A 55,060-nucleotide genomic window follows, 5' to 3' on the forward strand; every position below is an offset into this window, starting at 1 on the left:
GAAGAACCGCTCGTCGGGGCCCGGCATCTGCACGTAGGGCAGCCGGTGGGCCAGCAGGTGCGTCTCGCCGTCGAGCGGTCCGCCGACGAAGCGCGCGTTGATCGGTTCGGCCTGGATCATCACCGCTGATCGTGGCAGGTGGCCGGCCGCGGCCGACCGCAGAACGACGAACGCCCCGTCAGGGGGACTGAACGGGGCGCTCGTTGGGGTGCTTGGGTTCTGCCGATCGACGGTCGTTCGATGGGGTGTCGACCGGCAGGGGGTTTGGGGTGTGCTCCTGTGATCGGCCGCGGAGGCCGCGAGCGTGAGAGCGGGTGGACGAACGATCGATGCCGGGGCCGCGAACGCCCGTCCTAGCGGACCGTCGCCGAGACGCTGCGGGCCGGCGAGCGGTTGCCGGCCGCGTCGGTGGCGGTGACCGAGACCCGGTAGCGGCCGCGCGCCGGGCGCCGGACCAGCGTCAGCGCGCGGCTGCCGCGGCCGAGCCGCTTGGTGACGACGGTGGCGCGGCGGCCGCTGCGGCGGACGGTCGCGCGGACGCTGGCCGGCTCGTCGAGGGTCAGGCGCAGCACCAGGGCCCTGCCGGTCCGGCTCAGCCGCAGCCGGGTCGGCCGCGGGGCCCGCCGGTCGCCGCTGGCCACCTGCGCCAGGTGCTCCTTGAGCGCGGTCCCGTTGGGCGAGGCGGGCGTGCCGTGGATGTCGTCGATCAGGGCCAGGCCCGAGCAGGCCGGGGTCGGGCGCTCGTTCGGGGCCAGCACCACCCACTGCCAGGCCAGGTAGCCGATCCCGCGGGCGTCGGCCCACGCCATGTAGCGGCGGTCGTGGGTCTCGCGGCAGTCGGTCTCGCCGAACTCGCCGGTGACGACGGGGACCTGGGCCGCGACCGGGGCGATCTCGGCGTCCCAGCAGGCGGCGGTCGAGCAGCGCTGGGCGGCGTAGTTGTGGAAGCTGGCCACCAGCTGGTCGTCGTCGGGGCGGGCGTCCAACCAGCCGCGCAGGTCGTTGGCGTAGTCGAGCCCGCCGAGCATGATCGGCTGCTTCGCGCCGGCGTCGCGGATCGCCTGGACCAGCGCCCGCATCCCGACCACGGTGAAGGTCTGGCCGTCGAAGGGTCCGCTCTCGTCGTTCTGGCGCGGGGCCGGGCAGCCACCGTCGCGCCAGCAGGTCCAGTCGAGGGCGAAGGTCGGTCCGCCGTCGTCGTAGGTCCGGGAGTAGGGCTCGTTGAAGGCGTCGAAGATCACGGCCCGGTCGTCGCGGAAGCGGGCGGCGACCGAGCTCCAGAAGGCCGGTGAGCGGTCGTCGGCGAGCATCCGCTGGCCCTCGGCCGGGACGCCGTCGGGACCGCTCCAGTGGAGGTCGAGGATCACCGCCAGCCCGGCCACGTGCAGCTTGTCGACCCAGGCGGCGACCGCGTCGCGGTAGCCGGCGGCGTCGAGCCCGCCCGCCGGTCGGCCGTCGTCGCCCAGCCAGCAGTCCTGGTTCAGCGGCACCCGCACGACGTTGGCGTGCCAGCTGGCGATCAGCCGTGCCTGCTGGTCGGTCGGGCCGACGCTCTCGGCACCGGCCTCGTTGCTGTAGCCGTAGCCGTAGTAGCAGGCGTACTCGAAGCTGGGCCAGTTGACGCCGCGCGGCACGAACGCGCTGCCGCTGGTGGAGTCGACCAGCCGGTTGCCGGAGACGGCCAGCGACGGGGCCGCCGCGGAGGCGGGTCCGGAGGCCAGCAGGACCGCCGCGAGGGCGGCCAGCAGCAGGGAGAGCAGTCGGCGTGGGCTCATGGTGGGATCAGCCTCCCAGGCGTTGGATGAAGCGTCGATGAAGCGGGCGCGGCGGCGTCCGCGCGATAGCTTCGGGCGATGCGTTCCGGGTGGCGAACGATGGTCCTGGGGCTGCTGCTGCTGGCGGTGACGCCCGCCTCTGGCGCCGCCGCGCCGGTCCGGCCGCTGCCGACCGGGACCGCCGTCGACTACCAGCTCGGTGGGGTGCGCGACGTCCCCGAGCAGGTCGGGATCGTGGTCCGCGACCGTCGTGCGCCGCCGGCGGCCGGGCGCTATTCGGTCTGCTACGTCAACGGCTTCCAGACCCAGCCCGACGAGCGGGCGTTCTGGCGGCGGCACCGGTCGCTGGTGCTGCGGCGCGACGGGCGGCCGGTGGTCGATCGGGCGTGGGGCGAGTGGCTGCTGGATCTGCGGACGCCGGCGCGACGGCGGGCGCTGGCGACGATCGTGGGACGGTGGGTCCGTGGTTGCGCGCGGGCCGGCTACGCGGCGGTCGAGTTCGACAACCTCGACTCGTTCACCCGCAGCGGTGAGTTGCTGCGCCGCGGTCAGGCGCTCGCCTACGCCCGGCTGCTGGTCCGCGCCGCCCACCGGGCCGGGCTGGCGGCGGGCCAGAAGAACGCGCCCGAGATCGACGGGCCGGCGCTCGGCTTCGACTTCGCGGTCGCCGAGGAGTGCGCGCGCTACGACGAGTGCGGTCGCTACGTGCGGCGCTACGGGGGACGGGTGCTGGCGATCGAGTACCGCCGGAGCGACTTCGAGCGGGCCTGCCGCGGCTACGGCGGGACGATCACGGTGGTCCTGCGCGACCGCGCGCTGTCGCCGACGGGCGTGCGGCACTGGTGCCCGTGAGCGGGGAGGATGGCCGCTGCGCTGGGTGGTGGTCAGCCCGAGGCCGGACGCCACATCAGCGTCACCGGCGGGCCGTGGGGGAGCGTGCGCCGCTCCGTGGCGACGAAGCCGTGGCGCTCGTAGAGCGAGACGTTGAGCGGGTTGGAGCTCTCGAGGTAGGCGGGCAGGCCGCGCTCGTCGCAGCGGGCGAGGGCGGGGGCGAGCAGCGCCGAGCCGAGCCCACGACCGCGGCGGTCGGCCCGGACGCCGATCGCGGCCAGGTACATGTGCGGCTCGCGCGGGTGGCGGGCTTCGAGGCCCCCGAGCCCGCGGGCGATGCGGATCCAGTGCGGCCAGGCGCCGCCAGCGGTGGCCCGGCCCAGCCCGAGCAGCTGGCGCGGGGTCTCGCGCCAGTGGCCGGGGGAGGCCCAGAGGGCGGCGCCGCCCTCGGTGGTCCAGCTCTCCCCGTCGGGCAGCAGCCGGTCGGCGAGGAAGGAGAAGAAGTGCGGCGCGCACCGCTCCCGCGCCGCGACCCGCGGAAAGACCCAGTTGAGCACCGGATCGTCGGCGAACGCCAGCGACAACGTGCCCACGATCGCCGCCCGATCGAGCTCCGTGGCCGGCACGACGCGGGCGACGCTCGACGATCCGGCCATGGCTGGACGGTAGCGGGCCGCGCGAGCCGCCCTCCACCGCGCCCGACCGCTACACTCGGCGCCCCCGCCGGAGTAGCTCAGTCGGTTAGAGCAGCGGAATCATAATCCGCGTGTCGGGGGTTCGAGTCCCTCCTCCGGCATCACGAAAGGCCCCGTAGATGCGGGGCCTTTTGCGTTCTTCCGCGGGCGGGTGGTCTGGCGCGTTGTCGCTTAGGTGCAACGCAGAGCAACTCCGCCGACGGAACTGCCGTGGGCAGGCGGACGTCCTGCGCGTGACGCGGCCTCCCGGCGCCGGCTCCCGGAATGGACGGGGGCGTCCGGTACCGCGGCTTCAGCCGTGATCTCCGCGCCCGCGTCCGCACGGTTCGAGAGTAGGCGGCGCTGCTGAGGACCGACCGGATCCGCGACGTCCACGACGGCGGACGAGCTCACGAATCGACGCTGGCCGGCCGGATCCGCGAGCTGGCCGACGTCGCCCGCCGCCTCAAGACCGGCCAGGCGAGCCGTGGCGACCTGCGGGCCGCCTACATGTCGATGGCCGCCAGCCCACCGTCTGGGAATATTCTCGGTTATGGTCGCCTGATGGGCACTCCGACTATCCCTGAAGTCCTCGCTGCCATTCCCCCAGGTCCGCACCAGTTGGACGGCTACAAGACCATTCACCCGCAGCGCGTCCCGGAGGAGCGCCGCGACGAAGCGGAGGCGTGGGTTCGGGAGCACGGCAAAGTGCTCGACCAGCCGGCGGTCAAGCTCAAGGAAACGACGGGCGGCGGCGATCCGCGCGGCGGTTGGCGGTCTCAGGCGCAAGACCCGCTCTGGCTCGCGCCGGATCATCTACTACCCCAGGTCTAGGAGGCGCAGACGATGTTCAGCGTCGGAGATCGGGCGCGCGATGCGTACGGCCGAGTTGGAACGGTCGTCAAGGTTGAAGTTCATCGAGAGCCCGACCTCTATGTCGACCAGCGGAGTGCGCCCGTGCTCGCCGGCTATGACGAGGTATGGGTCAAGGTGGAGTTCGACGATGCGCGAGGAATGATCGTCTCGTTCCAGCCGCAGGACCTGACGGCCGCCTAGAACGGCGAAGCCCGCCAGAGGGCGGGGCTTCCGGGGCGGCGGGTCACTCAGTCTGTGGCCCGGGATGAAGAGATGGGCACGACCGCCAGATCTTTTGGCTGCTCGATCTCCCACAGTCTGCCGCGCTTCTCAAGGGTCCCCCTGACCCGCAACTCGTGGGTCTCGTTCCGCAGGTGGGCCTCCTTGGCGATCGGGATGTCCTCGCCCGCGAGGCGGACCTTCACCCTCAACGCCCTGCCCTCCATTTCGGCCGTCATCTCCGCGGACCCGGTAGGCGCCTCTGGCGCGTGAGCGACTTCGCGGACCTGCCCCGTGACGATCCGATTGCGGAGTGGCTGGATCTTGCGTAGCACCTCGGCCACCCCCTTGAGCGCACGCACCTCGTTTGAGGCTATGCGCACCTTGGAGGAAGGCTCGTTGGCCGGAATCGACAGGGCCCACCGGACTGACAGTTCGATGTCCGCCCCGACTTCCAGGCTCGGTCCCGACAGTCGCATGAGCGCGTCACAAAGGTTGGCCGAAAGTCCCTTGTCGATCTCATCGTCGTAGGCGGTCTCTTGTAGGGCCGCCTCTGGAAGTCCGCGCTGGACAGCGGACTTGGCAGCGCCGACCGCCTCCACGAGGCGTCTCAATGCGCGGCGCTCGAAGGGGATCGACTTGGGGCTGCGGTCGGCTTCGGGCAGAAAGCTCAGTTGTCCTTCCGGGCCTGCCTCGTCGATGTCTGCGCGGACAGTCAGAACGACGCTGCCGGGCTCGGTGGCGCCCACCTTGGCGTGATCTAGAAACGAGTCAACGAGCGAGGGGAGCGTGCCGGAGGGATAGACCGGGCTAGTCCGGACTTCCGCCCGCGCGGCGAATGCAAGTGCGTCCCGCGACCCGAGCGCGAGATCCGGGGCCACCCGGACCGGGATCTCACCATTCTGCAATTCGGGTGCGACCAGGCGAATCCGCACCACGTCTCGCGCGGCATCGAGCAGGGAAGCAGCGATCGAGGCGGCGGGCCGCTTCTCGATCTGCTCGAGGACGCCGAGCGTCGCCCAAATCGTCGCAGCCTGACTGTCGCGATCCAGCACGCGTGACGGGACCGCGACGTTGCGGCTGGAGCCGCCTTCGTCAAACCGCCAGTGCGTACCAACGTCCGCTGTTGCCACGCGACGCCACCCTGTCGCGTGGAGATAGGCCGCGAGGTCTTGGGGGTCGACGGTGGTCATGGCGCGGGAGTCCACTTTGTCGAACGTATGTTCGCAACAACGGCGGACGTGTCGAACCGCTGATTCTGCGGGATCGAGATCGTCTTGTGCTTCTGGCCCTCGGGAAGGGGCGGTAGGCCCTCTAGGCAGACCCACCACGCCTGGGTCTGCATGACCAGGGCGTGCGGGAAGGCGTGGATCACCCAGTCGTCCATGTTGACGGGGCACGCGACGACCACAAGCAGGCGGCGCGGAAACGTCGGGGTCCGGCAGAGGTCGGCGTAGTTCTTCGCCTTGAGCTTGAAGCGCCACATGCCGGGCTCGTCCGGAGACTCCTTCAGCGGCCCCGACGTGCACTTGAGCTGCAACGACAACTGTCCCGGTGGCCCGAACCCGTCGTCCTGCTCGGTGAGCAGAACGTCGATCGAGTTGAGGTCCGGCGGAATGACGAAGCTCACTCCCGCGGCGGCGGCAAGGCTCGCGACATAGGCGCGCGATAGCGCTTCCTTGCTCCAACTCTCCGGAAGGCGTGGGCCGATCGGTACTGGCACTTGGCGGCCCCGCCGCTGGGCGCGCGGCAGGTCGCGAGATCATACAGACGTCGTTGTATCCCACGAGGGGCAAGCCCCGTCCGGACCACACGGCCCGCAGCGCCCCCACGCACCCCGCCGTGGTCGACCAGCCACGGCACCACCCCAGGCAACGCACCACCGACCGCGGGATCGCCGCCACAGCCTCGACCGGCAGCCCGGCGGCGATCTTCGTCGCCCGCTTCTCCTCCGCTTCCGCGCAGGCACTCGGGTCCATGACGACGCTCCAACGCCGCTGCGCACGCGTCAGCGCGCCGGAGAAGCCCCGCTGTCATCAGCCACGACCGGGCCCAGCCAGGAAGCCACACCCGGTCCGCCATCACGAACGGCCCCGGAACTCCGGGGCCGTTCGCCTTGGCTGCGTCTGCGGCCGCCGATCAGCCGAGCGCGTCGACCTTGGTCGCGGTCAGCTTGGCGTTGCTGATCGTCAGGTCGCCGCCGACCTCGAAGCAGAGGACCGTGATGTCGGAGGCGCCGCCGGTCAGGTCGACCACGCCCTGCATCGCGACCGGGATCTCCTGGCTCGCCTCGGCGGGGTCGAAGGCGGTCGAGTCGATCGTCAGCAGGCCCACGACCTTGCGCAGGGTGCAGCTGGTCGCCGCCGTCCCGGCCGAGCTGGCCGTCAGCTTCGCGTTGAGGACGTAGCGGCCCGCGGGCAGGCTGAGGGTCTGGACGACCCGCGTGCCGGCGCCCTGGACCACGTGGTCGGCGACCGCGTTGGTGAGCGCGCCGCTGCTGCCCGACGGCCCCTGCGGACCGACCGGGCCCTGGGGACCCGCCGGACCGGCCGGACCCGCCGGACCGGGATCGCCCTTGGGACCGCCCGCCGGACCGGCCGGACCCGCGGGACCGGTCTGGCCGCGCAGCGACTTGCGGGCGGCGAGGCTCAGGTCCGACGCGCTGAGCGAGCGGCTCTTGACGTCCGCTCCGGTGATCGAGCTGTTGCGGACGTCCTTGCCCGTGATCGAGCCGTCCTTGATCTGGCCGCCGGTGATCAGCTTGGCCGCGGTCGCGGTGCCGCCGAGGGCCAGGACCAGGCCGAGGGCGGTGACGAGGGCGAGCAGGCGGTTGCGCCGGAACGCCTCAGCAATGCGTTGCATCGTGATGCTCCTGTGGTGGTGTGGGGGGCACCGGGCCGGTCATCGCGCCCAGGACCGCCGCCAGCCCCGCCCAGCCCCGGAAGGGGAGGACGCGACCGGCCGCGGTCCGCACGCGTCCGGTGAGCGGCTCGACCGCGGGGTCGAGCTCGAGCACCAGGACGATCGGCGGCGGTGTCGTCATCGCCATCCACCCTGGCCGTCGACGCCCACCGCGTCGTGAGGGACGACCCCCCTGTTCGCACCCCCTGGGGGTCAGCCGACCGGCCGGCGGCGGGTGGCCGCGTGCTGGAGCGCCGCCGCCACCGCCGCGTCGAGATGCGCGACCGCACCCCGCCGCTTCGTCGCCAGCACCGTCGAGAAGCTGGCCAGCCCCGCCCGCCGCTGGAACGGCGTCCGCCGGACCGCCGTCCGCTGCAACCGCCCCGGCACCGCCAGCAGCGTCGTCCGGGCCACCAAGCGGTGGCGCAGGGCCAGGGTCTCCGCCGTCAGCTGCCAGCCCGCCGCCCGCCAGCGCGCCTGGCCCCACAGCAGCGCAACGACCGGCGGCACCGCCGCCGCCAGCGCCCAGCCGCCCGGCAGCCAGACGACCGCGGCCGCCGCCGGCACCAGCGCGAGGGCCAGCGGCGGCAGCAGGTATCGCCGTCGGGCCCGCGCCGGCGGCCGCTCCAGCGCCTCCGGCCACCGCAGCCCGGGCACCAGCCGGTCGAGCAGCTCGGGCACCGCGTCGCGCCGGACCAGCGGCACCAGCGTTCGGGTCAGCTCGTCCTCGCCGCTGTAGCCGGCGACCTCGACCTGGATCGTCGCGTAGCCGAGCGGGCGCCGCAGCAGCCCCTCGACCACCCGCACCCCCTGGACGCGATCGAGCGGCACCGTTCCCGTCCGCTCGGTCAGCAGCCCGCGCCGGACCCGCAGCCGCGAGCCGTCGCGGGTGACCGTGAACTCGGCGAACGCCAGCACCGTCCCGAGCACCGAGACGACCGCCGCTACCAGCAGCGCCGCGGCGACCAGCAGCGCGATCGTGCCGGCCCCGGAGCGGCTGAGCGCGTCGCCGGCCTCGTCGGTCAGGTGCTCGGGCAGCAGGTCGCGGGCCTGCGAGGCGAGCGAGCCGACCGCGACGACCACGATCCCCAGCTGCGGGCCGGTCAGCGCCGCGATCAGCAGCTCGCGGGCACTGATCGCGTAGACGACCGGGGCCGGGACGGGGGCCGGAGCGACGGCCTCCCGCGAGCCCGGCGTCCCGGCCGGGCTCGCCGGTCCCGCCGCCCCCGGCACCAGCGGCGCCAACGGGCCGGCGACGGTCGCGTGCCCGAGCGCCGCCCGCAGCCGCTCGGCCTCCTCGAAGCTGACCGCGTCGAGCCGGATCTCGGCCCGCTTGCCGCCGCCCGCCGTCTGGACCTCGACCGAGACCAAGCCGAACAGCCGCTGGATCAGCCCGCGGCTGGTGTCGAGCGCCGAGACCCGCGAGGCCGGCACCACCCGCTCGGAGCGCTGCAGCAGCCCACTCCGCAGCCGCAGCGTGCCGTCGACGACCGCGTAGCGGGTGACCCGCCACTCGACGACGGCCATCGCGATCGCCAGCAGCGCCAGGGCGACCAGGGCCAGCAGCCCCGTCTCGCGCAGGCCGACGACCAGGCCGATCGCCGCCGGGACCAGGTTCTTGGCGATCCGGACGCCGCCGATCAGCAGGTAGGCCGGGTGCAAGCGGCGCTCGTCGACCGGCTCCGGGACGGCCGCCGGGGCCTCGTCCTCAGAGGTCATCGGGGATCCGCGCGAGCGTCGCCACCTGGCGGCGGATCCGCTCGGCCTCGTCGCGGTCGAGGGCCGGGATCGTCACCGACCCGGCGGCCGTGTGCAGCTCGATCTCGGCCAGCCGCATGCGGCCGCTGAGCGGCCCCCGGTGGAGGTCGACGTGCTGGACCCGGACCATCGGGACGACCGTCCGCGTGACCACCACCAGGCCGTGGTGCAGGTCGACCTCCTCGGCGCCGATCGCGTACCACCAGCGGCGCCGCCGCAGCGGGGGCAGGACGACGATCGCCGCCACCGCCGCCGCCCAGGCGACGACCGCGACCAGCGCGGTCGGGGCACCGCCCGGATCGAGCGCCACGACGGCGACGGTCGCGGCCAGCGCCAGCGGGATCGCGGTCAGCGCCGCCCCGATCCGCCAGTAGGCGACCGCGCGGTCCGAGAGCCGGTGACGGTCGAGGTCGCCGGGCAGCGGCGGAGCGGAGCCGGGGGAGCGCTCGTCCATGGCGCCAGCCTACGGGCCGGCGTCGGACGGCCGGCCCCGGCCGGGGGCGGTTGGCGATCGTTGCCCCGACGGAAACGGTCGTCAACGGACGTCGGGAGGGGAGGCCGCTCCGGACGCGGCGGCCGCGTGCCACCGCCGCCAGCCAACCGCCTCGGCTAGCGTGGCCCCCCGATGCCGTCGCCGACCGCGCGCCCGATCCCGACGACCGCCGACGACCCGCGGCTGCTGCTGGCCGTCCCGAACGTCAGCGAGGGCCGCGACCGGGCCCTGGTCGCGGCGATCGGCCGGGCCTACGCGGCCGGCGGGGCGCGGCTGCTCGACGTCCACCTCGACCCCGACCACCATCGGGCCGTCCACAGCCTGGCCGGCACCCCGGGCTCGCTGGCGGCCGCGGTCGCGGCGGGGGCGGAGGCGGCGATCGAGCGGATCGACCTGCGCACGCCGCGCGGGCTGCATCCGCACGTCGGCGCGATCGACGTGGCGCCGATCGTCTTCCTCGACGAGGCGCGGCGGGGGGCGGCGATCGTCGAGGCGCTGGCGCTGGCGGCCCGGCTTGGCGAGCTGGGGCTGCCGGTGCTGCTCTACGGCCTGCTCGGCGGCGGCCGGACCCGGGCCGAGCTGCGGCGGGGCGGGCCGGCGGCGCTCGCGCGGCGGCTGGCCGCGGGTGAGCTGCGGGCCGACTTCGGTCCCCAGCGGGCCCACCCGACCGCCGGAGCGGTGCTGGTCGCCGCGCGGCCGCCGCTGATCGCCTTCAACCTGGAGCTGGCGCCGCCGGCCGGTCTCGACGACGCCCGCCGGATCGCCGCGCTGGTCCGCGACGGCGGTCCCGAGGGGCTGCCCGGGGTCCGCGCGATCGGGCTCGAGCTGGCGCGACCGGACGGGCTGGCGGGGGCAACCGACGCGCCCGTGGCCCAGGTCTCCTGCAACGTCGAGGACCACCGGGCGGTGCCGCTCGCGGCGCTGGTCGCCGCCGTCGCCCGCCACGCGCCGGTGGCCGGCTGCGAGCTGGTCGGGGTGCCGCCGGCCGCCGCCTTCGCCAGCTTCCCCGACGACCTCCCCGTCCGCGGCCGGCGGACGCTGGAGGAGGCGCTGGCCGCCTCCTCCTGAGCGGCGCCCGCTCAGCCCAGCCGTTCGAGCCAGCCGGCGACCGCGTCCCAGTACGCGGCCGCGGCCTCGACGAAGGGGAAGTGCCCGCTGTCGAGCAGCGCCAGCGTCCCCCGTGGGGCGGTGGCCGCGATCCGGCGGGCGCAGGCCGGCGGCGTCACCCGGTCGTGCTCGCCGCCGATCGCCAGCACCGGCGCGGCGGTCGCGGCCAGGGCGCCGAGCGCGTCGAGCTCGCCCCAGTCGCGGTCGTGGAAGGGCGCGGGACGCCACGCCACCCGCTCGAGCATCCGCAGACCGGCGGCGACGTCGTGGCAGAGGACCGGCAGCTCGTCCTCCCAGATCGCCCGGCAGCCGGGACCGTCGGCGACGGTCGCCTCGCGCTCCTCGGCGGCGGTGAAGCGCGCGGCCACGGCCGGCGGCAGGCCGGCCAGCGGGTCCTCCGGGGCCTCCGGCGGCGGCTGCTCGTCGACGTCGGTGCAGGACAGGATCCACCCGCGGGCGGGCAGTCCGTCGACCAGCAGCTGGGCCGCGACGTAGCCGCCGAACGAGTGACCGAGCACCACCGGGTCGGCGATCCCGGCCGCCGCGATCGCGTCGGCGATCGCCCGCGCGTGGCCGCGGAGGGTCCAGGCGTCGGGTCCGACCGGATCGGGCGACTGGCCCGAACCCGGCAGGTCGAGCAGCAGCAGGCCCGCCCCGCGCTCGCGCAGCCGCTCGGCGCCGGGCAGGAAGACCGAGCCGTCGAGGGCCGGACCGGGGTGGAGCAGCACCACCGTCGGCGCCGCCCCGGAGCCCGCCCAGCGGCCGGTCGCCGCCAGCGCGACGGCGTGCAGCGGCGCGCTCACCGGCGGCTCCGGCCGAGGGCCGCCGCGGGACCGGCCGCGAGCGTGGTCGCGGTGCTCGCCGGTCGCCGGCCGAGCGGCGCGGCCTCGCCGGCGATCGGGCGCCGCAGCAGCTGCCGGACCCGGGCCGGGTCGCCGTCGGCGGTCGCCAGGGCCCACATCAGCTTGACCGTCGCCGTCGCCGTCAGCACGCCGGGCAGGAAGCTGATGCCGGCCTCGGTCAGGGTCGGCAGCGATGGGTAGTACGAGCCGGCCACGTCGGGGGCCGCGGCGACCGTCGCGACGACCACGCCGCCGCGGCCGCCGACGAAGCGCGCGAACCGCTCCAGCGAGGCGTCGTCGGAGCCGGTCGGGCCGGTCGCGCAGGGGTAGAGCTCGACCGCGATCCCGCGCAGGTCGCCCGCCACCACCGCCTGCTCGAGGGCCGCGAACGGCATCCCCGGATGGACCCGCAGCTCCAGCACCCGTGGGTCGAAGCGGGCCACCGTCGGCGCGTTCGGCGGCGGGGCCGGCAGCGGCCAGGGCGCCAGCCGCCGCAGCCGCCCGTCGACGACCCGCGCGACCGGGCCGCCGTTGGGCGAGACGAACGCCTCGCCCGAGGCCCGGTGCTTGCGGACGCGGGTCCCCAGGTGGACCAGCGCGTCGCCGTCGGCGGTCCCCGCGAAGATCAGGTAGACGCCGGCCGGTAGCGTGCGGAGGGCGGTGATCGCCTGGCGGACGTTGTTGCGGGCGTCGCTCTCGGGGTGGTCGGGCGGCAGGTTCGAGCCCGTCAGGACCACCGGCACCGCCAGGTCGGCGAGCGCGAACGAGAGCGCCGCGGCGGTGTAGCCCATCGTGTCGGAGCCGTGGAGGACGCAAATCGCCTCGGCGCCGCGCTCGGCCAGCCGCCGGCAGGCGGTGGCGATCGCCTCCCAGTCGGCGGGGCGGGCCTCCTCGGAGTGCAGCTCGATCGGCCGTCGCAGCGTCAGCTGGTGGGGACCGAAGGCGGCCAGCGGGCCCGCCAGCCAGCCCGGCATGCCGCCGGCGCCCTGCCCGCGCACCAGCCGGACGACCTCGGCGTCGTCGGAGCTGGTCGACCCGATCGTCCCCCCGGTGAGGACGAGGCCGAGGCGGTTGCGAGCCATCCGGTCCAGCGTACGGGGTCGTCCGCGAGACCCGCGGGAGCGGCGCTGCACGGCCCGCGGCGACGCCCGTCGCTACCCTTGCTGACGCGGATGGCCCGGACGACGAAGCGCAAGACCAAGCACCGCGGCAATGCCGCCGGGATGATCGAGACGCGCGGCGGCACCGGTGGCCGCAGCGGCGGCCCGCCGTCCCGCAACGGCAAGGGCCCGCGCGACGGCAAGCGGGTCGACCCGCGCCTGCGCGAGCCGACCTGGCGCTCGGCCTTCATCCGGGCGCTGGTGGCGGCCGCGATCTTCGTGGTCGTGATGCTGGCGCTGAAGGGCAGCGTGGCCGGCGTCGCCGTCACCGGCGTCGTCCTGCTCGGCCTCTACACGCCGTTCGGCTACTACACCGACCGCTTCTTCTACCGGCGCCGGATGGCGAAGCTCGGCCAGCAGGTCCGCGCCAAGAAGTGACGCCGCCCCGCGGCTGATCCCCCGAACGGAGCCCCGCCATGGACGTCCGCATGTTCACCCTGGGAATGATCCAGGAGAACGCCTTCCTCGTCCGCCGTCCCGGCGCCGCCGAGGCGGTGATCGTCGACCCCGGCGACGAGGCCCCGAAGCTGCTCGCCGCCTTCGAGGAGCTGGGCGTGACGCTGGCCGGGATCCTCGTCACCCACACCCACTTCGACCACATCGGGGCGGTCGCCGACCTCCACGACGCGACCGGGGCCGAGGTCTGGTGCCCGGCCGGCGAGGTCGAGATCCTGCGCGACCCGAACGCCGTGATGCGCTGGGAGGGCTTCGGGCCCTTCCGCGGCTACGACCCCGAGCACCTGGTCAAGGGCGGCGACGTCGTCTCGCTGGCCGGGTTCGACTTCCAGGTCGTCTCGACCCCGGGCCACAGCCCCGACCACGTCACCTACGCGCTGCCCGAGGAGGGGGCGCTGTTCTCGGGCGACGTGCTCTTCCAGGGCTCGATCGGCCGCACCGACCTGCCGGGGGCGGACCACGCCACGCTGCTGGCCTCGATCGCCACGCTGCTGGAGCGGTTCGACGACGCCACCACGGTCTTCCCGGGCCACATGGGCCCGACGACGCTCGGGCGCGAGCGCCAGACGAACCCGTTCCTGCTCGACCTGCCGAAGCCGGCGTGAGCGAGTCGCTGCGCGCATCGCGCGGGACCCACGACGTCCTGCCGGACGAGGCCGACCGCCGGCACGCGATCGAGGGCATCGTCCGCCTGGAGCTGGAGGCGGCCGGCTACCGGCGGATCGAGACGCCGATCTTCGAGCCGACCGAGCTGTTCCACCGCGGCGTCGGCGACTCGACCGACATCGTCCAGAAGGAGACCTACACCTTCGACGACCGCGGCGGCCGCAGCCTGACCCTGCGCCCCGAGGGCACCGCCGGCGTCGCCCGCGCGTACCTGGAGCACGGCATGCACAAGCTGCCGCAGCCGGTGCGGCTCTGGTACTGGGCGCCGTTCTTCCGCTACGAGCGCGCCCAGGCCGGGCGCCAGCGGCAGTTCTGGCAGTTCGGAGCCGAGGCGATCGGCAGCGAGGACCCGGCGCTCGATGCCGAGGGGATCGTGCTGCTGAGGCGGATCGTCGACGGGGTGCTGGCGATGGCCGGCAAGGACGAGGCCGCCCGCGCTGGCGTCCGCCTGCGGCTCGGGTCGCTCGGCTCGATCGCGGCCCGCGCCGCCTACCGCGAGCGGCTGGTCGATTACCTGCGGGCCCACGAGCAGCGGCTCTCGCAGGAGGTCCGCGAGCGGATCGACCTCAACCCGCTGCGGGCGTTCGACAGCGACGACCCGTCGACGCGCGAGGTGATGACCGGCGCGCCGCTGCTGCTCGACCACCTGGACGCCGAGGACGCCGAGCACTTCGCTGAGGTCCGGGCGCTGCTCGACGCGGCTGGCGTCGGCTACGAGATCGACCCGACCCTGGTCCGCGGCCTCGACTACTACAGCCGCACGGTCTTCGAGCTGACCTCGGACGCGCTCGGCGCGCAGTCGGGCGTCGGCGGCGGCGGCCGCTACGACGGCCTGCTCGACCAGCTCGGCGGCCCGGCCACGCCGGCCTTCGGCTGGGGCTCCGGGGTCGAGCGGCTGCTGCTGGCCGCCGGCGAGGGCTTCTCGCCGGTGCCGCGCGGCGACACCACCTACGTGGTCTGGGCCGAGGGCCGCCGCCACGAGGCGTTCGCGCTCGTCCACGCCCTGCGCGAGCGTGGTCTCCCGGCCCAGCTCGACCTCGGTGGCCGCGGGATGAAGGGCCAGCGGCGGCGCGCCGAGCGGGCCCGGGCGCGCTACGTGGCGACCGTCGCCGAGGACGGCGCGATCGGCGTCCGCGACCACGAGACCCGGGTCGAGGAGCAGGTCACCGACGTCGCGGCGGCGGTCGACCGGATCGACGGCTGAGGGCAGCAGACCGACCGCCCGTGACGGCCGATACCGTTGCGGGCGATGTCCGACCACGACCAGCGCCCGTCCGCGACCACCCCGACGCCCCCGAACGCCGACGGTGATCGCCGCCAGGCGCTCGACGCGCGGATCTCGGCCCTGGTCCGCGACACCGTGGCCGGTGCGCCGATCGCCGCCAACCGCTTCCGCGGGGTCTGGGCCGGGACGGTCGGCAGCGACCAGGTCGGGCAGACGCTGCGGGTGGCCGGCTGGGTCCACCGCCGCCGCGACCACGGCGGCCTGATCTTCGTCGACCTGCGCGACCGGACCGGGCTGCTGCAGGTGGTCTTCGATCCCGAGACGTCCGGGCCCGAGGTCTTCGCCGCCGCCGAGCGGCTGCGCAGCGAGCACGTGATCTCCGTCGAGGGCGAGCTGACCGGCCGCGGCGCCGAGCACGTCAACCCGAAGATGGCGACCGGCGAGGTCGAGCTGCGGGTCGCGTCGCTCGACCTGCTGGCCGAGGCCGAGACCCCGCCGTTCCCGGTCGACGAGGACGGCGACGTCGACGAGCTGCTGCGGCTGAAGCGGCGCGTGATCGACCTCCGCCGCGAGCGCAACCGCGACGCGCTGCTGCTCCGCAGCCGGATCGTGCGCGCGATCCGCGACGCGATGGAGGAGGAGGGCTTCCTCGACGTCGAGACGCCCTACCTGACCCGCTCGACGCCCGAGGGCGCGCGCGACTTCCTGGTCCCGTCGCGGCTCCAGCCCGGCAGCGTCTACGCCCTGCCGCAGTCGCCGCAGCTGTTCAAGCAGCTGTTCATGGTCGCCGGCCTCGAGCGCTACTACCAGATCGTCCGCTGCTTCCGGGACGAGGACCTGCGGGCCGACCGCCAGCCCGAGTTCACCCAGCTCGACGCCGAGCTGAGCTTCGTCGACGAGGACGACGTGATCGCCGTCTTCGAGCGGGTGATGGCGCGCGCCTTCGCCGCCGGAGGGCTCGAGCTGGCCGCCCCCGCGTGGGAGCGGATGAGCTACGACGAGGCGCTGCTGCGCTACGGCAACGACCGCCCCGACCGCCGCTTCGGGCTCCAGATCCAGGAGCTGTCCGACGCCCTCCGCGGGACCGAGTTCAAGGTCTTCGCCGGCACGCTGGCCGGCGGCGGCGTCGTCCGCGGCCTCAACGCCGGCGCCCTCACCGTCCCCCGCAAGCAGCTCGACGAGCTGACCGAGATCGCCAAGAAGGGCGGGGCCGGCGGCCTCGTCTGGGGCTTCGTCGAGGAGGACGGCTCCTGGCGCTCGCCGATCGCGAAGTTCCTCACGCCCGAGGAGATCGACGCGATCAAGACCACGCTCTCGGCCTCGCCGGGCGACCTGCTGCTGATCGTCGCCGACCGCGCCGCGACCGCGGCCTCGGTGCTCGGCACACTGCGGCTGGAGCTGGCCGACCGCTTCGGGCTCCGCGAGGACCGCAACGACGTGCTCTGGATCGTCGACTTCCCGATGTTCGAGCACGACGCCGGCGAGGACCGCTGGGACGCCGTCCACCACCCCTTCACCCAGCCCTGCGCGCCCGGCGGCGGCGAGCTGACCGCCGACGACCTGCGCGGCTCGGGCCCCTACGGCCCCGACGGGGCGGAGGGTCCCGGGGCGCTGCGCTCGCGGGCCTACGACCTGGTCGTCAACGGCTGGGAGGTCGGCGGCGGCTCGGTCCGGATCAACCGGATCGAGCAGCAGCGGGCGGTCCTCGACCTGCTCGGCTTCTCGCCCGAGGAGGCCCAGGCCCAGTTCGGCCACCTGCTCGACGCGCTCCAGGCCGGCGCCCCGCCGCACGGCGGGATCGCCTTCGGGATCGACCGCCTGGCCGCGCTCTGCGCCGGCCGCGACTCGCTGCGCGACGTGATCGCGTTCCCGAAGACCGCCTCCGGCGGCGACCCGCTGACCGGCGCCCCGGCCCCGGCCGCGGCGACCCAGCTGCGCGACCTCGGCCTGCGGTCGACGGTCGAGCCGGCGCCCGCCGGCTGAGCCCGCTCAGGGGGCGTGGCCGAGCTGGTCGGCCACGACCCCGGCGGTCAGCACCAGCAGGTCGGCGGTGCTGGTGAAGGTCAGGCCGGTCAGCTCGCCGATCCGCCGCAGCCGATGGTCGAGCGAGTTCGGGTGGAGGTGCAGCGCGCTGGCCGCGGCGCGGCGGTCGAGGTCGGCCTCGAGATAGGCCCGCAGGGTCTCGGTGAGGTCGGGGCCGCGGCGGGCGCCTGGGTCCTGGAGCCGGCCGACGACCCGGTTGCGGACGGCCAGCGCCAGCTCCGGGTTGGCGTCGACCAGCAGCTCGAACGGCCGGTCGGCGACCGTCACCAGCCCACGGTCGTCGTGGTGGCGGGCGATCCGCAGCAGCGAGCGGGCGGTCGCCAGCTCGCGGGTCAGCGCGTCGCCGCGGACCGGGTCGGCGACGGCGGTCACCAGCGCCGGCGGCAGCTGCTCGACCGGCAGCTCGGCGGGGACGACGGCCAGCACCTCGCGGCCGCGCTCGGCGGCCGGCCAGCCGGCGGTCCGGAAGCTGGCGGCCAGCTGGCCGGGACCGGCGGCGGGCGGGGCGAGGGCGGCGACCGGCCGCAGCCGCGCCTCCGGGTCGAGCCCGAGGTTGCGCGTCGCGGCGGCCACCCGCCGCGGGTCGGCGACCGGCGAGGTCAGGGCGTCGATCAGCTCGCGGCTGGCGGTGACGGGCACCGGCCGATCGTCGTTCGGCGCCTCCTTGGCGGCGCGGGTGACGGCGCTGGCGTAGTGGAACATCCGGCCCGCCACCATCGGCAGCACCTGGCGCTCGGAGGCGGTCGTCTCGGCCAGCACGGCCTGCCAGACCATCGCGCCGGCGGTCCCGATCGCCCGCAGGGTGTCCTCGGGCGTGACGCCGAGCTGCAGGTGCTCGAGCACCCGCTCGTCGGCGCGCCGGAACTCCAGCTCGCCGGCGGGACGGTCGTCGCAGAGGACGTCGAGGATCTCGTCGATCCCCTCGCGGACGCCGGGCAGCAGCGCGACCTCGACGTCGGGCAGGGCGGCGAAGCTGGGGTAGCCGGCGCAGTAGGCGTCGGTGATCGCGCGGGCCAGCGCGTCGCGGTCGATGCGGGCGGCGATGTCGGCGGCCAGCGCCGCCGGGTAGGGCTGGGAGGCGGCGCTCGGGGCCGGCGTGGCTCCGTCGCGGCGGAGCGCGGCGGCGGTCAGGCCGACGGCCAGCACGCAGCGGTCGCGGAGCCGCGTCAGGTCGACGCCGGCGATCGCCTCGATCCGGCTGGCGCGGTAGCGGAGGGTGCTGGGGTGGAGGCCGAGCGCGGTCGCGGCCGCCTGGCGGTTGAGGTTCGCGTCGAGCAGCGCGGTCGCGGCGGCCACCAGCTCGCCGTCGCCGCGGCCGGCGGCGGCGAGCCGGTGGACCGGGCGGGCGAAGGTGGCGGCGATCGACGGCGCGCCGAGCAGCATCCGCTCGATCGCCAGGTCGGGCTCGGCCAGCGTCCCGTGGCGTCCGAGCCGGGCGGCGGTCGCGGCCAGCTCGGCCAGCCGCTGCCAGGCGTCCTCGCGCTGCTCCAGGTCGATCGGCTCGCCGACGGCGACGACCGTGGTCGGTTCGATCCCGTCGGCGGCGGGCGCCGCGGCGGCGAGCCCGACCACGACCCGGTGGCGGGTCAGCGCGATCGCGCCCGCGCCGCGCAGCCGGCGGGCGATCGCGGCGTGCTCGCGCGGGCGGCCACCGGCGGGACGGACGACGAACGGGATCCGGGTCCGGTCGAGGTCGATCCCCAGCCGCTCGGCGGCGGCGCGGGCCTCGGGGTCGGCGGCGAGCGCGGGGGAGGCCAGCAGCGAGCGGGTCGCGGACTCCTCCTCGTAGGGCTCGGGCGCGCCGGCGCCCATCGCCACGACCACGTCGTAGATCATCCCGGCGCTGCCGAGCAGCCGGCCGCAGGCGGCCAGCAGCGGCTCCAGCTCGTGCGGGTAGGAGGTCCGGGCCAGCGCCTCCCAGAGGACCGGGGTGCCGACGGCGAACCAGCCGACGACGTCCTCGACCCGGACGCCCCAGACGGCCAGGTCGGCGCAGCGCTCGCCGATCTCGCGGGCCTCGGCCGAGCGGTACTCGCGCTCGCGGGCGAGGGCGTCGAGCAGCTGCTCGACGCTGCGGGCGACCGTCTCGCGCAGCGGACCGTCGAGCACGTCCGGGGGGATCGCGCCGAGCGCCGGCACCTCGACGGTGATCCGGGCCAGGATCGCGTCGACGACCGCGGTCCGGTCGACCCGGTCGCAGACCGCCGCCACCGACGGGGCGCGGCCCTGGGCGCCCTCGGCTGGTCGCTGCGCGTTGGCGACGATGTTCGCTGGCTCCCTTCCCGACGGCGGACGAGCGAGGGACCGGAACGATTTCGACCCCCCTGGCAGGTCACGCTAGCAGCGCCGAACGGCTCCCTGACTGGTGTACAGCGGCACCTGGGACGGATTGTGGCTCGTCGTCCCAAGTTGCATCGCTCAAGTTCGTGACGGGCGACGAATCACGCCGCTCCGGCGTGGTCGAGAATCCCTGCTGCTGACGGTGATGGGCCGTCGGCGCAACCAACAGAAGGGGGACCAATGCCAGTCCGGACTCTCGGTCCGAGGACTCGACGCGCTCGGATCGCCACGGCGATCGCGACCGCCGCCACCGCGGCGGCGCTGTTCGCGGCACCTGCCGGTGCCGTGCCGCAGAGCTACCCGATCCCGCTCGACACGATCACGAGCACGCCCGCCAGCGGCACGCTCACGGGCGGCGTCGAGTGGGCGGTCGACAAGGGCGGCCCGAACGCGTCGTTCACCTGCACCACCGGTGACCAGACGTGGACGTTCGACCGCACGGTCGACCTGCGCTTCGGCATCACCGGCCTCAACGCGCCGGGCGAGTCGGTGCAGCTGCCCGAGGGCGTCGAGGCCGAGACGATCGATCCGCTCCACCAGTGGGATCCGGCCACGCGCACCGTCTCGCGCGTGACCAACGCGAGCCAGAACCGCGTCTCGACGTTCCGGCTCAACGGCGTCGACTCGCTGGTGCTGACCCCGGTCGGCGGCTGCAACTGGGTCCGCAACGCGGCGTTCATCGAGGTCGTCGCCGACATCCCGGCGACGCCGCCGACCGTCGACATCAGCGGTCCGGCCGACGGGGCCGAGTACTTCGCCGGGCAGGACGTGCCGGCGGCGTACAGCTGCGAGGGCCAGGACGGGGCGACGATCGCCTCCTGCGAGGGCGACGTGCCGAACGGCCAGCCGATCGACACCACCACTCCCGGGGCGCACTCGTTCAAGGTCACCGCGACCGACAGCGACGGCAGCGTGACGGAGAAGACGGTGAACTACACCGTCCGCAAGTCGAAGGCCGGGATGCGGATCTACCCGTCGATCCTGGCGGTGCTGCCGGCGAAGCCGGGCAAGGGTCTGCTGCCGCTGGTGCCGTTGGCGCGCGTGTCGCTGACGTTCGCGGCGCGTCTGACCGACGAGGGCGGCAAGCCCGTGGTCGGTGAGAACGTGACGTTCACCGGTGCGGGTGGTTCGTGCACCGCCAAGACTGACGCGGACGGCGTCGCCAACTGCGGCGACTTCGTCAACGGTCTGGTGTCGCTGCTGTCGCTGGGCTACACGGCCCGCTTCCACGGCAGCGCCACGCAGGAGCCGGCGGCCGGTCAGGGCTACCTGATCGAGGCCACCGACCTGGGCCTGCGGCTGCTCTAGCCGCTCCCGAGACGGGCGAGGGGCGTGTGCCGCGCTCCTCGCCCGCCCTCAGTCGGCGGCCGCGCCGACCCGCTCGGGGACCGCGCTGAAGCGGTAGTCGTCGAGGTCGAAGCGGGCGCTGCGCCAGGCCGCCTCGAGCGTCAGCGACGAGCGGAACGGCACGTCGCCGTGGCGGTCGAAGTAGTAGCTGTTGGCTCGCGTGCAGCTGTCCTGGAAGAACACCTGGCGGTCGCGGCGGGCCAGCATCGAGGCGAAATAGCGGTCGTTCGCCTCGCGCGTGACCTCGACCGCCGTCGCCCCGTCGCGGCGGGCGCGCTTCAGGCAGCGGACGATGTGGCGGACCTGGTTCTCGATCAGCGTGAAGTAGCTGGCGCCGTTGTAGCCGTAGGGCCCGAGGACCAGGAACAGGTTCGGGAACCCGGGCACGCTGATTCCCTCGTAGGCCTGGAAGCGGTGCTCGTCCCACCACCGCTCGAGGTCGACGCCGCCGCGGCCCGCGATCGCGAACGGCGGCATGTTGCCGGGGTCGAAGACCTTGAAGCCGGTGGCCAGGATCAGCACGTCGGCCGGGTGCTCGGTGCCGTCGGCGCAGCGGATCCCGGTTGCGGTGATCGCCTCGATCGGGGTCGTCTCCAGCGTCACGTTCGGCCGGTTGAAGGTGGCCAGGTAGCTGTTGGAGAAGCTCGGCCGCTTGCAGCCGACGGCGTAGTCCGGGGTCAGCTTGGCGCGGACCTCCGGGTCCCTCACCTGCCGCCGCAGGTGCGCGCGGCCGAGCCGCTCGGCGCTGCGGGCGACCGGCACCACGCCGTGGAAGTGGGCCGGCAGCGGGAAGGTCGCCTCGACGAACGCCTGGCTGGCCACGCGGGTCGCCAGCTTCGCGCCCGGCAGCCGCGAGAGCGCCGTCCGGACCGGCCACGGCAGCGCCCCGTCCGGCCGCGGCAGGCACCAGATCGGGGTCCGCTGGAGGACGGTCAAGTGCTCGACCTCGGGCGCGATCGCCGGGATCACCTGGACGGCCGAGGCGCCGGTGCCGATGATCGCCACCCGCCGCCCGGCCAGCGAGACGTCGTGGTCCCAGCGGGCGGTGTGCATCACGTCGCCGGCGAAGTCGTCGACCCCGGCGATCTCGGGCCGCTTCGGCTGCGTCAGGACCCCGGTCGCCCCGATCACGAACCGGGCGGTGAGCGGCGGGCCGCCGGCGATCTCCAGCCGCCACCGGTGGGCCTGCTCGTCGAAGCTCGCGCCGACGACCTTGGTCCCGAAGCGGATCCGGCTGCGCAGCGCGTAGGCGTCGACGCAGTGCTCGGCGTAGGCCTTCAGCTCGCGGCCGGGGGCGTAGACGCGCGACCAGTCGGCCCGCTGCTCGAACGAGAACTGGTAGCTGAACGAGGGGATGTCGACGCCGATCCCCGGGTAGGTGTTCCAGTGCCAGGTGCCGCCGACGCCGTCGCCCTCCTCGAGCAGGACGTAGTCGGCGATCCCCGCCTCGTCGAGCTTGATCGCCGCGCCGATGCCGGAGAACCCGGCCCCGATCACGACCACCTCGTGGTCCGGCTGGTCGCTCATCGCTGCTCCTCGCTCGGGGTCTCGATCAGGCGTCGCATCGCGTCCAGGTAGCGGCCGCGGCCCAGGTGCAGCACGTGGCTGCCCGGGAACCAGTGCAGCTCGGGCCGCTGCCAGTGCTCCCACAGCAGCACGCTCTGCGACGGCGGGGCCAGCCGGTCGCCGAGCCCGGCGACGATCATCAGCCGCTCGCGCGCGATCGCCGGCGGGTAGTGCAGCGGGCTGTGGACGAGCAGCGCGGCCTCCAGCAGGTCGCGGGGGATCCCGGCCAGCCGCCGTGCCGCGGTGCTGGCCACGTTGGCCGGGAACCAGCGGTCGATCAGCGGCGGCAGGCAGGTGACCGCCGCGTTCGGGATCGCGAAGTCGAGCCGCGGGTCGACCGCCGCCGCCAGCGCGCTGGTGTAGCCGCCGAGCGAGAGCCCGGTGACCCCGATCCGCGGCGCGCCCTGGGCCTGCAGGTGGTCGAGCAGGGCCCGGAAGTCGTGGATCGCGTGCAGGATCGCCTCGCTGAAGTGGGCCATCCCGTGGGCGAACAGCTCGACCCCGTTGACCGGCGCCCAGCGGCCGCGGCGGGAGCCGTGGAAGGGAAGCGTGTAGAGCGCCACGTCCCAGCCCTCGGCGAAGAACCGCGGGAGCGAGAGGAAGGCGCTGTTGAACCACGCCGGCGAGGCCCCGAAGCCGTGGATCACGCACAGCGTCGGCCGCGGCCCGTCCTCGTGGCGCCAGTGCTGGGCGCGGGCGGTGCCGTTGTTGACGTGGCGGGCGTAGTCGCGGCGCAGCGCCGGGTTGCGGGCCACGTAGGGGCTGGCGAAGCGCAGCAGCTCGACCCGGCCGCCGGGCACCCCGGGACCGCGGCCGGCGGTCGCGACGACGTCGACCCGTTCCGGCGGCAGGAAGACCTGGGCCGGGTCGCCGGCGGCGGCCAGCTCGGCGTAGAAGGCCAGCCGCTCGTGCTCGTGGCGACCCTCGCGGGTGACGGCCGAGGGCAGCACCGCCCCGGCCACCACGCTCGCGAGCCCGGCCCGCAGCGCGTAGTCGCTGGCGACGGTCGCGCGGTAGGCCAGCTGGGTGGTCAGCGGCAGGTCGCCGGGCTTCGGGAGGGCGGCGGCGCTCACGAGCGGCCTCCGCCGAAGCCGGCGAACGCCCGCGCCAGCGGGGCCCGGCGGGCGAGCTGCTGGAGCGGTCCCGGCACCACCGGCAGCAGCCGGTAGGCGAGCGCCGACTCGATCCCGACCGGCACCAGCTCCTGGTTGCGCTCGACCGCCCGCACGATCGCGCGGGCGACCAGGTCGGGGGAGTGGCCGTGGCGGAAGGCGTCGGCGATCCGCTGCTGGCGATCGGCGACCGGCCCGACCATCCGCGTACGGCGGGCGATCGGGGTGTCGATCACGCCGGGGCAGATCGCGCTGACGCCGACCCCGGCGCCGGCCCAGTCGGCCCGCAGGCAGCGCGAGAGGGCGACCACCGCCGCCTTCGACGCGCAGTAGGCGGCCATGTCGCGGTGCATCACGTAGGCCGCGCCGGAGGCGACGTTGACCACGTGGCCGCGGCGGCGGGCCACCATCCGGGCGCCGAAGGCCCGCGATCCAGCGGCCACGCCGTCGAGGTTGATCCCCATCAGCCAGTCCCAGTCCTCGCTCGTCGACTCCAGGAAGGGGCCGGCGATCCCGACCCCGGCGTTGTTGACCACGACGTCGACCGGGGCCTCGGCCTCGATCGCGGCGGCCAGCCGCTCGACGGCGGCCGCGTCGGCGACGTCGCAGGTCCAGGCGCTCGCTCTCGGGCCGGCCTCGCGGCAGGCGACCGCGGTCCGGTCGGCGGCGTCGCCGTCGATGTCGACGCAGGCGACGGTCGCGCCGCGGGCGGCGAACCGCAGCGCGGTCGCGCGGCCGATCCCGCTGCCGGCGCCGGTGACGACGACGTGGGCGCCGTCGATCGCGATCCGGCTCATGCCGCCACCGCCTCGGGCGCGGCGACCGGCCGGCGGCGGCGGGCGACCATCGGCATCCCGTAGCGGGGCCGGATCGTCATCGTCGCCTCGCGGGCGATCGGGTGGCCGGGCAGCAGCTCGTAGGTGAAGCTGCGGCTCATCATCGCGGTGATCAGGGCCATCTCGATCAGGGCGAAGCTCTGGCCGGCGCAGACCCGGCGGCCGCCGCCGAAGGGCAGGTAGGCGCAGCGGTGGCGATCGCGGCCGTGGCCGGGCAGGAAGCGGGTCGGGTCGAAGACCTCCGGGTCGGGCCAGAAGCGCTCGTCGTGGTGGAGCTCGTTGACGGGGATGATCACCACCGAGCCCTTGGGGATCCGGTGGCCGCCGATCTCGTCGTCGGCGACGCAGACCCGGGGGACGATCCAGGCGGGGGAGAAGAGCCGCATCGCCTCCATCGCGCAGGCGGTGGTCCAGGGCAGCCGGCGGACGTCCTCGAAGGTCGGGCGGCGGTCGCCCAGCACCTCGTCGACCTCGGCCAGCATCCGCGCCCGGGCCTCCTGGTTGATGGCCAGCAGGTGCCACATCCAGGCGAGCGCGTTGGCGGTCGTCTCGTGGCCGGCGAGCATGAAGGTGCAGGCCTCGTCGCGGACCCGCCGCAGCGGCAGCGGGCGGCCGTCCTCGTCGCGGATCGAGAGCAGCAGGCCGAGCAGGTCGTCGTCGCGGCCGGGGGTCCGGCGGCGTTCCTCGATCACGCCCCAGACGGTCCGGTCGATCGTGGTCAGGACGTCGTGCAGCTGGTTGATCGGGGGCGGCAGGAAGGAGACGCGCTGGATGATCGCCACCGCCAGCCGCACCAGCGGGACCGGCGGGTTGGTGGCGAGGATCACCCGCGCGGCGCGCTCGGAGCCGCGCAGGCCGAGGGTGACGCGGGAGCCGATCCGGCGGGCGAGGTCGGCCATCCCGCGGCCGAAGAGCGCCGAGCCGACGACGTCGAGGGTCAGCTCGGTCATCGCGTGGGTCATCTCGATCGGCTGACGCGGAGACGGGTCGGCCTCGTAGCGGGCCACGAACCGCTCGATCGGGTCGACCATCAGGTCGAAGAGGTCCTGCAGGTGGCGCTTGGCGAGGACCGGGTTGATCATCATCCGGTGCTGGCGCCAGGACTCCTCCTCGTCGGTGAAGAGGCTGAGCCCGACGGCGGCGCGGAGCATCTCGTACTCGACCGACTTGTGGTACCGGTCGACGCCGCCGTGGAGCACGTGGTCGACGTGGTCAGGGTGCTTGAGGACGTAGACCGTGCGGCGGTTGAAGCGGAAGCAGGCGATGTCCTCGCCGGGGATGCCGCGGACGATCGGGCTGTCGACGCCGAGCCCGTGTCGGACCACGTCGCCGATCACCCGGGCGCCGCTCATCCGCGGCGTGCGGAGGGTGGTGGCGGTGGCGGTCATGCCCGGGCCTCGCGGGTGCGCTGGTGGCCGGGCCGGGAGCGAGGCTCCACGGCGGCCGGATCCTGGTCGGTCACCGGTCCCTCCGAACGTCGGATTTCATCGATCACGTGATCGATGAGCGGCAGAGTACCATTGACCGATCACGTGATCGACGAAATCGTCAGCGCGACGCCGGAGCAGCGCACCACCCGGGCTCAGCAGCGGGCGGCGACCCGCGACGCGATCGTCCGCGCGACGGCCGATTGCCTGGTCGAGGAGGGCTACGGCGAGCTGACCACCCGTCGCGTCGCCCAGCGCGCCGGCGTCGCCCAGAGCACGGTCATGCACCACTTCGCCACCCGCGAGGCGCTGCTGGTGGTGGCGGTCGAGCACCTGGCGGCGCGCCTGGCCGCCGACGTCTTCGCCCGCGTCGACCTGGCGGCCCTGCGGACCCCGGCCCACCGCGCGGCGGTCCTCGACGAGGCGTGGAAGGAGTTCACCTCGCCCGCCTCGCTGGCGGCGGCCCAGGTCTGGGCGGCGGTCTGGGCCGAGCCGGAGCTGGCCCCGACCCTCCGCGAGCTCGAGACCCGCGTGACGGTGATCATCTTCGACGCCGCCAGCGCCCTCTTCCCCGAGCTGGCCGACGACGACCGCCTGCCGGCCCTGATCGACTCCTCGGTGGCCCTGATCCGCGGCCTGGCGGCGGCGATCCCGATCTGGGGCTCGGACGCCGTGACCGCCCGCTGGCAGGCGATCAAGCCGCTGCTGCTGGAGGCGGCGGCGCACCTGCTGGATGGGTGAGGCGACGGACTCGAACTCCCCGCCTCGCCCCGCACCCCCGACTCGCCGCCGGCCCCGACCTGCGACGGTCCCGGCATGGCCGTCCGCGGCACCCCGATCGTCTTCTTCCGCAGCGAGGGCACGCGCTACCGCTCGCGGCTGGAGCGGGCCGACGGCGTGACGATCGAGCTGGACGGCGGGGGCTACAACAAGGTCGGGGGAGCGGTCGGGCGGGTGCCGCACGACCTGGCCCACTTCGTGGTCGAGGACGCGCTGGGGCTGGAGCAGGGCCTGTGGGGCGTGATCGTCGCCGGCGGGCTCTTCGGGCACACCGCGGTCGTGGCCGGGCGCCAGCCGCCGCACGCCGCACGCCAGGCCCAGGCGGTGGTCGACGCGGCCGGCGACCGGCTCTCGCAGGCCGAGATGCTGACCCGCGCCGTCTCCGACCTGGCCCGGGCCGAGCGGTTCCGCGACGTCGCCGGGCTCGAGCGCGCGCTCGGGGACCGCTGGTGGAAGCCCGGTCTGACCGCCGACCAGCTGCAGGCGGCCTGCATCGGGCTGCGGACGGCCGCCGACGGGTGGGCCGCGCTGGCGCCGGGCGGGTCGCTGGAGCGGGTCTGGCGCCTTCCGCTGCCGCGGCGCTGACCGCGGTCGCCGGCGAAACGCCCTACCGTGACCCCCATGCGCATCGAGGACCGCGCCGGCCACCGGCTCCTGCACCTGGACGAGGACGGCCCGGCCATCGGCTCGGGCCCCTCGGTGGCCGACCTGATCGGCGACGCCTGGGCCCACGAGGCCGACCTGATCGTGCTGCCGGTCGCGCGGCTCGACCCGGCCTTCTTCGACCTCCGCTCCGGCTGGGCGGGCGAGCTGACGCAGAAGCTCACCAACTACCGCCTGCGGCTGGCGATCGTCGGCGACGTCGACGGCCACGCGGCCGCCAGCGGCGCCTTCCGTGACTACCGCGGCGAGGCCAACCGCGGCGGCCACGTCTGGTTCGTCCCCGACCTGGCGGCGCTCGACGCGCGGTTGGGGGAGGGCGGCGGGGCGTAGGCGGGGAGGGGGCGAACGTCGCACGCCCACCCGCGCCGCGCCGCCGCGCGACGAACCCCGTCGCGGACGGTGGTCGACGTCACACGGGGCGGGGCGGGCGCGCGGCGTGTGACGTTCGCCCCTCCGCGCGCCGGGGACCCACCAACGTCCCGACGGCCCGTCCCCTCAACCCGCCCGCCGCGCCTCCACCAGCGTCCGGCTGGCGACGGCCCGGAAGGACCCCTCGCGCTCGATCCGCTCGTGCAGCGCCCGCAGCTCCGGCTCGTGGACGGTCACGTCGAAGCCGGGCACCAGCCAGATCACCTTGCGCAGGAACCAGACCACCGCGCCGACGTCGTGGAAGGCCATCGGCAGCCGCTCCGTGCGCAGGTCGACCACCGCGAGTCCCGCCGCGCGGGCGGCCGCGGCCTCGTCGTCGGGGTCGCGCGCCCGCCGCGCCTCGGGCTGCGGGCCCAGGAAGTGCTCGACCAGCTCGAAGACGCTCGCCGGACCGACGTGCTGGGCCAGGTAGGTCCCGCCCGGCGCCAGCACGCGGGCGATCTCGGCCCACCAGATCGTCGCCGGATGGCGGCTGACCACCAGATCGAAGGCCCCGTCCGCGAACGGCAGCGGCGGCGCGTCGTCGTCGGCCACCACCACCGCGCCCCGCGGGTGCAGACGGGCGGTCGCCGCGGCGACGTTCGGCGGCCAGCCCTCGGTCGCCACCATCGTCGGCGGCAGCCGCGGCACCCCGGCCAGCACCTCCCCGCCGCCGGTCTGGACGTCGAGCGCTGCCGTCGCCCGCGCCAGCCGCTCGCCGATCAGCCGCTGGTAGCGCCACGACGGCCGCGCCTCGCTCGCCCGCCCCGCCAGCCACGAGAAGTCCCAGCCCGCGGCCGGCGCGGCCAGGGCCTCGGCGATCAGCTCCTCGTAGCGGGCCATCCCGGCATCGTCGCAGCGGTCGCCGGCGGCCCGGTCGCCGCCGCCAGCGCCTCGGGCATCCGCTCGTCGAGCCCGATCCGGTCGTGCAGCCGCCGCAGCGGCCCCGGCGACCACCAGTTCCAGTCCCCGAGCAGCGCCATCAGCGACGGCACCAGCAGCGTCCGGACCACGAACGCGTCGAGCAGGACCGCGAACGCCGCGCCGCCGCCCATCTCCTGCAGGAACACCACCTTCGAGGTCAGGAACGCGCCCAGCGCCACCGCCAGCAGCAGCGCCGCCGCGGTCACGATCCCGCCGGTCCGCTGGATCCCGACCGCCACCGCCTGGCGGTCGCGGTCCGGTCCCGGCGGCCGCGCGTCGCGGGCCTCCTTGATCCGGGTCAGGAGGAAGACCCCGTAGTCGGTCGAGAGGCCGAAGACGATCGCCACCATCACCAGGAAGTCGGTCTGCTCGATCCCGCCCTGGCTGCGGTAGCCGAGCAGCCCCTCCAGCCGCCCGTCCTGGAAGATCCAGACCAGCATCCCGGTCGCCGCCGCGGTCGTCAGCAGGTTCATCAGCAGCGCCTTGATCGGCAGCACCACCGAGCCGGTCATCAGCCACAGGATCGAGAGCGTCGTGGCCAGCAGCAGGCCGATCCCCAACGGCAGCATCCGGCTGACCGCCGCCCGCTGGTCGTGGAGCGACGCCGCCTCGCCGCCGACCGCGCGCGGGAACGGCGCCGGCACCGCCCGCACCGCCTCGACCGTCCGCAGCGCCGGGTCGGAGATCGCGCTGCCGGCGGCGCGGACGTCGATCTGCCAGGTGTCGCGCCCGAGCGACCGCGGCGGCGCGACCGCGGTCACGCCCTTCGCGCCCCGCAGCGCCGTCGCGTAGGCGGCGACCCGCGGCCCGGCGTCGGCCGGCGCCCGCACCGCGACGGTGATCGGGCTGGTGGTGACGGCCGGGAAGTCGCGCCGCATCGCGTCGTCGACCACCCGCGCGCTCTTGCTCTCGGGCAGGATCGACGCGTCGACGCCGGCCCAGGTCGTCCGCAGCGACGGCGCCGCCAGCAGCAGCATCAGCACCGCCGCGGCGACGGCGAACAGCCCCGGCCGCCGCATCACCGCGCGGGCGGTCGCGTACCAGCGGCCCTGGCCCTCGGGCAGCGGCCGGACCCGGCCCAGCCGCCGGCCGAGCAGCATGAACAGCGCCGGCAGCACCAGCAGCGAGGTGGCCCCGGCGACCAGCGACACCAGCGCCCCGCCGATCCCCATCGAGAACAGGAACGGCAGCGGGAAGACGCAGAGGCAGGCCAGCGCCGCCGCCACCGTCAGCGAGCTGAAGACGACCGTCCGGCCGGCCGTCGCCATCGTCCGCCGGACGGCCAGCGGCGGGTCGTGGCCGGCGCCCAGCTCCTCGCGGAAGCGCGAGACGAGGAACAGCGAGTAGTCGATCGCCAGCCCCAGCCCGGCGCCGATCACCAGGTTGAGCGCGAAGGGGGAGAGGTCGATCGCGACGTTCGCCACCCGCATCAGGGCGAAGGTCGAGAGCACCGTCATCGCGCCGACGGCCAGCGGCAGCAGCGCGGCGATCCCGCGGAAGAAGAGGAAGGCCAGGATCGCCAGCACCGGGAAGGCCAGCAGCTCGCCGCCGGCCAGGTCCTCCGCCGCCTGGGCGTTGACCTGGACGAAGCCGACGTCGGCCCCGCCCAGGTGGACCGCCCGCTGGCCGGCGAGCGCGTCCTCCAGCCGGTCGACCGCGTCGCGGCGGTTGGCGTCGGCCCGCAGCGTCGCCGCGATCACCGTCGAGCGGCCGTCGCGGGCGACCAGCGGCGACGGCCGCCCGGCCGGCGGCACGTCGACCCGGGCGACGGCCGGATCGGCCCGCAGGGTCGCGGCGGCGCGGGCGACCGCGGGACCGCCGGGACGGTCGCGCACCAGCGCCAGCACGCCCGGCTCGGTCGCGGTGCCGGTCGCCCGCTCCAGCTGCTTGCGGGCCTGGGCGGCCTGGGCGCCGCCGTCCTCGAACGCGCGGTCGCGCTCCAGGATCCCGGCGGCGGGACCGCCGAAGGCGGCGGCGACGAGGAACGCCAGCAGCGCCACGACGGCGACGCGGCGCGGGCGGCGGACGCCCAGCAGGGCGAGGCGGTCGAGCATCGGGGATCTCCGGATCGCGGTCGGGTGCGGGGCGCGCGAGATCGGCCCCACGGGTGATTGCTGTACATGTACATTGTTCATCTACGGCCGTCAAGCGCTTCCGCCGACGGCCCTGACTAGGCTGGGCCGAACCGATGGCAGGACGCGAGCGCAATCCCCGGGGCGAGGGCGAACGGCTGCGCACGACGCTGCTCGACGTGGCGACCGAGCTGCTGGCCGAGGTCCACGACATCGACAAGCTCTCGGTCCGCGCGGTGACCGCCCGCGCCGGGGTCAGCCCGACCGCGCTCTACCTGCACTTCGCGGACAAGGCGGCGCTGATCGGCGCGGTCAAGGACCGTTGCTTCACGGCCCTCACGGCGCAGATGACGGCGGCGGTGGCCGCCGAGGACGAGGACGATCCGCAGGCCCAGCTGCGGGCGGTCGGGCGGGCCTACCTGGCCTTCGCGCGCGAGCAGCCGGGCTGGTACGCGGTGATGTTCGGGACCAACTTCCGCGACCACTTCCAGGCCGAGGACTTCGAGGCCGGGGCCAACGCGCCGATGGACGCCTTCGGCCTGCTGGTGGCCGCCGTCGCCCGCTGCCTCGACCCGTCGGCGGGCGAGCAGGAGGCGTTCGAGCTGGCCACGATCCTGTGGGCGGTCGTCCACGGCCGGGCCTCGCTCGGGCAGGCGATCGCGCGCTTCCCGTTCCCCGACGAGGAGCGCTGGCTGACCCGGATCGTGGCGGCCGTGATCGCGCCGGCCAGCGGTCTTCCCGGCGGCCGCGCCAGCGATTAATGTCCTCATCATCAACTGCGTGGAGACCGAGGAGCACCACCCCCGATGATCGATCCCCTGTCGCGCTGGGCCGAGCACGGCGAGAAGCCCGACTACGCCGGCCTGCTCAGCTATGCGGGACTGCCCTACAGCGAGGACCCCGCCGACCTCCACGGGGTCGACGTGGCGATCGTCGGCGCGCCGATGGACGACCTGGTCTCCGACCGTCCCGGCGCCCGCTTCGGTCCGCGCGCGATCCGGGCCGCGAGCTGCCCGCCCGGCCCGCACCTCGAGGTCGGGGTCGACGCCTTCGCGGTCCTGAAGGCGATCGACTTCGGTGACGCCGCGGTCCTGCCCGCCGACCCGGTCCGCTCGCACGCGGCGATCGAGGCGACGGTCCGGCAGGTGCTCGACGCCGGCGCGCTGCCGGTGGTGCTCGGCGGCGACCACTCGATCGCCGAGCCCGACATCCGCGCCTGCGCGGCCAAGCACGGCCCGGTCGGGCTGGTCCACTTCGACACCCACACCGACACCGGCCGCACCGTCTTCGGCGTCGAGCGCTCGCACGGCACGCCGATGTACCGGCTGGTCGAGGCCGGCCACGTCGATCCGACCCGCTACGTCCAGGTCGGCCTGCGCGGCTACTGGCCGGGCGAGGAGGAGTTCGGCTGGCAGCGCGAGCGGGGGATCACCTCGCTCTTCATGCACGACGTCCGCGACCGCGGGATCCGGGCCGTCGTCGCCGACGCCGTCAAGGCCGCCGCCGGCCCCGGCGGTGACCGGCCGGTCTTCCTCTCGGTCGACGTCGACGTCCTCGACCCGGCCTTCGCGCCCGGCACCGGCACCCCCGAGCCGGGCGGGATGACCTCGGCCGACCTGCTGTGGGCCTGCCGCACGGTCGCCGCCGAGGTCGAGCTGGTCGGGCTCGAGGTGGTCGAGGTGCTGCCGGAGCGGGTCGGCTCGCGCGACATCACCGCGATGGTCGCCGAGCGGGTCGTCCGCGAGGCGCTGACCGGCGTCGCGATGCGGCGCCTGGGAGCGTCGGCCCCGACCGGCTGATCGGCGCGGCGGCCCGGCCGTCTGCGACGCTGCCCTGCGCGCCGGGCCGACCGGCGCGCCCGACCCCACCCAGGAGCGACGCAGCGATGGCCAGTCCCGACCCGACCGAGATCGCGAGCCTGGCGCCGGCCGCCCTCTACGCCCGCCTGGAGCAGGCCGACGAGCGCGAGTTCGCGGCCCTGATCGACGACCCCGCCAGCCACGACGCGGTCGTCGACGCGCTCGCCCGCCACATGGCCGGGACCTTCCGCAGCGACCGCGCGGGCGACCTCGACGCGGTGATCCACGTCAAGCTGTGGGACCGCCCGGGCGGCGGCTACGACCACCTCGAGCTGGTGATCGGCGGCGGCAGCTGCGTGCTCGCCGACGAGCCGACCCGCGACCCCGACCTGACGCTCAAGGTCCGCCCGATCGACCTCCGCGGGATCCTCGTCGGCCAGACCGGGCCGCGGCGGCTGGCGATGCGCGGCAAGCTGCGCGTGCTCGGCGACCTCAAGCTCGGGATGCGGCTGCCCGAGCTGTTCGCCTTCGACGCTTAGCCGGTCGGCGGCAGCGGGCGGGCGTGGGGCGAGTCCGCGATCGCCTTGATGCCGGGGAAGAAGATCTCGGCCATCCAGTCGACCAGCTCCTCGACCGGCACCTGCTGGTTCTCGCGCCACCAGACGGCCAGGCCCTCGAAGGCGGTGTTGACGGCGTGGGCGATCGCCTCGACCCGCCAGCGGTCGAGCTGGACGCCCATCTCCTTCAGCGTCTCGCTGGTCAGCATCGTCAGCAGCGCGCTCTGCTGGGCCCGCACCTGGAGGATCGGCTCGGCGCCCGGCTCGGGGCCGGCGGTCAGCAGCAGGTCCCAGCCGCCGCCCTCCTCGGCGACCCAGCGGAGGAAGGCGATCGCGCCGGCCCGCAGCCGCGCTTCGGGGTCCTCCTCCGAGAGCACGCCCTTGGTGACGACGCCCGCCAGCTCCTCGCCGGCCAGGTCGACGCAGCGCAGGTAGAGCGCCTCCTTGCTCCCGACCAGGTCGTAGACGACCGGCTTCGAGACGCCGGCGCGGTTGGCCAGCTCGTCCATCGAGGCCTGCTGGTAGCCGCGTTCGGCGAACAGCTCGCGGGCGAGCTGCAGCACCTGCCGCTCGCGGACGGCCCGCGGCACGCGGCCGCGACGGTAGCCGCCGACGTCGCCGCTGGCGGGCACGTCCGCCTCGGCGGAGGCGGGGGAGGGAGCGCTGTTCTCGAGCGAAGCCATGCCTGGTTCATCATGCTCCCGCAACCGGCGGTGAAACGTCGAGTGCCGTGCGGGGTCTATACGATCTGCCTACTGTTCCGTAGGCTACCGCGCCGTAGTACTGCTGCCCCACGTCCAAGGACCGCTCCGATGCCCGCCGCACCCGCTCCCCTCGCCGTCCCGGACAGCTACGCCGACCCCGTTCCCGAGCGGGTCCGGGTGGCGATCGTCGGCAGCGGCTTCAGCGGTCTGGCCGTCGGGATCCGCCTGCTCCAAGAGGGCGAGCGCGATTTCGTGATCCTCGAGCGGGCCGGCGACATCGGCGGCACCTGGCGCGACAACGCCTACCCGGGCTGCGCCTGCGACGTGCCCTCGCACCTCTACTCGTTCTCGTTCGCGCCGAACCCGAACTGGTCGAACACCTTCAGCCCCCAGCGCGAGATCTGGGAGTACCAGCGCGACGTGGCGGCGAGGTTCGGGGTCAACCCGTACGTGCGCACCAACGCCGCCGTCCAGGAGGCGCGCTGGGACGAGGACGCCCAGCGCTGGATCGTCACCACCGAGCGCGGGACCGTCTCCGCCCAGGTGCTGATCTCCGGCACCGGCCCGCTCTGCGAGCCGCTGATCCCGAACCTGCCGGGCCTCGACACGTTCGAGGGCGAGCAGTTCCACTCGGCCCGCTGGAACCACGACTACGACCTCCGCGGCAAGCGGGTGGCGGTCGTCGGCACCGGCGCCTCGGCGATCCAGTTCGTGCCCCGGATCCAGCCCCAGGTCGGCCAGATGACGGTCTTCCAGCGGACGCCGGCGTGGGTGCTGCCGCGGCCGTCGCGACCGGTGACGCCGGTCGAGCGGTTCCTCTACCGCCGCTTCCCGCTGCTCCAGCGGGCGATGCGCGGGGCGATCTACGCCAACCGCGAGATGCTGCTCTTCCCCTACAAGTACGCGCGGCCGACGAAGGCGATCCTGCGCGCCGTCGCCGAGGGCCACATGCGCCGCCAGGTGCCGGACGCGACGCTGCGGGCGAAGGTCAAGCCCAACTTCGACGTCGGCTGCAAGCGGATCCTGATCTCGAACGACTACCTGCCGGCGCTCGGCAAGTCGAACGTCGAGGTCGTGACCCACGGCGTCAGCGAGGTCCGCCCGAACTCGATCGTGGCCAGCGACGGCAGCGAGCGCGAGGTCGACGCGATCATCTTCGGCACCGGCTTCCACGTCACCGATCAGCCGGTCGCCGAGTTCGTCTTCGGCCGCGACGGCAAGCGGCTGGCCGACGCCTGGGCCGAGCAGGGGATGGCGACCTTCATGGGGACCACGGTCAGCGGCTTCCCGAACCTCTTCCTGATGGTCGGCCCGAACACCGGCCAGGGCCACACCTCGATCATCTACACGATCGAGTCGCAGGTGCCCTACGTGCTCGACGCGCTGCGGACGCTCGACCGCAACGGCGGCGGCTCGGTCGACCTGCGGCCCGAGGTCCAGAAGACCTTCGGCGAGGAGATGGACCGCAAGATGCGCGGGACCGTCTGGACCGCCGGCGGCTGCAAGTCGTGGTACCTGGACGCGAGCGGCCGCAACACCACGCTCTGGCCCAGCTTCACCTTCCAGATGCGGCGCCGCCTGGCCCGCTTCGACCCGTCGATGTACCGGGTGCAGCCGCCCCGGACGGCCGACGCGTCGACCCCGGCCCCGCCGGTCGCCGCCGACTGACCGCCGCGCCGCCGGTGACGTCGCGGTCGCTCGGCGACCGCAACGTCACAGCGGGGGCAGCTCGACGGCCTCGCCGTCGAGCGCGCCGTCGCCGGTCGCGTCGGCGGCCGGCAACGCGGGGGCGGGCCGCAGCCAGCGCCGCAGGTGGGCGTACACCCGCGGGTCGTGCAGCAGCTGCAGGTGGTCCATCCCGCCGATCACGACCACGTCCTCGGCGGCCAGCGTCAGCCGCCGCTCGCCGCGCGCCCGGCTGGCGGCGCTGGTGGGGGTGACGAGCCAGTCGCCGAGCACCGTCCGCGCCAGCCAGCCGTCGGGGTTGCGGGCGACGGTCGCGGCGACGGTGTGGTGGCGGACGCCGGGCAGCAGCGGCACGACGCCGCCGCGCTCGCCCCACGGCCAGCGGTCGACGGCCAGCGGGACGTCGTCGTGCAGCAGCGCCCCGTCGCGCATGTCGAGCACGCCGTCGCTGCGGAGGCCGAGCAGGTCGGCGATCGGGCGCGTCTCCGGCAGCAGTCCCGCCGCCCACTGGCCGGTCGCGGCGGCCCGCTCCAGGTTCGAGCCGAGCTGGGGGCTGCCGAGCATCACCACGTGCCGCAGCGGCCGCAGCCAGGCGTGGCCGGCGGCCAGCGCCTCGGCCCCGGCGCTGCGGGCGACGAGGCCGCCCATCGAGTGGCCGATCAGGACCAGCTCGCGGACGCCGCCGGGCCAGGCGGCGACCAGCTGCTCCAGCAGGTTGGCCAGCTCGGCGCCGTTGGCCGGCACCCGGCGGCCGCTGTTGTAGCGCAGCGCCAGCACGTCGTAGCCGAGGTCGCGCCGCAGCAGCGCCCCGTAGTCGAGGACGTCGTCGGGCTCGGCCGGCTCGCCGCCGCGGCGGACCGGCAGCCGCCAGGCGCGATCGGTGCAGCAGAGGCCGTGGATCAGGACCGCCACCCGCCCGCTCGACAGCGGGAAGGCGCGGGCCAGGTCGGCGGGCGTCGGCGCCAGGTCGGCGTCGCCGTGGCGGAGGGTCATCCGCAGCGCCAGCGGCGAGCGGTCGTCGGCGAAGCGCTCGCCGAAGGCCCCGTTGAGGGCGCCGAGGGCGAGCTGCCCGCCGCGGCTCTCCGAGATCGCCGGGGCGGCGGCGGGGCGGACGACGGCGGCCGCGGCGCCGGCCCCGCGCAGGGCCAGCCGGCCGATGATCGAGACGGCGGCGTAGACCCCGTCGGCGATCGCGTCGTGGGTCTGGCGGACGACCGGCGCGCGGCGGCCCATCGCCCGCTCGGCGACGGCCCGGTGGACGCTCTGGACGTGGCCGACGGCGCCCCCGAAGGCGGTGGCGGCGACGGCGCTGGAGGCGTGGATCTCGGTCGAGCGCATCGGTGGAGCATCCAGTGTACGGATGTGCACCGAACGCGTCCAGCGGCTCAGTCGACCATCCGCGGGAGCGGCCGCAGCCGGTGGTCGCGCGTGAACAGCCGGCGGGCGGCGGCGACCGTGGTGACGGTGGTCATGGTGACCACGCCGCCGAGGATCACGTACATCAGCGCCAACTGCACGAGGACCGCGTCGAGCGGGTCGACCCCGGCCAGGATCAGGCCGGTCATCGCCCCGGGCAGGAAGACGATCCCGAGCGCCTTCGTCGACTCGATCTGGGGCGTGATCGCCGTCCGCAGGATCTCGCGCAGCAGCGGCCGGGCGGCCTGCGGCCACGGCTGACCGAGCGCCAGCCGCGCCTCGACCTCGTCGCGCCGCTCGCCGATCGCGTGGCTCAGCCGCCGGCAGGCGACCACCCCGGCGCTCATGCTGTTGCCGACCAGCATCCCGGCCACCGGCACCAGCGTCCGTGGCTCGACGGGGAAGATCCCGATCCCGAACGTGATCGCGATCCCGACCGCGGCGGTCGTCCCGGTCGCCAGCAGCGAGATCCGCAGCAGGCCGGGCAGCGCCGGCGCCCGCCGTCGCATCGTGACCGCGGCGAAGCCGACCATCGCCACCACCCACAGCCAGCTCCACCAGATCGAGACGCCGTCGGCCACGATCAGGCCGAGCGCGACCGCCACCAGCAGCATCTGGGCCAGCGAGCGGACGATCGCCACCAGCACGTCGCGCTCCAGCCCCAGCCGCCAGGCCCGCGAGAGGCCGGCGGCGACCAGCACCACCGCGACCGCGATCGCCAGCCCGCCCCAGCCGACGTGGCCGTTCACGTCGCCGGCTCCCGCTCGACCGGCCGCGGACCGTGCTCCAGCCGGCCCGCGCGGAGCGCGACGACCCGGTCGGCCAGCCGCCGGACCTGCTCGTCGCTGTGGCTGACCAGCAGCACGTCGACCCCGTCGTCGTCGGCCAGGCCCCGCAGCAGCCGCTCCAGCTGCTCGGCCGCGGCGGCGTCGAGCGAGGCGGTCGGCTCGTCGGCCAGCACCACCCGCGGGCCGGTGGCCAGCGAGCGGGCCAGCCCCATCCGCTGGGCCTCGCCGCCCGACAGCTCCGTCGCCTGGCGGCCGAGCAGCCCGGCGTCGAGCGCCACCCGCTCCAGCAGCCGGCCGGCGGCGTCGTCGTCCAGCTCGGGATCGGCCACGCGCAGGTTGTCGGCGACGGTGCCAGGGAAGGCGACCGGGCGCTGGAAGACCATCGCCACCTCGCGGCGGTGGGCGAGGACGTCGACGGTGGCCAGGTCGCGGCCGCGGTAGGCGACCGTTCCGGCGTCCGGCGCCTGCAGCCGGTTGGCGCAGCGCAGCAGCGTCGACTTGCCCGAGCCTGACGGCCCGACGATCGCGCTCACGCCGCCCTCGGGCAGTTCCAGGTCGACCGCGTCCAGCCGCGGCCGATCCTCGCCGGCGACCGTCACCCCCGCGAACGCGAACAGCGGCACGCGCCGATGCTCCCACGGCCGGCGGCGGCCCGCCCGGGGCGTCCCTGGCCCGCCCCGTCGACGATCGTTGCGCTGCGGGCAACGATCGTCGACGGGGCCCGGAGAGGGCGGCCGCGGCGGATGGGTGGAAACCGCCATCCGCTGGGAGCGGGCGCGACGGGTGGGTACCCTCCGTCGGTGGCCGACTGGCGCTACGAGGAGCACCTGCGCACCCCCACGGGTCGGGGGACGCTGCCGCGTGGCGGCCACGACGGCGTGGCCGGGGGCGCGGCCTGCGGCGACCTGGTCCGGATCGCGATCGCCGTCGAGGACGACCGCGTGGCCGGCGCCGGCTTCGTCGCCGAGGGCTGCGGGGCACTGACCGTCTGCGCCTCGGTCGCCTGCGAGCTGCTGGAGGGCGCGACGATCCGCCAGGCGGCGTCGGTCTCAGTCGAGAGACTGGCCGACGAGGTCGGCGGACTGCACCCGGGCAAGCGCCACGCGGCCGAGCTGGTGACCGACGCGCTCCACCGCGCGCTCGGGACGGCGGTGGCCCACGACGCCGCTCCCGGGGCCGGCGCGGCCGCGGGGACGCTGGTGGCGATGAGCGGCGGGGTCGACAGCGCGGTCGCGGCGCTCGACGCCGGGCCCGACGCGGTCGCGGTCACGCTCGAGCTGTGGCGCGACGCGGAGAACGACGCCGAGTCCTCCTGCTGCTCGCACAGCGCGGTCCGGCGGGCGCGCGACCTGGCCCATCGGATGGGGATCCCGCACCTGACCCTCGACCTGCGCGAGCCGTTCCGGGCCGGGGTGGTCGAGCCGTGGATCGCCGACCACCGCGAGGGGCTGACCCCGAATCCCTGCGTCCGCTGCAACGGCGACGTGCGGCTGGACGCGCTGCTCGACCTGGCCGACCGGATCGGCTGCGCGACGCTCACCACCGGCCACTACGCCCGCACCACCGACGACGGCCTGCTGCGGCTGGCGGTCGACCAGGGCAAGGACCAGGCCTACATGCTCAGCGGCCTGCGGCCGTCGTCGATCGCGCGGCTGCGGTTCCCGCTCGGCGCCCTCCGCAAGGCCGAGGTGCGGCAGATCGCCGAGCGCGCCGAGCTGCCGGTCGCGCACCAGCCCGACAGCCAGGACCTCTGCTTCCTGGCCGGCACCGGCCAGGCCCGCTTCCTCGCCCGCCACGGCGACCTCGGCGACCGCCCCGGACCGGTCCGCGACGCGGAGACGGGGGAGACGGTCGGCGAGCACCGCGGGGCCCACCTGTACACGCTCGGACAGCGGCGCGGCCTCGGCGTCGCGGCCGGCGAGCCGCGCTACGTCGTGGCCACCGACGTGACCTCGAACGTCGTCACCATCGGCCGCCGCGAGCGGCTGCTGAGCGACCACGTCGAGCTGCGCGACCTGGTCCTCCACCGCGAGCCGTGGCGCGTCGACCGGGTCAAGCTCCGCTACCGCCAGCAGCCGCGCGAGGCGCGGGTGGTGCGGGCGCCGGAGCCCGGCGAGCGGGGGCCGGGGACGGTCGTCCTGGCCGAGCCGCTGCTGCGCGCCGCCCCGGGCCAGACCGCGATGCTGCTCGACGGCGACGTGGTCGTCGGCAGCGGGACGCTGGTCTAGCCGCCCTCCTCGACCGCCCGCGGCAGCGCCAGCACGAAGGTCGCGCCGCCGCCGGGGGTCTCCTCGACCCAGATCCGACCGCCGTGGGTGGCCGCGACCTGACGGACGATCGCCAGGCCGAGGCCGCTGCCGGGCCGGTCGCGGGTGTCGTCGCCGCGGCGGAAGCGGTCGAAGATCCGCTCGCGGTCGGCCTCGGGCACGCCGGCGCCGTGGTCGACCACCCGCACCTCGGCGGTCGCGTCGGGGCCGGCGACGATCCGGACCTCGACCGCGTGACCGTCGTCGGCGGCGTAGCGGGCGGCGTTGTCGAGCAGGTTCGAGAGAGCCCGCGCCAGCCGGTCGGGACGGCCCGAGACGACCAGCGGCTCCGGCTCGAGGGCGAACTGCACGCCGCGGTGGTCGCGGCGGGCGCGGGCCACCATCTCGGCCACCAGGTCGTCGAGCGCGACCGGCTCGTCGGCCTCGCGGGCGGGGGCGTCGCCGCGCGCCAGCTCGATCAGGTCGGAGACGAGCAGGCCCAGGTCCTCGGCCTGGTCGCGGACGTCGGCCAGGATCCGGCGCCGCTCCTCGTCGCCGATCGTGCCGTCGTCCTCCAGCAGCACCTCGGCGTTGGTGCGGAGGCTGGTGACCGGGGTCCGCAGCTCGTGCGAGGCGTCGGCGACCAGGTTGCGCTGCTCGTCGATCGAGCGGTCGAGGGCCCGCCGCGAGCCCTGGAGCCGCGCGAGCATGCCGTTGAAGCGCCGCGTCAGCTCGCCGACCTCGTCGTCGTCGCGGACCGGCAGCCGCCGGCCCAGGTCCTCGGTCGCCTCGACGTGGGCGGCGGCCTCGGCCAGGTCGGTGACCGGCCGCAGGATCCGCCGCGCCGCGCCGCGTCCGAGCAGCGCAGCGGTCGCCGCCGTCACCAGCCCCAGCCCCAGCAGCACCAGCGCCAGCGTCCGCAGCGCGTCGTCGGTGCCGTTCAGCGGCCGGGCGAACTGGACCGCGGCGCCGGGCAGGCCGACGGTCATCAGCCGCAGGTGGGCGTCGCCGACCTGGACGTCGCGCGGGCCGACCGTCGCCGGCGTGCCGATCGCCGCCCGGTCGGCGTCGCTGACCGGCAGTGAGACGTCGCCGCGGATCACGAGCTTGCCGTCGGGGACGATCGCCTGCGCGTACTCGGCCGGGCCGCCGAGCCGCGCGGGCGGGGCGGGCACGCCGCCACCGGGATAGGCGCCGCCGCCGTCCGGCTCGCCAGGCGCCACCCCACCGGGGTCGCCCGCCGGTCCGTAGGGCGAGAGCGCCGCCCGGTCGAGGAACCGCAGCCGGTCGCGGAAGCCGCGCGGGCCGTCGCGGAAGGAGCGCGCCTGGGCCCGCAGCGCGTCGTCGACGTTGTCGCGCAGCACTGAGCGGGTCACCGCCCACGCCGTCACCCCGCCGCAGGCGATCACGGCGGTGGCGATCAGGGCGACGATCAGCGCCAGCCGTCTGCGCAGCCCCATCGGCGGGATCAGGTCTCGCGGAGGGCGTAGCCGACCCCGCGGACCGTGTGCAGCAGCCGCGGCTCGCCGCCCTCCTCGGTCTTGCGCCGCAGGTAGCCGACGTAGACCCCGAGCGCGTTCGAGGTCGCGCCGAGGTCGTAGCCCCAGACGTGCTCGAACAGCTGCGAGCGGGTCAGCACCACCCGCGGGTGGCGCAGGAACAGCTCCAGCAGCGCGAACTCGGTCCGGGTCAGCTCGATCCGGCGGTCGCCGCGGCGGACGTCGCGGGTGACGGGATCCAGCCGCAGGTCGGCGAAGGCCAGCGCCTCGTCGGCGGCGCCGTCCTCCTCCGGCTCGGCCCGCCGCAGCAGCGCGCGGACGCGGGCCCGCAGCTCGCGGAGCGCGAACGGCTTCGGCAGGTAGTCGTCGGCGCCGGCGTCGAGCCCGTCGACCCGGTCGTCGATCCCGTCGCGGGCGGTCAGCATCAGCACCGGCGTGCGGTCGCCGCTGGCCCGCAGCCGCCGGCAGACCTCGAGCCCGTCGACCCGTGGCATCATCACGTCGAGCACGACCAGGTCGGGCTGCGAGCTGGCCAGCTGGTCGAGCGCCCGCTCGCCGTCGGTGGCGACGCCGACCTCGTGCCCGTCCAGCCGCAGCGCCCGCTCGAGCGCGGTCACCACGGTGGGCTCGTCGTCGACGACCAGGACCTGTGCCATCGGCCAAGCGTAGGGGCCGACCCGGTGGCCAGGCTCCGGGTCGCGTAAGAGACGGTGAAGAACCCCGCCGCTCAGCGCAGCCGCTCGCGGACCAGCGGCGCGACCTCCTCGCCCCAGCGGCGGACCTGGTCGACCGTCTCCTCGGCCAGCGCCAGCACGATCCCGTCGAAGCCGTCGCCGGCGAGGTCGGCGATCCGGTCGGCCCAGGCGGCGGGGTCGCCGGCGAACGCCCCGCGCGAGAAGCCCTCGCCCGCCAGCTCGCGGCCGCCCTCGCCGGCGGGCAGGATCGTGCCGGAGACGTTCAGCAGCCGCCGGATCGCCCGCGGGTCGCGGCCGGCGTCGGTCGCCGCCTCGTCGATCCGGCGGTGGCCGGCGCGCAGCGTCTCGCGGTCGGCGAAGCCCAGCGACGGCACCCAGCCGTCGGCCAGCCGGCCGGTCGTCCGCAGCATCCGCGGGCCGTAGGCGCCGAGCCAGATCCCGATCGGATGGGCCGGCTCGGGGCCGCCGTGGACGCCTGAGAGCCGGTAGTGCTCGCCGTCGTGGCGGAGCCCGTGGCCGCCCGACCAGATCAGCCGGATCACCGCGATCGCGTCGATCAGCGCGTCGACCGACTCGCCCGGCGTCCGCCGCGGCCCGCCCATCGCCTCGATCGCGTCCCAGAAGCCGCCGGCCCCGAGGCCGAGCTCGAAGCGGCCGCCGGAGAGCAGGTCGAGCGTCGCCGCCGTCTTCGCCAGCACCGCCGGCTGGCGCAGCGGCAGGTTGGCGACGTCGGGGAAGACGCGGACGGCCTCGGTCTCGGTCAGGATCGCCGCCATCAGCGCCCAGCTGTCGACGAAGCGGCGCTGGTAGGGGTGGTCCTGGATCCCGATCAGGTCGACGCCGGCGGCGTCGGCGGCGCGGGCCAGCTCGCGGACCTGGGGCAGCGTGGCGGCGGCGGGGGTCAGGAAGACCCCCAGCTCGGGAACGGCGGGGGCGGACATCGGCCGATCGTCGCACTCCGCGGGGCGCGGGTCGACCCGCTCAGCCGTCGCCGGGCAGCACCCGTCCGGCGCGCAGCCGGATCCGCCGCGGGGCGCGGGCGGCGAGGGCGCCGTCGGTGGTGGCGACGACCGCAGTCAGACCCTCGTCGTCGCGCAGCCGCGCCAGCCGCTCCAGCAGCGCCGGACCGGTCTCGTCGTCGAAGCCGCCGGCCGGCTCGTCGACCAGCAGCACCGCCGGCCGCAGGGCCAGCGCGCGGGCCAGCTCGGCCTCCAGCCGCTGCAGCGGTCCCAGCAGCGAGCGACAGGCGGGCTGGGCGGGGACCAGCGCCAGGTGGTGGCGGCGCAGCCGCTCGCGGCGGCCGGGGCCGAGCCCGTCCAGGTCCTCGCCGGCGACCAGCACCTGGCCGCCGCCGGGCCGCTGGAGGCCGGCGGCGATCCGCAGCAGCGTCGTCTTGCCGGCGCCGGCGGGACCGTGCAGCGCGACCAGCTCGGCCGGCCCGAAGGTCAGGTCGACGGCGTCGAGCCCGGCCGCCGCGCCGCGCGTCCGGTGGCGGACGCGACGCAGCTGCAGCGGCGGGGGCGCGGCCTGCCAGACGGGGGCGTCCGGGACGGCGCGCGGGGTGGGGGCGGGAAGCAGGGTGCGCATCGTGGGGTCGATTCCACCGCCCGCGCCGAAGGCCGAGCTGGTGCGGGACGAAGACCTCGCGAAGAACCCCCGCGCGGGCCCACGTCGCGGCGGCGGCCCGAGTCCGACACAATCGCGGGCGTGAGCACCGCCGGGCCGATCACCAGCGACGAGATCCGCGAGACCTTCCTGGGCTTCTTCGCGGCCCACGGCCACAAGCGGCTGGCCTCCGCCTCGCTGGTGCCGGCGGCGGACGACCCGTCGGCGCTGCTCACGATCGCGGGCATGCACCCGCTGAAGCCGTACTTCCTGGGCGCGGCGACGCCGCCGGCGCCGACGGTCACGACCTGCCAGAAGTGCATCCGGACCGAGGACCTGGAGAACGTCGGCGTGACCGCGCGCCACCTGACGTTCTTCGAGATGCTCGGCAACTTCAGCTTCGGCGACTACTTCAAGTCGGGCGCGATCGAGATGGCCTGGAAGCTCACCACCGAGGGCTTCGGGTTCGACCCCGACAAGGTCTGGGTGACGGTCTTCGGCGGCGACGACGGGCTCGGCCTGGGGGTCGACGAGGAGACGGTCGAGGCCTGGGTCGCCGCCGGGTTCCCGCGCGAGCGGATCGTGCTGCTCGGCCGCGACGACAACTTCTGGGAGGCCGGCCCCAACGGCCCCTGCGGTCCCTGCACCGAGCTGTACCTGGACCGCGGCCCCGACTACGGCAGCGGCGAGAAGCCCGGCGACGACGACGCCGACGACCGCTTCATGGAGTTCTGGAACCTCGTGCTGATGCAGTACGACCAGAAGCGCCACGCGGACGGCAGCTCGACGCTGACCCCGCTGCCGACCCAGAACATCGACACCGGGATGGGCCTCAACCGGATGGCGATGCTGCTCCAGGGCAAGGAGACGATCTTCGAGACCGACCAGTTCGCCCCGCTGGTGGCGCTCGGCGAGCAGCTGTCGGGCAAGCGCTACGAGGCCGGCGACCCGGTCGTCGACAAGGCCCTGCGGGTGATCGCCGACCACAGCCGCGCGACCGCCTTCCTGACCGCCGACGGCGTGGTGCCGTCGAACGAGGGCCGCGGTTACGTGCTGCGGCGGATCATGCGGCGGACGATCCTGCAGGCGCGGGCGATCGGGATCGAGGGCGAGGTGCTGCCGCGGTTCCTGGAGCCGGTGATCGCGACGATGGGCGCCGGCTACCCGGAGCTGGTCGAGCGCCGCGACGAGATGCTGACCTGGATCCGGGCCGAGGAGGAGGCCTTCGACCGGACCCTCGCCGAGGGCAGCAAGCGGCTCGACGAGGCGATCGCCGCCGGCACCTTCGACGGCGCGCTGGCCTTCCAGCTGCACGACACCTTCGGCTTCCCGTTCGACCTCTCGACCGAGATCTTCGCCGCCTCCGGTCCCGGCAGCGACTGGCTGGAGGGCGAGGGCCTGGCCGCGGTCAAGGCCGACTTCGACCGGCTGATGGCCGAGCAGCGCGAGCGCTCGCAGGCCGGCTCGCGGGCCGGCGACCACGGCGGCGCCTCGGCCGGCTCGATCGCGGGCCGGATCGCCCCGACGCCGACCGAGTTCACCGGCTACGCGACGCTCGAGCAGCACACGACGGTCGCCGGGCTGCTGGAGCAGGACGGCCGCACCTACGTGAAGCTGGCCGAGTCGCCCTTCTACCCCGAGGGCGGCGGCCAGGTCTCCGACGTCGGCACGATCGCCTGCGAGGACGGCGACTGCGAGGCGTCGGTGGCGGCGCTGGTGCGGGCCGGCGACGACCAGGCGATCGTAGTCGAGACCCGCCGCGGCGCGCTGCGGGTCGGGGAGCGGGTGGTCGCGCGGGTCGATCCGGTCGCCCGCCACGCCACCGCCTGCAACCACACCGCCACCCACCTGCTGCACGCGGCGCTGCGCGAGCGGCTGGGGGACCACGTCCACCAGGCCGGGTCGGCGGTCCGCCCGGACAAGCTGCGGTTCGACTTCAGCCACCCGACCAAGCTCTCGCCCGAGGACCTGCGCTGGGTCGAGGACCGCGTCAACGCGGCGATCCTCGTCAACGACCCGGTGCGGGCGATCACGACCACGCTCGACGAGGCGAAGGCGATGGGCGCCCACGCCCTCTTCGGCGAGAAGTACGGCGAGATCGTGCGGATGGTCGAGATCGGCGACGGCACCTTCAGCCGCGAGCTGTGCGGCGGCACGCACGTCCGCTCGACGGCCGAGATCGGCGTCTTCAAGCTCGTCAGCGAGGGCTCGAGCGCGGCCAACGTGCGCCGGATCGAGGCGATCACCGGCCCGGCCGCGGTCGAGCTGCTGCGCGAGCACGACCGGCTGCTGCAGGCGGCGGCGGAGACGCTGCGGGTGCCGCTCGACCAGCTGCCCGCACGGGTGACCAAGCTGCGCGACGAGGCCAAGGGCGGCGGTGGTGCCCAGAAGGCCGCCGCCACCGTCGACGAGGCCGCCCTGGCCGGCGAGGCGACCGAGATCGGCGGCGTGCCGGTGGCGGTCGCGCGGCTCGACGGGCTGCCGCCGGCGGCGGCGAAGGCGCTGCCGGAGGTCGCCGACCGCGTCAAGGGCAAGCTGGCGGCGCCCGGCGTCGTGGTGCTGGCCGCACCCGGCGAGGACCGGGTGGCGCTGATCGTCGCGGTCGCGCCCGAGGTGGTCGAGCGCGGCGTCCGCGCCGGCGACGTCGTCAAGGCCGCGGCGGCGGTGGTCGGCGGGGGCGGCGGCGGCAAGCCGACGATGGCCCAGGCCGGCGGCAAGGACCCGGCCAAGACCGACGAGGCGCTGAGCGCCGCGCGGGACGCGGTGGCGGCGGCCCTCGGCGGCTAGACGGCGTTGCGCGTCCTGGGCCTCGATCACGGCGCGGCGCGGACCGGCGTCGCGCTGAGCGATCCGACCGGGACGATCGCCACCCCGCTGCCGGCGATCGAGCGGGTCGGCGCCCGCCGCGGCCGCCGCACGCTGCTGCGGCTGATCGAGGAGCGCCAGGTCGACGAGGTGGTGGTCGGGCTGCCGCTCGGCCTCGGCGGCCACGACACCGACCAGACCCGCGAGGCCCGCGCCTTCGCGGCGTGGCTGGAGCAGGCGCTGACCGAGGCGGGGAGCCCGCGCCCGGTCCACCTCTACGACGAGCGGTTCACCACCCGGATGGCCCAGCAGAGCGGCGGCCGCGACAGCGACGAGGACTCGCGGGCGGCGGCGATCCTGCTCGAGGAGTGGCTGCGGCGGGCCTAGGCGCCGTCGACCGGCCGGACCGCGATCCAGCTCTTCGTGACCGGGCCCAGCCGCTCGCCGTGGACGGCGGCGGTCGGGAAGAGCGCGGCCATCTGGCCGCGGCGCAGCAGCCGCACGTCCTCCCACGAGCCCTGGGCGCCGAGCCGCCAGTAGGGCCGGCGGAGCGCGACCGGCAGCCAGTGGGCGACCGGCAGCAGCGCGTGCGGCTCGATCGGGAACGAGTAGGCGGGGGTCTGGACGTAGAGCCCGCGGCCGACCCGGGCCAGCTCGCGGGCGAGCGCCGGCCGCCGCTCGGGGGCCACGTGCTCGATCACCGAGTTGCAGTAGACGAGGTCGAACGCGCCGTCGGCGAACGGCAGCCGCGTGGTCGCGTCGGCGCGGACGAACGGGCCGGGGTAGGTGGGGCGGTCGGTCAGGTCGACGCCGGTGATGTCGAGCTCCGGCTCCTGGGCCCGCAGGCCGAGCGTGCCGCAGCCGACGTCGAGGATCCGCTGGTCGCGACGGACGCCGGTCAGCGCGAACAGCTGCTGGTGGCGGCGCGCCCGCAGCCGGCCCGCGATCGGGCTGGCGATCCGGGCCAGGGGACCGCGGGCGGTGGCGTAGACGTCGGGGTGCGGCGGCACGGCCAGGGAGGGTAGTGGCGCGCACGGCGAGCAACGTCACACGAGCGCTCCACGGCCGGGGAGCGGACCGCCGTACAATCGGTCCATGGCCTCGCAGCGTCAGATCCGCGTCGGCGACGTCCCCATCGGGGGCGGCGCGCCGGTCGCCGTGCAGACGATGACGAAGACCGAGACGGCCAACCTGCCCGAGACGCTGGCCCAGATCCGGCGCGTGGCGGAGGCGGGGGCGGACATCGTCCGCGTCGCGGTGCCGCGCGATCAGGACGTCGAGGCGCTGAAGACGATCGTCGTCGAGTCGCCGATCCCGATCATCGCCGACATCCACTTCAACCACACGCTGGCGATCAAGGCGATCGAGGCCGGGGCCCACTGCATCCGGCTCAACCCGGGCAACATCGGCGGGCCGGAGAAGGTCGCCGAGGTGGTCGCCACGGCCAAGAAGCACGGGGTGCCGATCCGGGTCGGGGTCAACTCCGGCTCGCTGCCGAAGCACCTGCGCGACCTGGAGTACACCGATCCGGTCGAGGCGCTGGTGCGGGCGGCGGTCGAGACGGTCGAGCTGATGGAGCGGCTCGACTTCGACCAGTTCAAGGTCTCGATGAAGTCGACCTCGGTGCCGAACACGATCGCCTCGAACCGGCGCCTGAGCGAGCGGATCCCGTATCCGCTGCACCTGGGCGTGACCGAGGCCGGCACCAAGTACACCGGCTCGCTGAAGAGCGCGGTCGGCCTCGGCACGCTGCTCGCCGATGGGATCGGCGACACGGTCCGGATCAGCCTCTCCACCTTCCACGCGGAGGAGGAGGTCAAGGTCGCCTGGGAGATCCTCAAGGCCTTGAAGCTGCGCGAGCGCGGCCCGGTCCTGATCGCCTGCCCGACCTGCGGCCGGCTGCAGTTCGACATGGACTCGGTGGTGGCCGAGGTCGAGCGGCGGCTGGAAGCCTACGAGGACCCGATCGAGGTCTCGGTCCTGGGCTGCGCGGTCAACGGCATCGGCGAGGCCCGCCACGCCGACTTCGGCATCACCGGCGCCAAGGACGCGGGGATGATCTTCTCCAAGGGCGAGCCGCTGAAGAAGGTCCCCACCGACCAGCTCGTCGACGAGCTGTTCAAGGAGATCGACCGCTACTACGCCTCGGGCAAGACCGTCGTCCGCGACGAGCGCGAGGTCGCCGAGGCCACCCAGTGGCTGTCGGAGAACGAGGACCTCTCCGCGATGACCCCCGAGCGGCTGGCCGCGCTCGAGAAGGAGAAGGCCGAGGCGGAAGCCGAGGCCCAGGCCCAGGCGCGGGTCGACGAGACCTCCTCGCCGACCGCGGGCCGCCGGTTCACCCGGACGGGCTGAGCGGCGGGACCGGGGCGCGCTTCGTACCGCGAAGGTTCGAAACGCGCCCCGGTGACGCCAGCCTCAGCCCTTCGCCAGCTTGACCGCGTCGCTGGTCCGCGTCTGCTTCGAGAGCGGGTCGACGAAGGTGTAGCGGTAGACGGCCTTCGACGACCGCGGCACCTTGACCTTGAACTGGCCGGCCGCGTTGGTGCTGACCGTCTTGTAGTCGCGGTAGCCGCTGCCGCTCTTGCGCTGGAGCGTCACCTGCAGCGCCTGGTTGCCCGGGCGCGCGTGACCCCAGACGTAGCCGGCCTTCGAGGTCCGCCAGCCGTAGATCGGATTGGCGAAGGCGGCGGCCAGCGGCTTGGCGCGGCCGTCGGCGAAGAAGAGGCCCGACTGCCAGCCGTTGTTCAGCTCCTCGCGGCCGGGAGCCAGCGGCTCGTCGAACCACTCGTACTGAGTCAGCATCTGGACCCGCGAGCTGCGGGCGGCGATCGACCAGCCCTGCTGGGTCCAGGCGTTCTGGCGCTTGAGCGAGATGCCCTCGCGCTTGTCGGGCGGGCTCGTCTGGTAGGCGTACTCGTCGAACCAGAACGGCATCTTGCTCGCCCCGGCCACCCGCAGCCGCTTGGCCCGGGTCAGCTTGTCGACCGCCGACGTGAGCCGCGAGAGGTCGGCCATCCGCGCGTTCGCCGTGGCGGGGTCGCGGCGCCCCGGCGACAGGTCGACCGAGTGCGGGTGGTACGAGAGCGCCTCGCCCTTGACCGCCGTGAACCGCTTGCAGTAGCCGCTGCGCTTGCGCTTGTACTTCGACGTCACGCACGACATCTCGCGCAGGAAGGTCAGGGGTTGCATCGCGGTCGTCGCCGTACGGGCCACGGCCGAGCCCTTCGACGAGGTGCCGCCGACCGCCACCCGGGCGACCGGGTCGTTGGCGTGGACCGCGTCGTAGCCGGCGACGGCCAGCTGGCGGTAGAGGTGCGGCGCGTAGGGCGAGCACTTGGTGCTCGACGTGCACTTGTACTGCGGCTGCAGCCACGAGCCGACGTTCGGCTCGTTCCAGATGATGTAGCGGTCGACCTTGGCCGCCACGTGCTTGGCCACCGCCGCCGCGAACTGCCCGAAGAGCCCGGGGTTCGGCGCCCAGCGGGTGTTGTGCCGCGCCGGCTCCATCGAGCCCCACAGCGGGCCCGGGCCCGAGATCACCAGCGTCACGCTCATCCCGTGCTGGCGGATCAGGTCGAGCCTGGCGTCGAGCGCCGAGAAGTCGTAGGCCTTCGGGTCGCTGCCGTTGAAGCCGGCCGGCGGCTTGACACTGTCCGGCGACGGCGCGAGCTTGCCCCACTCGGCGAAGGTCCGCACGTCCTGCACGCCCTCGGCCTTCCACTTCGCCACCGTCGCGGCCGCACCACCCGGCGTCTGGCCCTTCAGCACGTTCTCGTCCGCGATCCCGGTCAGCATCGTGCTCGACGCCGAGGCGAACGAGGGCAGGGCGAGCAGGGCGACGGCGACGCTGGTCGCGGTCACCGCGCGGCGGCTGGGGGAGGTCATCGGACGGGGTCTCCTCTCGAAGGGGGACGCGGGAGGCGCCGAACCGGGCGCTCGGAGGCGCTCGCGGTGCGCGGCACGGCGCGGGTCGGTGGTAGGAACCCACGGGCGGGCCGCGGGTTGCGGTTCGCAAGTCTCGCCGTTCCGGCGGACGGCCGGCGGCACGAACCCCTGGGACGGCCGTGCGACCGGCGGTAGCCGGACCGGATCGCGGCCCGCGGTCGTCTAGATTCCCCCGCGATGACGCGCCTCTCCCAGCTGCTGCTGCCCACCGAGCGCCAGCCGCCCGCCGACGCCGAGGCGGTCTCGCACCAGCTGATGGTGCGGGCCGGTCTGGTCCGTCAGATGGGCGCGGGTCTCTGGAGCTGGCTGCCGGCCGGTTGGCGCGTCCACCAGAAGATCGTCGCGATCATCCGCGAGGAGATGGAGCGGATCGGGGCCCAGGAGGTCCTGATGCCGGTCCTCCAGCCGGCCGAGCTGTGGCGGCGGACCGGTCGCTACGACGCGATCCAGGGCGAGCTGTTCCGGCTCAAGGACCGCAAGGACGCCGACATGGTCCTGGCGATGACGCACGAGGAGGCGATGACCAACCACGTCGCCCAGATCGTCCGCAGCTACCGCGACCTGCCCTTCAGCCTCTTCCAGTTCCAGGTCAAGGAGCGGGACGAGCCGCGGCCGCGCGCCGGCGTCCTCCGGACCCGCGAGTTCGTGATGAAGGACGCCTACACCTTCGATCGCGACGAGGCCGGTCTGCAGGCCCACTACGAGCGCTACCGCGAGGCCTACGCCCGGGTCTACGACCGCAGCGGCCTGCGCTGGTACGAGGTCGAGTCCGACACCGGGATGATGGGCGGCAAGCGCGCCCACGAGTACATGGCGCCCTGCCCCGCCGGCGAGGACGACGTGGTCCTGGCCGGGGACTACGCGGCCAACGTCGAGGTCGCCAGCGCCGACGCCCAGCCGGTCGACCTGCCGCCCGCGCCCGCCGCGCCGGTCCGGGTCGAGACCCCCGGCACGACCACGATCGCCGCCCTCGCCGAGCACCTGGACCGTCCCGCCGGCGCGCTGCTGAAGGCCTTCCCGGTCGTCGTCACGCCCGCCCCGCCCACCACCCCCGTCAAGGGCGAGGTTCCGGCGGTCGAGCCGCGACTGGTGCTGGTGCTGCTGCGCGGCGACCACGAGGTGGTCGAGATCAAGCTCGCCAAGGCGCTCGGCGGCAGCGTCCGCCAGGCCAGCGAGCAGGAGATCCGCGACCGGATCGGCCCGCCCGGCTTCCTCGGCCCGATCGGCCGCGACGTGCCGGTGCTGCTCGACGCCGCGGCCGCCGCCACCAGCGAGGCGAACCCCGGCGGCGGCTGGGTGGTCGGCGCCAACGAGGTCGACGTGCACCTCGACGGCGTCGTCCCCGGCCGCGACTTCGCCTACGAGGTCGGCGACGTCCGCGCCGTCGTCGCCGGCGACACCGTCGACGGCCGTCCGGTGACGATCGAGCCGGCGATCGAGATCGGCAACATCTTCCAGCTGATGACCCGCTACTCCGTGCCGCTCGGGGCGACCTACCTCGACGAGGACGGCAAGGAGCAGCCGATCATCATGGGCTCCTACGGGATCGGCCCGGCCCGGATCGCCGCCGCCGCCGTCGAGCAGTTCCACGACGAGCGCGGGATCGCGTGGCCGAAGGCGATCGCGCCCTTCCAGGTCGAGGTCGTGGCACTCGGCAAGCGCGGGACCGAGGAGCAGGAGGCCGCCGCCCGCGTCTACGACGAGCTGACCGCCGCCGGCTTCGAGACCCTGCTCGACGACCGCGACGGCGGCGCCGGGGCGAAGCTGACCGACGCCGAGCTGCTCGGCTGCCCGCTGCGGATCACCGTCGGCAAGCGCTCGCTGGCCGAGGGTCGGGTCGAGGCCCAGATCCGCCGCGGCCAGGAGACGATCGAGGGCGGGCTGCCGCTCGACGGCCTGGTCGCCGCGGTCCGCGAGCTGTGGGAGCGGATCCCCTGATCCCGGCCGGCCCCGAACCGCCGCGGGACGAGGGCCGCCCGGGCGCACCGGCCGACGGCGCCAAGGGGCCGGTCCGCGAGCGCGCCGAGCAGGTCCGCGACCGCACGCGCGAACGGGCCGAGCAGGTCCGCGACCGGACCCGCGAGCGGACCGAGCAGCTGCGGGAGCGGACCGAGCCGATCCGCGACAAGACCCGCGAGCAGACCGAGCGGGTCCGGATGACCGTCTACCGGCTGTTCGGGATCGACCGCTCCGGTCCGCCGCCGGTGCAGACCCTGCCCGGCCAGCCGCTGCGGGTCTGGACGCTGCCGAACGCCGTCGGGATGATCCGACTGGCCCTGATCCCGGTCTTCCTGGTGCTGGCGCTGGGCAGCGACACGGGCACCGACGCGGCGCCGGCGATCCTCTTCGCCTTCATCGCCGGCAGCGACTACCTGGACGGCTTCCTGGCCCGCGCGACCGGCCAGTACAGCCGCTTCGGGGCGCTGCTCGACCCGGTCACCGACCGCTCGCTGGTGCTGGCCGGCGGTGTCGTCTGCTGGCACTTCGAGCTGCTGCCGCGGTGGGCGCTGGCGGTGCTCGTCGCGCGCGAGCTGTACGTGCTCTACAACGGCCGCCGGGCGGTCCGGCTGGGCCTCGGGATGCAGGTCAACTGGTGGGGCCGGATCGCCGTCGTGCCGACGATGGGCAGCCTCTTCTTCGCCCTGGTCGGGCTGGAGACGCTCTCCGAGGTGCTGCTGTACATCGGCGTCACGCTGTCGCTGCTGGCCGCCGCCCGCTACACGGTCCAGGGTCGGCGGGCGCTGCGCGAGCGTCGCGAGGCCGCCGACGCGTAGCGCCCGAGCAGCACGCGCGACGGCCCCCCGACCTCCACCCTCAACTGGAGGTCGAGGAGCGGGCCGGGAGCGCTGGTATGCTCGCCGGGCCGTCCCTCCTTCGGAGCCTCTTAGCGCATGGAAGACACGTTCCCCGATCTCGGCAGCCTCTCCGACGAGGAGCTGAAGGCGATGATCGACCGCCTGACCACGGAGGAGACCGAGGTCAGCTACCGCCGCCGGATCCTGCACGGGCAGATCGACATCCTGCGAGCCGAGCTCGTCAGCCGCCTGCGCCGCAAGCACGAGGACGGCGAGGCCGTGATCGGGGGGTCCGACGTCGACCGCCTGACCGAGATCCTGGCCGGGCGGGCCGCGGGCCTGCGCCCCGCCGACGAGGTCGAGGGCGGCGAGGGGAGCGCGACCTCCTGATGGCCGTCCACTGCCCGGAGTGCGGGTTCGTCGCGGGCGAGGGCGCCAACTTCTGCCCCAAGTGCGGGGCCTACCTGGGCGACATCCAGGCGCCGCAGGAGCCGACGACGGCGACCTACCGCGTCGGCGACACCGGCGAGGTCGCCGCGGTCGACCTGGCCGCGGTCCGCGAGTCGGGCGGGGCGGCGCTGGTCGTCCGGGCCGGCGGCGGCCGCGAGGGGGAGAGCTTCCCGCTCGCCGGCGAGCGGGTCACGATCGGCCGCCGTCCGGAGAGCGACCTCTTCCTCGACGACGTGACCGTCTCGCGCGATCACGCGATCGTCGTCTCGCGCAACGACGGCTGGCACATCGACGACCTCGGGTCGCTCAACGGGACCTACGTCAACCGCCGGCGGATCGACAGCTCGTTGCTGCACGACGGCGACGAGGTCCAGGTCGGCAAGTACAAGCTCACCTTCCTGGCCCGCTGAGGCCCCGATGGCGGAGGACCACGTCAGCGAGGCGCCGGCGGCAGGACGACCGGCCGCGTCGCCGGCCGCGGGCCGCAGCGGTCGGCCGCTGACGATCGGCCAGGTCTGCAAGCTGCTGGTCGGCGAGTTCCCCGACATCTCGATCTCGAAGATCCGCTACCTCGAGGACCAGAAGCTGCTGCACCCGCGGCGGACCAGCGGCGGCTACCGGCTCTTCGGCAGCGACGACGTCGACCGGCTGCGGACGATCCTGCGGCTGCAGCGCGACGAGTTCCTGCCGCTGCGGGTGATCCGCCAGGAGCTGGCCGCCGGCCGTGGCCAGGAGCCGCGGGTGGTCGAGCCGGACGGCGACCAGTCGCCCGCCCCGACCTCGAGCGGCCACCGGCCGTTGATCCGCGCCGGCGGCGGCACGCTGCGGACCGTCGAGGAGCTGTGCGAGGACACCCGCGCGACGCCCCAGCTGGTCAAGGAGCTGCGCGACTTCGGCGTCGTCCAGGGCCACGAGCACGAGGGCGCGATCGTCTTCGACGACGACGAGCGCGAGATCGTGCGGGCCGCGGTCGAGCTGGCCCGCTACGGCGTCGGGGGCCGCCACCTGCGGGTCCTCCGCAGCTCGGCCGACCGCGAGGGCGCGCTGCTCGAGCAGCTGCTCGGCCCCGCCCTGCGCTCGCGCAACGCCGAGCGGCGGGCCGAGGCGGTCGACGCGCTCGAGACGCTGGCCGCCACCACCATGCGGCTCAAGCACCTGCTGCTGATCCGCGACCTGCGGCGGCTGGTCGCGTGAGCGGCGAGGAACGGCGGCCGCCGGCCGACGCGGTCGACCTGCGCGACCACATCGTCGACCTGCCCGACCATCCCGAGCCGGGCATCACCTTCCGCGACATCACCCCGGTGCTGGCCCACCCCGAGGCGCTGGCCAGCGCGGTCGACCAGCTGACCGCGCTGACCGCCGAGCTCGGCGTCGAGCGGGTGATCGCGGCCGAGGCCCGCGGCTTCCTGCTCGGGCCAGCGCTGGCCCGCGAGCTGGGCGCGGGCTTCCTGCTCGCCCGCAAGCCGGGCAAGCTGCCGCGGCAGACGATCTCGGTGAGCTACGAGCTGGAGTACGGCACCGACCACCTCGAGGTCCACGCCGACCTGCTGCCGCCGGGTACGCGGGTGCTCGTCCACGACGACCTGC

Annotated in this window: 53 protein-coding genes and 1 tRNA gene (2 of these 54 running past the window's edge); 27 read left to right on the forward strand and 27 right to left on the reverse strand. The window is 74.9% G+C overall.

The window, feature by feature from the left end:
* Together SH587_RS15535 and SH587_RS15540 are read right to left on the reverse strand one after the other, a co-directional pair.
* A protein-coding gene (locus tag SH587_RS15535) for a hypothetical protein (RefSeq protein ID WP_320671547.1) crosses the window boundary here: on the reverse strand, positions 1-120 show its beginning. It extends 180 nt beyond the left edge of the window; the window shows 120 of its 300 coding nt (coding positions 1-120); its start codon is at positions 118-120; the stop codon falls past the left edge of the window.
* Between the two features lie 233 nt (positions 121-353).
* Positions 354-1,775 carry a glycoside hydrolase family 5 protein gene (locus tag SH587_RS15540; protein ID WP_320671548.1) on the reverse strand — a complete coding sequence of 474 codons (1,422 nt, stop codon included), beginning with the start codon at positions 1,773-1,775 and terminating at the stop codon, positions 354-356.
* Positions 1,776-1,853: 78 nt separating this feature from the next.
* Between SH587_RS15540 and SH587_RS15545 the strand changes: the two genes are divergently transcribed.
* Positions 1,854-2,627 (forward strand): endo alpha-1,4 polygalactosaminidase, encoded by a 774-nt coding sequence (locus SH587_RS15545; RefSeq protein ID WP_320671549.1) that lies wholly within the window; start codon positions 1,854-1,856, stop codon positions 2,625-2,627.
* 32 nt (positions 2,628-2,659) lie between these two features.
* Here SH587_RS15545 and SH587_RS15550 read toward each other — a convergent pair whose 3' ends face one another.
* Positions 2,660-3,262 carry a GNAT family N-acetyltransferase gene (locus SH587_RS15550; RefSeq protein ID WP_320671550.1) on the reverse strand — a complete coding sequence of 201 codons (603 nt, stop codon included), beginning with the start codon at positions 3,260-3,262 and terminating at the stop codon, positions 2,660-2,662.
* A 66-nt stretch (positions 3,263-3,328) separates the two neighbouring features.
* Between SH587_RS15550 and SH587_RS15555 the strand changes: the two genes are divergently transcribed.
* From SH587_RS15555 to SH587_RS15565, 3 genes are all read left to right on the forward strand, one after another.
* Positions 3,329-3,402: transfer RNA gene (locus SH587_RS15555), tRNA-Met, on the forward strand.
* A 442-nt stretch (positions 3,403-3,844) separates the two neighbouring features.
* Entirely contained in the window at positions 3,845-4,114 is a 270-nt protein-coding gene (locus SH587_RS15560; RefSeq protein WP_320671551.1) for a hypothetical protein, read from the forward strand.
* 12 nt (positions 4,115-4,126) lie between these two features.
* A complete protein-coding gene (locus SH587_RS15565; RefSeq protein ID WP_320671552.1) occupies positions 4,127-4,336 on the forward strand; it encodes a hypothetical protein in 210 nt (69 codons plus the stop codon).
* A 47-nt stretch (positions 4,337-4,383) separates the two neighbouring features.
* On the opposite strand, the gene SH587_RS15570 is transcribed toward SH587_RS15565, so the two are convergent.
* The 5 genes from SH587_RS15570 to SH587_RS15590 form a co-directional block, all read right to left on the reverse strand.
* The gene (locus tag SH587_RS15570; protein WP_320671553.1) at positions 4,384-5,547 is read right to left on the reverse strand and encodes a hypothetical protein; all 1,164 of its coding nucleotides are present in this window, start codon (positions 5,545-5,547) and stop codon (positions 4,384-4,386) included.
* Entirely contained in the window at positions 5,544-6,077 is a 534-nt protein-coding gene (locus SH587_RS15575) for a DUF4365 domain-containing protein (RefSeq protein WP_320671554.1), read from the reverse strand. The genes SH587_RS15570 and SH587_RS15575 overlap by 4 nt, the downstream gene beginning before the upstream one ends.
* Positions 6,078-6,493: 416 nt before the next feature.
* Positions 6,494-7,216 carry a hypothetical protein gene (locus tag SH587_RS15580; RefSeq protein WP_320671555.1) on the reverse strand — a complete coding sequence of 241 codons (723 nt, stop codon included), beginning with the start codon at positions 7,214-7,216 and terminating at the stop codon, positions 6,494-6,496.
* Positions 7,217-7,468: 252 nt separating this feature from the next.
* Positions 7,469-8,974: a PH domain-containing protein gene (locus SH587_RS15585; protein WP_320671556.1), complete on the reverse strand. Its 1,506-nt coding sequence runs from the start codon at positions 8,972-8,974 to the stop codon at positions 7,469-7,471.
* A complete protein-coding gene (locus SH587_RS15590; RefSeq protein ID WP_320671557.1) occupies positions 8,964-9,467 on the reverse strand; it encodes a PH domain-containing protein in 504 nt (167 codons plus the stop codon). Before SH587_RS15590 ends, SH587_RS15585 begins: the two co-directional genes overlap by 11 nt.
* Positions 9,468-9,638: 171 nt before the next feature.
* Between SH587_RS15590 and SH587_RS15595 the strand changes: the two genes are divergently transcribed.
* A complete protein-coding gene (locus SH587_RS15595) occupies positions 9,639-10,574 on the forward strand; it encodes a hypothetical protein (RefSeq protein ID WP_320671558.1) in 936 nt (311 codons plus the stop codon).
* Between the two features lie 11 nt (positions 10,575-10,585).
* On the opposite strand, the gene SH587_RS15600 is transcribed toward SH587_RS15595, so the two are convergent.
* Together SH587_RS15600 and SH587_RS15605 are read right to left on the reverse strand one after the other, a co-directional pair.
* Positions 10,586-11,416, reverse strand: a complete 831-nt coding sequence (locus SH587_RS15600) for an alpha/beta fold hydrolase (RefSeq protein WP_320671559.1) — start codon at positions 11,414-11,416, stop codon at positions 10,586-10,588.
* The gene (locus tag SH587_RS15605; RefSeq protein ID WP_320671560.1) at positions 11,413-12,537 is read right to left on the reverse strand and encodes an asparaginase; all 1,125 of its coding nucleotides are present in this window, start codon (positions 12,535-12,537) and stop codon (positions 11,413-11,415) included. The genes SH587_RS15600 and SH587_RS15605 overlap by 4 nt, the downstream gene beginning before the upstream one ends.
* Positions 12,538-12,627: 90 nt before the next feature.
* On the opposite strand from SH587_RS15605, the gene SH587_RS15610 reads away from it, so the two are divergent.
* From SH587_RS15610 to aspS, 4 genes are read left to right on the forward strand one after another with little or no spacing between them, the layout of a single operon-like run.
* Positions 12,628-12,993 carry a hypothetical protein gene (locus tag SH587_RS15610; RefSeq protein WP_320671561.1) on the forward strand — a complete coding sequence of 122 codons (366 nt, stop codon included), beginning with the start codon at positions 12,628-12,630 and terminating at the stop codon, positions 12,991-12,993.
* 38 nt (positions 12,994-13,031) lie between these two features.
* On the forward strand, positions 13,032-13,676 hold the full coding sequence (locus SH587_RS15615; RefSeq protein WP_320671562.1) for an MBL fold metallo-hydrolase: 645 nt from the start codon (positions 13,032-13,034) through the stop codon (positions 13,674-13,676).
* Positions 13,673-14,941 (forward strand): histidine--tRNA ligase, encoded by a 1,269-nt coding sequence (gene hisS / locus SH587_RS15620; RefSeq protein ID WP_320671563.1) that lies wholly within the window; start codon positions 13,673-13,675, stop codon positions 14,939-14,941. Before SH587_RS15615 ends, hisS begins: the two co-directional genes overlap by 4 nt.
* A 45-nt stretch (positions 14,942-14,986) precedes the next feature.
* On the forward strand, positions 14,987-16,945 hold the full coding sequence (aspS, locus tag SH587_RS15625) for an aspartate--tRNA ligase (RefSeq protein WP_320671564.1): 1,959 nt from the start codon (positions 14,987-14,989) through the stop codon (positions 16,943-16,945).
* A 6-nt stretch (positions 16,946-16,951) separates the two neighbouring features.
* Here the strand turns inward: aspS and SH587_RS15630 are convergent, their stop codons facing one another.
* Entirely contained in the window at positions 16,952-19,216 is a 2,265-nt protein-coding gene (locus SH587_RS15630; protein ID WP_320671565.1) for a PucR family transcriptional regulator, read from the reverse strand.
* Between the two features lie 414 nt (positions 19,217-19,630).
* On the opposite strand from SH587_RS15630, the gene SH587_RS15635 reads away from it, so the two are divergent.
* On the forward strand, positions 19,631-20,653 hold the full coding sequence (locus SH587_RS15635) for an Ig-like domain-containing protein (RefSeq protein ID WP_320671566.1): 1,023 nt from the start codon (positions 19,631-19,633) through the stop codon (positions 20,651-20,653).
* Positions 20,654-20,701: 48 nt separating this feature from the next.
* Here SH587_RS15635 and SH587_RS15640 read toward each other — a convergent pair whose 3' ends face one another.
* Genes SH587_RS15640 through SH587_RS15655 form a run of 4 tightly spaced genes read right to left on the reverse strand, consistent with a single transcriptional unit; the run spans position 20,702 to position 25,594 of the window.
* The gene (locus SH587_RS15640; protein ID WP_320671567.1) at positions 20,702-22,219 is read right to left on the reverse strand and encodes a flavin-containing monooxygenase; all 1,518 of its coding nucleotides are present in this window, start codon (positions 22,217-22,219) and stop codon (positions 20,702-20,704) included.
* Positions 22,216-23,331: an alpha/beta hydrolase family protein gene (locus SH587_RS15645; protein ID WP_320671568.1), complete on the reverse strand. Its 1,116-nt coding sequence runs from the start codon at positions 23,329-23,331 to the stop codon at positions 22,216-22,218. The genes SH587_RS15640 and SH587_RS15645 overlap by 4 nt, the downstream gene beginning before the upstream one ends.
* On the reverse strand, positions 23,328-24,167 hold the full coding sequence (locus SH587_RS15650; protein WP_320671569.1) for an SDR family NAD(P)-dependent oxidoreductase: 840 nt from the start codon (positions 24,165-24,167) through the stop codon (positions 23,328-23,330). The genes SH587_RS15645 and SH587_RS15650 overlap by 4 nt, the downstream gene beginning before the upstream one ends.
* The gene (locus SH587_RS15655; protein ID WP_320671570.1) at positions 24,164-25,594 is read right to left on the reverse strand and encodes a cytochrome P450; all 1,431 of its coding nucleotides are present in this window, start codon (positions 25,592-25,594) and stop codon (positions 24,164-24,166) included. The genes SH587_RS15650 and SH587_RS15655 overlap by 4 nt, the downstream gene beginning before the upstream one ends.
* Positions 25,595-25,738: 144 nt before the next feature.
* Between SH587_RS15655 and SH587_RS15660 the strand changes: the two genes are divergently transcribed.
* From SH587_RS15660 to SH587_RS15670, 3 genes are all read left to right on the forward strand, one after another.
* A complete protein-coding gene (locus SH587_RS15660) occupies positions 25,739-26,374 on the forward strand; it encodes a TetR/AcrR family transcriptional regulator (RefSeq protein WP_320671571.1) in 636 nt (211 codons plus the stop codon).
* A gap of 75 nt (positions 26,375-26,449) precedes the next feature.
* Entirely contained in the window at positions 26,450-26,998 is a 549-nt protein-coding gene (locus SH587_RS15665) for a hypothetical protein (RefSeq protein ID WP_320671572.1), read from the forward strand.
* A gap of 36 nt (positions 26,999-27,034) precedes the next feature.
* Positions 27,035-27,406, forward strand: coding sequence for a DUF4180 domain-containing protein (locus SH587_RS15670; protein WP_320671573.1), 372 nt, complete (start codon positions 27,035-27,037; stop codon positions 27,404-27,406).
* Positions 27,407-27,571: 165 nt separating this feature from the next.
* Here the strand turns inward: SH587_RS15670 and SH587_RS15675 are convergent, their stop codons facing one another.
* Together SH587_RS15675 and SH587_RS15680 are read right to left on the reverse strand one after the other, a co-directional pair.
* Complete coding sequence (locus tag SH587_RS15675; RefSeq protein WP_320671574.1) at positions 27,572-28,327, reverse strand: class I SAM-dependent methyltransferase; 756 nt, start codon at positions 28,325-28,327, stop codon at positions 27,572-27,574.
* A complete protein-coding gene (locus tag SH587_RS15680; RefSeq protein ID WP_320671575.1) occupies positions 28,306-30,462 on the reverse strand; it encodes an MMPL family transporter in 2,157 nt (718 codons plus the stop codon). The genes SH587_RS15675 and SH587_RS15680 overlap by 22 nt, the downstream gene beginning before the upstream one ends.
* 134 nt (positions 30,463-30,596) lie before the next feature.
* Between SH587_RS15680 and SH587_RS15685 the strand changes: the two genes are divergently transcribed.
* The 3 genes from SH587_RS15685 to SH587_RS15695 all read left to right on the forward strand — a co-directional run bounded on the left by SH587_RS15685 (position 30,597) and on the right by SH587_RS15695 (position 32,818).
* Complete coding sequence (locus SH587_RS15685; RefSeq protein ID WP_320671576.1) at positions 30,597-31,241, forward strand: TetR/AcrR family transcriptional regulator; 645 nt, start codon at positions 30,597-30,599, stop codon at positions 31,239-31,241.
* Positions 31,242-31,286: 45 nt separating this feature from the next.
* Positions 31,287-32,279, forward strand: a complete 993-nt coding sequence (speB, locus tag SH587_RS15690) for an agmatinase (RefSeq protein ID WP_320671577.1) — start codon at positions 31,287-31,289, stop codon at positions 32,277-32,279.
* Between the two features lie 86 nt (positions 32,280-32,365).
* Positions 32,366-32,818 carry an SCP2 sterol-binding domain-containing protein gene (locus SH587_RS15695; RefSeq protein WP_320671578.1) on the forward strand — a complete coding sequence of 151 codons (453 nt, stop codon included), beginning with the start codon at positions 32,366-32,368 and terminating at the stop codon, positions 32,816-32,818.
* On the opposite strand, the gene SH587_RS15700 is transcribed toward SH587_RS15695, so the two are convergent.
* The gene (locus tag SH587_RS15700) at positions 32,815-33,519 is read right to left on the reverse strand and encodes a TetR/AcrR family transcriptional regulator (RefSeq protein WP_320671579.1); all 705 of its coding nucleotides are present in this window, start codon (positions 33,517-33,519) and stop codon (positions 32,815-32,817) included. The two genes, SH587_RS15695 and SH587_RS15700, sit on opposite strands and share 4 nt — an antisense overlap.
* Positions 33,520-33,648: 129 nt before the next feature.
* Between SH587_RS15700 and SH587_RS15705 the strand changes: the two genes are divergently transcribed.
* Entirely contained in the window at positions 33,649-35,208 is a 1,560-nt protein-coding gene (locus SH587_RS15705) for a flavin-containing monooxygenase (protein WP_320671580.1), read from the forward strand.
* A 45-nt stretch (positions 35,209-35,253) separates the two neighbouring features.
* Here the strand turns inward: SH587_RS15705 and SH587_RS15710 are convergent, their stop codons facing one another.
* From SH587_RS15710 to SH587_RS15720, 3 genes are read right to left on the reverse strand one after another with little or no spacing between them, the layout of a single operon-like run.
* The gene (locus tag SH587_RS15710) at positions 35,254-36,564 is read right to left on the reverse strand and encodes an esterase/lipase family protein (RefSeq protein WP_320671581.1); all 1,311 of its coding nucleotides are present in this window, start codon (positions 36,562-36,564) and stop codon (positions 35,254-35,256) included.
* 47 nt (positions 36,565-36,611) lie between these two features.
* On the reverse strand, positions 36,612-37,391 hold the full coding sequence (locus tag SH587_RS15715) for an ABC transporter permease (protein WP_320671582.1): 780 nt from the start codon (positions 37,389-37,391) through the stop codon (positions 36,612-36,614).
* Positions 37,388-38,053, reverse strand: a complete 666-nt coding sequence (locus tag SH587_RS15720) for an ABC transporter ATP-binding protein (protein WP_320671583.1) — start codon at positions 38,051-38,053, stop codon at positions 37,388-37,390. Before SH587_RS15720 ends, SH587_RS15715 begins: the two co-directional genes overlap by 4 nt.
* A gap of 177 nt (positions 38,054-38,230) precedes the next feature.
* Here SH587_RS15720 and mnmA point away from each other — a divergent pair, with 177 nt between their 5' ends.
* Positions 38,231-39,658, forward strand: coding sequence for a tRNA 2-thiouridine(34) synthase MnmA (gene mnmA / locus SH587_RS15725; RefSeq protein ID WP_320671584.1), 1,428 nt, complete (start codon positions 38,231-38,233; stop codon positions 39,656-39,658).
* On the opposite strand, the gene SH587_RS15730 is transcribed toward mnmA, so the two are convergent.
* The 4 genes from SH587_RS15730 to SH587_RS15745 all read right to left on the reverse strand — a co-directional run bounded on the left by SH587_RS15730 (position 39,655) and on the right by SH587_RS15745 (position 43,457).
* Positions 39,655-41,136, reverse strand: a complete 1,482-nt coding sequence (locus tag SH587_RS15730) for a sensor histidine kinase (protein WP_320671585.1) — start codon at positions 41,134-41,136, stop codon at positions 39,655-39,657. The genes mnmA and SH587_RS15730 overlap by 4 nt on opposite strands.
* Positions 41,137-41,144: 8 nt before the next feature.
* Positions 41,145-41,831, reverse strand: coding sequence for a response regulator transcription factor (locus tag SH587_RS15735; RefSeq protein WP_320671586.1), 687 nt, complete (start codon positions 41,829-41,831; stop codon positions 41,145-41,147).
* A gap of 71 nt (positions 41,832-41,902) precedes the next feature.
* The gene (locus SH587_RS15740) at positions 41,903-42,811 is read right to left on the reverse strand and encodes an LLM class flavin-dependent oxidoreductase (RefSeq protein WP_320671587.1); all 909 of its coding nucleotides are present in this window, start codon (positions 42,809-42,811) and stop codon (positions 41,903-41,905) included.
* Between the two features lie 40 nt (positions 42,812-42,851).
* Positions 42,852-43,457, reverse strand: a complete 606-nt coding sequence (locus SH587_RS15745; RefSeq protein ID WP_320671588.1) for an ATP-binding cassette domain-containing protein — start codon at positions 43,455-43,457, stop codon at positions 42,852-42,854.
* Between the two features lie 120 nt (positions 43,458-43,577).
* Here SH587_RS15745 and alaS point away from each other — a divergent pair, with 120 nt between their 5' ends.
* Both alaS and ruvX read left to right on the forward strand, forming a co-directional pair.
* Positions 43,578-46,262: an alanine--tRNA ligase gene (gene alaS / locus SH587_RS15750; RefSeq protein ID WP_320671589.1), complete on the forward strand. Its 2,685-nt coding sequence runs from the start codon at positions 43,578-43,580 to the stop codon at positions 46,260-46,262.
* Positions 46,263-46,268: 6 nt separating this feature from the next.
* Positions 46,269-46,667, forward strand: a complete 399-nt coding sequence (gene ruvX, locus SH587_RS15755; RefSeq protein ID WP_320671590.1) for a Holliday junction resolvase RuvX — start codon at positions 46,269-46,271, stop codon at positions 46,665-46,667.
* Here ruvX and SH587_RS15760 read toward each other — a convergent pair.
* Entirely contained in the window at positions 46,664-47,290 is a 627-nt protein-coding gene (locus SH587_RS15760) for a class I SAM-dependent methyltransferase (RefSeq protein WP_320671591.1), read from the reverse strand. The two genes, ruvX and SH587_RS15760, sit on opposite strands and share 4 nt — an antisense overlap.
* 85 nt (positions 47,291-47,375) lie before the next feature.
* Between SH587_RS15760 and ispG the strand changes: the two genes are divergently transcribed.
* Positions 47,376-48,635: a flavodoxin-dependent (E)-4-hydroxy-3-methylbut-2-enyl-diphosphate synthase gene (gene ispG, locus SH587_RS15765; RefSeq protein WP_320671592.1), complete on the forward strand. Its 1,260-nt coding sequence runs from the start codon at positions 47,376-47,378 to the stop codon at positions 48,633-48,635.
* A 63-nt stretch (positions 48,636-48,698) separates the two neighbouring features.
* Here ispG and SH587_RS15770 read toward each other — a convergent pair whose 3' ends face one another.
* On the reverse strand, positions 48,699-50,168 hold the full coding sequence (locus SH587_RS15770) for a hypothetical protein (RefSeq protein WP_320671593.1): 1,470 nt from the start codon (positions 50,166-50,168) through the stop codon (positions 48,699-48,701).
* A 237-nt stretch (positions 50,169-50,405) separates the two neighbouring features.
* Between SH587_RS15770 and SH587_RS15775 the strand changes: the two genes are divergently transcribed.
* From SH587_RS15775 to SH587_RS15800, 6 genes are all read left to right on the forward strand, one after another.
* A complete protein-coding gene (locus SH587_RS15775; RefSeq protein WP_320671594.1) occupies positions 50,406-52,166 on the forward strand; it encodes a proline--tRNA ligase in 1,761 nt (586 codons plus the stop codon).
* Positions 52,148-53,002, forward strand: a complete 855-nt coding sequence (locus SH587_RS15780; RefSeq protein ID WP_320671595.1) for a CDP-alcohol phosphatidyltransferase family protein — start codon at positions 52,148-52,150, stop codon at positions 53,000-53,002. The genes SH587_RS15775 and SH587_RS15780 overlap by 19 nt, the downstream gene beginning before the upstream one ends.
* A gap of 117 nt (positions 53,003-53,119) precedes the next feature.
* Complete coding sequence (locus SH587_RS15785) at positions 53,120-53,413, forward strand: RsiG family protein (RefSeq protein WP_320671596.1); 294 nt, start codon at positions 53,120-53,122, stop codon at positions 53,411-53,413.
* Complete coding sequence (locus SH587_RS15790; RefSeq protein ID WP_320671597.1) at positions 53,413-53,883, forward strand: FHA domain-containing protein; 471 nt, start codon at positions 53,413-53,415, stop codon at positions 53,881-53,883. Before SH587_RS15785 ends, SH587_RS15790 begins: the two co-directional genes overlap by 1 nt.
* A 7-nt stretch (positions 53,884-53,890) precedes the next feature.
* Positions 53,891-54,667, forward strand: a complete 777-nt coding sequence (gene ftsR / locus SH587_RS15795) for a transcriptional regulator FtsR (protein WP_320671598.1) — start codon at positions 53,891-53,893, stop codon at positions 54,665-54,667.
* Positions 54,664-55,060, forward strand: partial view of an adenine phosphoribosyltransferase gene (locus tag SH587_RS15800; RefSeq protein WP_320671599.1) — the 5' portion only. 158 nt of this gene lie beyond the right edge of the window; the window shows 397 of its 555 coding nt (coding positions 1-397); it begins with the start codon at positions 54,664-54,666; the stop codon falls past the right edge of the window. Before ftsR ends, SH587_RS15800 begins: the two co-directional genes overlap by 4 nt.

Source organism: Patulibacter defluvii, from assembly GCF_034096925.1.
GTDB classification, from domain to species: Bacteria; Actinomycetota; Thermoleophilia; order Solirubrobacterales; family Solirubrobacteraceae; genus Patulibacter; species Patulibacter defluvii.

Bases quoted from the DNA above. Each gene is read 5' to 3' on its own strand.
- SH587_RS15775 (WP_320671594.1), top strand. From the start codon at position 50,406: ATGACGCGCCTCTCCCAGCTGCTGCTGCCCACCGAGCGCCAGCCGCCC.
- SH587_RS15770 (WP_320671593.1), bottom strand. From the start codon at position 50,168: ATGACCTCCCCCAGCCGCCGCGCGGTGACCGCGACCAGCGTCGCCGTC.
- SH587_RS15740 (WP_320671587.1), bottom strand. From the start codon at position 42,811: ATGTCCGCCCCCGCCGTTCCCGAGCTGGGGGTCTTCCTGACCCCCGCC.
- SH587_RS15640 (WP_320671567.1), bottom strand. From the start codon at position 22,219: ATGAGCGACCAGCCGGACCACGAGGTGGTCGTGATCGGGGCCGGGTTC.
- SH587_RS15540 (WP_320671548.1), bottom strand. From the start codon at position 1,775: ATGAGCCCACGCCGACTGCTCTCCCTGCTGCTGGCCGCCCTCGCGGCG.
- speB (WP_320671577.1), top strand. From the start codon at position 31,287: ATGATCGATCCCCTGTCGCGCTGGGCCGAGCACGGCGAGAAGCCCGAC.
- SH587_RS15650 (WP_320671569.1), bottom strand. From the start codon at position 24,167: ATGAGCCGGATCGCGATCGACGGCGCCCACGTCGTCGTCACCGGCGCC.
- ftsR (WP_320671598.1), top strand. From the start codon at position 53,891: ATGGCGGAGGACCACGTCAGCGAGGCGCCGGCGGCAGGACGACCGGCC.
- SH587_RS15580 (WP_320671555.1), bottom strand. From the start codon at position 7,216: ATGCAACGCATTGCTGAGGCGTTCCGGCGCAACCGCCTGCTCGCCCTC.
- SH587_RS15700 (WP_320671579.1), bottom strand. From the start codon at position 33,519: ATGGCTTCGCTCGAGAACAGCGCTCCCTCCCCCGCCTCCGCCGAGGCG.
- SH587_RS15735 (WP_320671586.1), bottom strand. From the start codon at position 41,831: ATGGCACAGGTCCTGGTCGTCGACGACGAGCCCACCGTGGTGACCGCG.
- SH587_RS15570 (WP_320671553.1), bottom strand. From the start codon at position 5,547: ATGACCACCGTCGACCCCCAAGACCTCGCGGCCTATCTCCACGCGACA.
- SH587_RS15605 (WP_320671560.1), bottom strand. From the start codon at position 12,537: ATGGCTCGCAACCGCCTCGGCCTCGTCCTCACCGGGGGGACGATCGGG.
- SH587_RS15670 (WP_320671573.1), top strand. From the start codon at position 27,035: ATGCGCATCGAGGACCGCGCCGGCCACCGGCTCCTGCACCTGGACGAG.
- ispG (WP_320671592.1), top strand. From the start codon at position 47,376: ATGGCCTCGCAGCGTCAGATCCGCGTCGGCGACGTCCCCATCGGGGGC.
- SH587_RS15610 (WP_320671561.1), top strand. From the start codon at position 12,628: ATGGCCCGGACGACGAAGCGCAAGACCAAGCACCGCGGCAATGCCGCC.
- SH587_RS15585 (WP_320671556.1), bottom strand. From the start codon at position 8,974: ATGACCTCTGAGGACGAGGCCCCGGCGGCCGTCCCGGAGCCGGTCGAC.
- SH587_RS15565 (WP_320671552.1), top strand. From the start codon at position 4,127: ATGTTCAGCGTCGGAGATCGGGCGCGCGATGCGTACGGCCGAGTTGGA.
- SH587_RS15545 (WP_320671549.1), top strand. From the start codon at position 1,854: ATGCGTTCCGGGTGGCGAACGATGGTCCTGGGGCTGCTGCTGCTGGCG.
- SH587_RS15695 (WP_320671578.1), top strand. From the start codon at position 32,366: ATGGCCAGTCCCGACCCGACCGAGATCGCGAGCCTGGCGCCGGCCGCC.
- SH587_RS15745 (WP_320671588.1), bottom strand. From the start codon at position 43,457: ATGCGCACCCTGCTTCCCGCCCCCACCCCGCGCGCCGTCCCGGACGCC.
- SH587_RS15680 (WP_320671575.1), bottom strand. From the start codon at position 30,462: ATGCTCGACCGCCTCGCCCTGCTGGGCGTCCGCCGCCCGCGCCGCGTC.
- SH587_RS15710 (WP_320671581.1), bottom strand. From the start codon at position 36,564: ATGCGCTCGACCGAGATCCACGCCTCCAGCGCCGTCGCCGCCACCGCC.
- SH587_RS15665 (WP_320671572.1), top strand. From the start codon at position 26,450: ATGGCCGTCCGCGGCACCCCGATCGTCTTCTTCCGCAGCGAGGGCACG.
- SH587_RS15550 (WP_320671550.1), bottom strand. From the start codon at position 3,262: ATGGCCGGATCGTCGAGCGTCGCCCGCGTCGTGCCGGCCACGGAGCTC.
- SH587_RS15675 (WP_320671574.1), bottom strand. From the start codon at position 28,327: ATGGCCCGCTACGAGGAGCTGATCGCCGAGGCCCTGGCCGCGCCGGCC.
- SH587_RS15705 (WP_320671580.1), top strand. From the start codon at position 33,649: ATGCCCGCCGCACCCGCTCCCCTCGCCGTCCCGGACAGCTACGCCGAC.
- SH587_RS15730 (WP_320671585.1), bottom strand. From the start codon at position 41,136: ATGGGGCTGCGCAGACGGCTGGCGCTGATCGTCGCCCTGATCGCCACC.
- SH587_RS15590 (WP_320671557.1), bottom strand. From the start codon at position 9,467: ATGGACGAGCGCTCCCCCGGCTCCGCTCCGCCGCTGCCCGGCGACCTC.
- SH587_RS15785 (WP_320671596.1), top strand. From the start codon at position 53,120: ATGGAAGACACGTTCCCCGATCTCGGCAGCCTCTCCGACGAGGAGCTG.
- SH587_RS15560 (WP_320671551.1), top strand. From the start codon at position 3,845: ATGGGCACTCCGACTATCCCTGAAGTCCTCGCTGCCATTCCCCCAGGT.
- aspS (WP_320671564.1), top strand. From the start codon at position 14,987: ATGTCCGACCACGACCAGCGCCCGTCCGCGACCACCCCGACGCCCCCG.
- SH587_RS15615 (WP_320671562.1), top strand. From the start codon at position 13,032: ATGGACGTCCGCATGTTCACCCTGGGAATGATCCAGGAGAACGCCTTC.
- SH587_RS15595 (WP_320671558.1), top strand. From the start codon at position 9,639: ATGCCGTCGCCGACCGCGCGCCCGATCCCGACGACCGCCGACGACCCG.
- SH587_RS15685 (WP_320671576.1), top strand. From the start codon at position 30,597: ATGGCAGGACGCGAGCGCAATCCCCGGGGCGAGGGCGAACGGCTGCGC.
- SH587_RS15655 (WP_320671570.1), bottom strand. From the start codon at position 25,594: ATGACCGCCACCGCCACCACCCTCCGCACGCCGCGGATGAGCGGCGCC.
- SH587_RS15790 (WP_320671597.1), top strand. From the start codon at position 53,413: ATGGCCGTCCACTGCCCGGAGTGCGGGTTCGTCGCGGGCGAGGGCGCC.